Source organism: Paraburkholderia sp. MM5477-R1 (genome assembly GCF_050436385.1).
In the GTDB taxonomy this organism is placed as follows: domain Bacteria; phylum Pseudomonadota; class Gammaproteobacteria; order Burkholderiales; family Burkholderiaceae; genus Paraburkholderia; species Paraburkholderia tuberum.
Genome location: NZ_JBNDMC010000003.1, coordinates 1,194,552 through 1,250,619, shown reverse-complemented (window position 1 = coordinate 1,250,619; position 56,068 = coordinate 1,194,552). Strand labels below are relative to the sequence as shown.

General features: G+C 59.7%; 55 protein-coding genes, 1 tRNA gene and 3 pseudogenes (1 of these 59 running past the window's edge). 28 read left to right on the top strand and 31 right to left on the bottom strand.

The features are described 5' to 3' along the window. Positions 1-201: 201 nt before the first annotated feature. The 3 genes from OKW35_RS09055 to OKW35_RS09045 form a co-directional block, all read right to left on the bottom strand. Positions 202-354, bottom strand: a complete 153-nt coding sequence (locus tag OKW35_RS09055; RefSeq protein WP_184060956.1) for a hypothetical protein — start codon at positions 352-354, stop codon at positions 202-204. A 171-nt stretch (positions 355-525) separates the two neighbouring features. Then, the gene (locus OKW35_RS09050; RefSeq protein WP_429551732.1) at positions 526-2,049 is read right to left on the bottom strand and encodes a CoA-acylating methylmalonate-semialdehyde dehydrogenase; all 1,524 of its coding nucleotides are present in this window, start codon (positions 2,047-2,049) and stop codon (positions 526-528) included. A 49-nt stretch (positions 2,050-2,098) separates the two neighbouring features. Further along, positions 2,099-3,427, bottom strand: coding sequence for an aspartate aminotransferase family protein (locus OKW35_RS09045; RefSeq protein WP_184060954.1), 1,329 nt, complete (start codon positions 3,425-3,427; stop codon positions 2,099-2,101). A 114-nt stretch (positions 3,428-3,541) separates the two neighbouring features. Between OKW35_RS09045 and OKW35_RS09040 the strand changes: the two genes are divergently transcribed. Further along, positions 3,542-4,954: a PLP-dependent aminotransferase family protein gene (locus OKW35_RS09040; protein WP_429551731.1), complete on the top strand. Its 1,413-nt coding sequence runs from the start codon at positions 3,542-3,544 to the stop codon at positions 4,952-4,954. Positions 4,955-5,002: 48 nt separating this feature from the next. Here the strand turns inward: OKW35_RS09040 and OKW35_RS09035 are convergent, their stop codons facing one another. The 10 genes from OKW35_RS09035 to OKW35_RS08990 form a co-directional block, all read right to left on the bottom strand. Next, on the bottom strand, positions 5,003-5,710 hold the full coding sequence (locus OKW35_RS09035; protein WP_429551730.1) for a GntR family transcriptional regulator: 708 nt from the start codon (positions 5,708-5,710) through the stop codon (positions 5,003-5,005). Positions 5,711-5,782: 72 nt separating this feature from the next. Continuing rightward, entirely contained in the window at positions 5,783-6,814 is a 1,032-nt protein-coding gene (locus OKW35_RS09030) for a proline racemase family protein (protein ID WP_429356385.1), read from the bottom strand. A 12-nt stretch (positions 6,815-6,826) separates the two neighbouring features. Beyond that, on the bottom strand, positions 6,827-8,308 hold the full coding sequence (locus tag OKW35_RS09025; RefSeq protein WP_429551729.1) for an aldehyde dehydrogenase family protein: 1,482 nt from the start codon (positions 8,306-8,308) through the stop codon (positions 6,827-6,829). A gap of 13 nt (positions 8,309-8,321) precedes the next feature. Next, a complete protein-coding gene (locus OKW35_RS09020) occupies positions 8,322-9,614 on the bottom strand; it encodes an NAD(P)/FAD-dependent oxidoreductase (protein WP_429551728.1) in 1,293 nt (430 codons plus the stop codon). Then, positions 9,611-10,627: a 4-hydroxyproline epimerase gene (locus OKW35_RS09015; RefSeq protein WP_184060948.1), complete on the bottom strand. Its 1,017-nt coding sequence runs from the start codon at positions 10,625-10,627 to the stop codon at positions 9,611-9,613. Before OKW35_RS09015 ends, OKW35_RS09020 begins: the two co-directional genes overlap by 4 nt. Before the next feature lie 56 nt (positions 10,628-10,683). Then, positions 10,684-11,562, bottom strand: a complete 879-nt coding sequence (locus tag OKW35_RS09010; protein ID WP_184060947.1) for a dihydrodipicolinate synthase family protein — start codon at positions 11,560-11,562, stop codon at positions 10,684-10,686. Between the two features lie 35 nt (positions 11,563-11,597). Further along, positions 11,598-12,263, bottom strand: coding sequence for an amino acid ABC transporter permease (locus OKW35_RS09005; RefSeq protein ID WP_184060946.1), 666 nt, complete (start codon positions 12,261-12,263; stop codon positions 11,598-11,600). Between the two features lie 10 nt (positions 12,264-12,273). After that, entirely contained in the window at positions 12,274-12,945 is a 672-nt protein-coding gene (locus tag OKW35_RS09000) for an amino acid ABC transporter permease (protein WP_184060945.1), read from the bottom strand. Positions 12,946-12,955: 10 nt separating this feature from the next. Further along, entirely contained in the window at positions 12,956-13,789 is an 834-nt protein-coding gene (locus OKW35_RS08995; protein WP_184060944.1) for an amino acid ABC transporter ATP-binding protein, read from the bottom strand. 466 nt (positions 13,790-14,255) lie between these two features. Further along, the gene (locus OKW35_RS08990; protein WP_260321173.1) at positions 14,256-15,386 is read right to left on the bottom strand and encodes a porin; all 1,131 of its coding nucleotides are present in this window, start codon (positions 15,384-15,386) and stop codon (positions 14,256-14,258) included. Positions 15,387-15,875: 489 nt separating this feature from the next. Here OKW35_RS08990 and betC point away from each other — a divergent pair, with 489 nt between their 5' ends. The 3 genes from betC to OKW35_RS08975 all read left to right on the top strand — a co-directional run bounded on the left by betC (position 15,876) and on the right by OKW35_RS08975 (position 19,326). Further along, positions 15,876-17,426, top strand: coding sequence for a choline-sulfatase (gene betC, locus OKW35_RS08985; RefSeq protein WP_429356389.1), 1,551 nt, complete (start codon positions 15,876-15,878; stop codon positions 17,424-17,426). A 104-nt stretch (positions 17,427-17,530) separates the two neighbouring features. Then, positions 17,531-18,256, top strand: coding sequence for a GntR family transcriptional regulator (locus tag OKW35_RS08980; protein ID WP_184060942.1), 726 nt, complete (start codon positions 17,531-17,533; stop codon positions 18,254-18,256). A gap of 197 nt (positions 18,257-18,453) precedes the next feature. Next, positions 18,454-19,326 carry a substrate-binding periplasmic protein gene (locus tag OKW35_RS08975; RefSeq protein WP_260321172.1) on the top strand — a complete coding sequence of 291 codons (873 nt, stop codon included), beginning with the start codon at positions 18,454-18,456 and terminating at the stop codon, positions 19,324-19,326. Positions 19,327-19,598: 272 nt separating this feature from the next. On the opposite strand, the gene OKW35_RS08970 is transcribed toward OKW35_RS08975, so the two are convergent. Then, a complete protein-coding gene (locus OKW35_RS08970; protein ID WP_184060941.1) occupies positions 19,599-20,432 on the bottom strand; it encodes a transporter substrate-binding domain-containing protein in 834 nt (277 codons plus the stop codon). Positions 20,433-20,629: 197 nt separating this feature from the next. Here OKW35_RS08970 and OKW35_RS08965 point away from each other — a divergent pair, with 197 nt between their 5' ends. Next, complete coding sequence (locus OKW35_RS08965) at positions 20,630-20,890, top strand: hypothetical protein (RefSeq protein WP_260321171.1); 261 nt, start codon at positions 20,630-20,632, stop codon at positions 20,888-20,890. Between the two features lie 186 nt (positions 20,891-21,076). Continuing rightward, positions 21,077-22,405, top strand: a complete 1,329-nt coding sequence (locus tag OKW35_RS08960; protein WP_429407860.1) for a hybrid sensor histidine kinase/response regulator — start codon at positions 21,077-21,079, stop codon at positions 22,403-22,405. A 209-nt stretch (positions 22,406-22,614) separates the two neighbouring features. Here OKW35_RS08960 and OKW35_RS08955 read toward each other — a convergent pair whose 3' ends face one another. Both OKW35_RS08955 and OKW35_RS08950 read right to left on the bottom strand, forming a co-directional pair. Further along, a complete protein-coding gene (locus tag OKW35_RS08955) occupies positions 22,615-24,390 on the bottom strand; it encodes an SWIM zinc finger family protein (RefSeq protein WP_429551727.1) in 1,776 nt (591 codons plus the stop codon). Between the two features lie 372 nt (positions 24,391-24,762). Further along, entirely contained in the window at positions 24,763-25,314 is a 552-nt protein-coding gene (locus OKW35_RS08950; protein ID WP_429407858.1) for a hypothetical protein, read from the bottom strand. 421 nt (positions 25,315-25,735) lie between these two features. Between OKW35_RS08950 and OKW35_RS08945 the strand changes: the two genes are divergently transcribed. Beyond that, complete coding sequence (locus tag OKW35_RS08945; RefSeq protein ID WP_260321169.1) at positions 25,736-26,008, top strand: hypothetical protein; 273 nt, start codon at positions 25,736-25,738, stop codon at positions 26,006-26,008. Between the two features lie 410 nt (positions 26,009-26,418). On the opposite strand, the pseudogene OKW35_RS08940 reads toward OKW35_RS08945, so the two are convergent. Next, positions 26,419-26,526 (bottom strand): annotated as a pseudogene (locus OKW35_RS08940) (cold-shock protein); the annotation flags it as partial. A gap of 411 nt (positions 26,527-26,937) precedes the next feature. Further along, positions 26,938-27,510 carry a TIGR01841 family phasin gene (phaP, locus tag OKW35_RS08935; protein WP_184060938.1) on the bottom strand — a complete coding sequence of 191 codons (573 nt, stop codon included), beginning with the start codon at positions 27,508-27,510 and terminating at the stop codon, positions 26,938-26,940. Positions 27,511-28,169: 659 nt separating this feature from the next. On the opposite strand from phaP, the gene OKW35_RS08930 reads away from it, so the two are divergent. Next, the gene (locus OKW35_RS08930) at positions 28,170-28,433 is read left to right on the top strand and encodes an XRE family transcriptional regulator (protein WP_184060937.1); all 264 of its coding nucleotides are present in this window, start codon (positions 28,170-28,172) and stop codon (positions 28,431-28,433) included. Between the two features lie 23 nt (positions 28,434-28,456). On the opposite strand, the gene hfq is transcribed toward OKW35_RS08930, so the two are convergent. Continuing rightward, positions 28,457-28,750 (bottom strand): RNA chaperone Hfq, encoded by a 294-nt coding sequence (hfq, locus tag OKW35_RS08925; protein WP_260321168.1) that lies wholly within the window; start codon positions 28,748-28,750, stop codon positions 28,457-28,459. 68 nt (positions 28,751-28,818) lie between these two features. Between hfq and OKW35_RS08920 the strand changes: the two are divergent. The 3 genes and pseudogenes from OKW35_RS08920 to OKW35_RS08910 form a co-directional block, all read left to right on the top strand. Next, positions 28,819-29,019 (top strand): annotated as a pseudogene (locus OKW35_RS08920) (cold-shock protein); the annotation flags it as partial. Between the two features lie 307 nt (positions 29,020-29,326). Continuing rightward, complete coding sequence (locus OKW35_RS08915) at positions 29,327-29,506, top strand: DUF2934 domain-containing protein (protein WP_184004408.1); 180 nt, start codon at positions 29,327-29,329, stop codon at positions 29,504-29,506. A 547-nt stretch (positions 29,507-30,053) separates the two neighbouring features. Beyond that, the gene (locus OKW35_RS08910) at positions 30,054-30,443 is read left to right on the top strand and encodes a response regulator (protein ID WP_184060935.1); all 390 of its coding nucleotides are present in this window, start codon (positions 30,054-30,056) and stop codon (positions 30,441-30,443) included. Positions 30,444-30,533: 90 nt separating this feature from the next. Here the strand turns inward: OKW35_RS08910 and OKW35_RS08905 are convergent. The 3 genes and pseudogenes from OKW35_RS08905 to OKW35_RS08895 all read right to left on the bottom strand — a co-directional run. Then, positions 30,534-31,051, bottom strand: a pseudogene (locus OKW35_RS08905) (OB-fold nucleic acid binding domain-containing protein); the annotation flags it as partial. Positions 31,052-31,111: 60 nt separating this feature from the next. After that, positions 31,112-31,819, bottom strand: a complete 708-nt coding sequence (phoU, locus tag OKW35_RS08900) for a phosphate signaling complex protein PhoU (protein WP_184060934.1) — start codon at positions 31,817-31,819, stop codon at positions 31,112-31,114. Between the two features lie 186 nt (positions 31,820-32,005). After that, the gene (locus OKW35_RS08895; protein ID WP_429407854.1) at positions 32,006-32,458 is read right to left on the bottom strand and encodes a hypothetical protein; all 453 of its coding nucleotides are present in this window, start codon (positions 32,456-32,458) and stop codon (positions 32,006-32,008) included. A 384-nt stretch (positions 32,459-32,842) separates the two neighbouring features. Between OKW35_RS08895 and OKW35_RS08890 the strand changes: the two genes are divergently transcribed. Continuing rightward, positions 32,843-33,028, top strand: coding sequence for a DUF3562 domain-containing protein (locus OKW35_RS08890; protein WP_184060932.1), 186 nt, complete (start codon positions 32,843-32,845; stop codon positions 33,026-33,028). Positions 33,029-33,183: 155 nt separating this feature from the next. Beyond that, positions 33,184-33,408 (top strand): hypothetical protein, encoded by a 225-nt coding sequence (locus OKW35_RS08885; protein WP_184060931.1) that lies wholly within the window; start codon positions 33,184-33,186, stop codon positions 33,406-33,408. A 22-nt stretch (positions 33,409-33,430) separates the two neighbouring features. On the opposite strand, the gene OKW35_RS08880 is transcribed toward OKW35_RS08885, so the two are convergent. After that, positions 33,431-34,003, bottom strand: a complete 573-nt coding sequence (locus tag OKW35_RS08880; protein ID WP_429551726.1) for a CHAD domain-containing protein — start codon at positions 34,001-34,003, stop codon at positions 33,431-33,433. A 424-nt stretch (positions 34,004-34,427) separates the two neighbouring features. Here OKW35_RS08880 and OKW35_RS08875 point away from each other — a divergent pair, with 424 nt between their 5' ends. Further along, positions 34,428-35,333, top strand: a complete 906-nt coding sequence (locus tag OKW35_RS08875; RefSeq protein ID WP_260321167.1) for a dienelactone hydrolase family protein — start codon at positions 34,428-34,430, stop codon at positions 35,331-35,333. Positions 35,334-35,792: 459 nt separating this feature from the next. Here the strand turns inward: OKW35_RS08875 and OKW35_RS08870 are convergent, their stop codons facing one another. Then, positions 35,793-36,674, bottom strand: coding sequence for an AraC family transcriptional regulator (locus OKW35_RS08870; RefSeq protein WP_429551725.1), 882 nt, complete (start codon positions 36,672-36,674; stop codon positions 35,793-35,795). Positions 36,675-36,999: 325 nt separating this feature from the next. Here OKW35_RS08870 and OKW35_RS08865 point away from each other — a divergent pair, with 325 nt between their 5' ends. Next, positions 37,000-38,394: an ethanolamine ammonia-lyase subunit EutB gene (locus OKW35_RS08865; protein WP_090802277.1), complete on the top strand. Its 1,395-nt coding sequence runs from the start codon at positions 37,000-37,002 to the stop codon at positions 38,392-38,394. Further along, entirely contained in the window at positions 38,391-39,182 is a 792-nt protein-coding gene (eutC, locus tag OKW35_RS08860) for an ethanolamine ammonia-lyase subunit EutC (RefSeq protein WP_429551724.1), read from the top strand. The genes OKW35_RS08865 and eutC overlap by 4 nt, the downstream gene beginning before the upstream one ends. Positions 39,183-39,213: 31 nt before the next feature. On the opposite strand, the gene OKW35_RS08855 is transcribed toward eutC, so the two are convergent. Next, entirely contained in the window at positions 39,214-41,649 is a 2,436-nt protein-coding gene (locus tag OKW35_RS08855; protein ID WP_429551723.1) for a heavy metal translocating P-type ATPase, read from the bottom strand. Between the two features lie 81 nt (positions 41,650-41,730). Between OKW35_RS08855 and cadR the strand changes: the two genes are divergently transcribed. Then, complete coding sequence (cadR, locus tag OKW35_RS08850) at positions 41,731-42,162, top strand: Cd(II)/Pb(II)-responsive transcriptional regulator (RefSeq protein ID WP_429407840.1); 432 nt, start codon at positions 41,731-41,733, stop codon at positions 42,160-42,162. Here cadR and OKW35_RS08845 read toward each other — a convergent pair. Next, positions 42,155-42,292, bottom strand: coding sequence for a hypothetical protein (locus OKW35_RS08845; RefSeq protein WP_184060922.1), 138 nt, complete (start codon positions 42,290-42,292; stop codon positions 42,155-42,157). The two genes, cadR and OKW35_RS08845, sit on opposite strands and share 8 nt — an antisense overlap. Between OKW35_RS08845 and OKW35_RS08840 the strand changes: the two genes are divergently transcribed. The 5 genes from OKW35_RS08840 to OKW35_RS08820 all read left to right on the top strand — a co-directional run bounded on the left by OKW35_RS08840 (position 42,285) and on the right by OKW35_RS08820 (position 47,283). Then, the gene (locus tag OKW35_RS08840; RefSeq protein ID WP_090802271.1) at positions 42,285-42,485 is read left to right on the top strand and encodes a hypothetical protein; all 201 of its coding nucleotides are present in this window, start codon (positions 42,285-42,287) and stop codon (positions 42,483-42,485) included. The two genes, OKW35_RS08845 and OKW35_RS08840, sit on opposite strands and share 8 nt — an antisense overlap. Positions 42,486-42,508: 23 nt before the next feature. Further along, a complete protein-coding gene (gene dbpA / locus OKW35_RS08835) occupies positions 42,509-43,912 on the top strand; it encodes an ATP-dependent RNA helicase DbpA (protein ID WP_429407836.1) in 1,404 nt (467 codons plus the stop codon). A 343-nt stretch (positions 43,913-44,255) separates the two neighbouring features. Next, positions 44,256-45,410: a pyridoxal phosphate-dependent aminotransferase gene (locus OKW35_RS08830; RefSeq protein WP_429551722.1), complete on the top strand. Its 1,155-nt coding sequence runs from the start codon at positions 44,256-44,258 to the stop codon at positions 45,408-45,410. A gap of 64 nt (positions 45,411-45,474) precedes the next feature. After that, entirely contained in the window at positions 45,475-46,269 is a 795-nt protein-coding gene (locus tag OKW35_RS08825; RefSeq protein ID WP_184060920.1) for an ABC transporter substrate-binding protein, read from the top strand. Positions 46,270-46,410: 141 nt separating this feature from the next. After that, on the top strand, positions 46,411-47,283 hold the full coding sequence (locus OKW35_RS08820) for an AraC family transcriptional regulator (RefSeq protein WP_184060919.1): 873 nt from the start codon (positions 46,411-46,413) through the stop codon (positions 47,281-47,283). Positions 47,284-47,323: 40 nt separating this feature from the next. Here OKW35_RS08820 and OKW35_RS08815 read toward each other — a convergent pair whose 3' ends face one another. Further along, complete coding sequence (locus OKW35_RS08815; protein WP_184060918.1) at positions 47,324-47,911, bottom strand: LysE family translocator; 588 nt, start codon at positions 47,909-47,911, stop codon at positions 47,324-47,326. A 436-nt stretch (positions 47,912-48,347) separates the two neighbouring features. Here OKW35_RS08815 and OKW35_RS08810 point away from each other — a divergent pair, with 436 nt between their 5' ends. Further along, on the top strand, positions 48,348-49,865 hold the full coding sequence (locus tag OKW35_RS08810; RefSeq protein ID WP_429551721.1) for a sensor domain-containing diguanylate cyclase: 1,518 nt from the start codon (positions 48,348-48,350) through the stop codon (positions 49,863-49,865). A 114-nt stretch (positions 49,866-49,979) separates the two neighbouring features. Here the strand turns inward: OKW35_RS08810 and traT are convergent, their stop codons facing one another. Beyond that, positions 49,980-50,210 carry a complement resistance protein TraT gene (traT, locus tag OKW35_RS08805; protein WP_167368609.1) on the bottom strand — a complete coding sequence of 77 codons (231 nt, stop codon included), beginning with the start codon at positions 50,208-50,210 and terminating at the stop codon, positions 49,980-49,982. A 53-nt stretch (positions 50,211-50,263) separates the two neighbouring features. On the opposite strand from traT, the gene OKW35_RS08800 reads away from it, so the two are divergent. Together OKW35_RS08800 and OKW35_RS08795 are read left to right on the top strand one after the other, a co-directional pair. Next, the gene (locus OKW35_RS08800) at positions 50,264-50,521 is read left to right on the top strand and encodes a gp53-like domain-containing protein (protein ID WP_429551720.1); all 258 of its coding nucleotides are present in this window, start codon (positions 50,264-50,266) and stop codon (positions 50,519-50,521) included. Positions 50,522-50,802: 281 nt separating this feature from the next. After that, positions 50,803-51,099: a DUF4376 domain-containing protein gene (locus OKW35_RS08795; RefSeq protein ID WP_429551719.1), complete on the top strand. Its 297-nt coding sequence runs from the start codon at positions 50,803-50,805 to the stop codon at positions 51,097-51,099. 6 nt (positions 51,100-51,105) lie between these two features. Here the strand turns inward: OKW35_RS08795 and OKW35_RS08790 are convergent, their stop codons facing one another. Both OKW35_RS08790 and OKW35_RS08785 read right to left on the bottom strand, forming a co-directional pair. Beyond that, on the bottom strand, positions 51,106-52,038 hold the full coding sequence (locus OKW35_RS08790) for a phytanoyl-CoA dioxygenase family protein (RefSeq protein ID WP_429551718.1): 933 nt from the start codon (positions 52,036-52,038) through the stop codon (positions 51,106-51,108). Between the two features lie 376 nt (positions 52,039-52,414). Next, positions 52,415-52,490: transfer RNA gene (locus OKW35_RS08785), tRNA-Lys, on the bottom strand. A gap of 200 nt (positions 52,491-52,690) precedes the next feature. On the opposite strand from OKW35_RS08785, the gene OKW35_RS08780 reads away from it, so the two are divergent. Together OKW35_RS08780 and OKW35_RS08775 are read left to right on the top strand one after the other, a co-directional pair. After that, positions 52,691-53,095 carry a PaaI family thioesterase gene (locus tag OKW35_RS08780; RefSeq protein WP_187612114.1) on the top strand — a complete coding sequence of 135 codons (405 nt, stop codon included), beginning with the start codon at positions 52,691-52,693 and terminating at the stop codon, positions 53,093-53,095. 75 nt (positions 53,096-53,170) lie between these two features. Next, positions 53,171-54,049 (top strand): patatin-like phospholipase family protein, encoded by an 879-nt coding sequence (locus tag OKW35_RS08775; protein WP_429551717.1) that lies wholly within the window; start codon positions 53,171-53,173, stop codon positions 54,047-54,049. A gap of 58 nt (positions 54,050-54,107) precedes the next feature. Here the strand turns inward: OKW35_RS08775 and OKW35_RS08770 are convergent, their stop codons facing one another. Next, entirely contained in the window at positions 54,108-55,121 is a 1,014-nt protein-coding gene (locus tag OKW35_RS08770; protein WP_429551716.1) for a D-2-hydroxyacid dehydrogenase family protein, read from the bottom strand. Between the two features lie 387 nt (positions 55,122-55,508). Here OKW35_RS08770 and OKW35_RS08765 point away from each other — a divergent pair, with 387 nt between their 5' ends. Then, positions 55,509-56,068, top strand: the 5' end (the start) of a protein-coding gene (locus OKW35_RS08765; RefSeq protein WP_184060914.1) for a phosphoenolpyruvate carboxykinase (GTP). The gene runs 1,297 nt beyond the window's last position; the window shows 560 of its 1,857 coding nt (coding positions 1-560); it begins with the start codon at positions 55,509-55,511; its stop codon lies off the right edge, out of view.

Genomic DNA, 56,068 nt, shown 5'->3' with positions numbered 1-56,068 from the left:
ACGCATTTATTCGGTAGCGCATGTAACCATCGAGCGGCTCGTCTTTTTACCCCCCGTTTTCTTTGAAATTTTTGGGCGCAGGGCGGCTGAGGGACACTTTTAGGGAGGGGGCTCCGAAGCGTCACGCGAGGCGTGAAAGCCCTCCGTACGAATCGCGGATGGGTCTACAGGCACCATCAGAGCCCGCTCGAACTCACTGGGTCAAACCTGTCCCGCAATCAACCATTCCACCGTTCCGGCCGGATAATCTTCCGGCCACCCCCTTGCCAGCAAATCCACCGCATCTTGCATCTGCAGCGCCGTCTCGTCGCGGTTCGCCCCCAAGAGCCACTTGAGAGGACCGCGACGAAACATCCAAGCCTCCATGTTTTCAATCCTCCATGCGACTTCTGGCGCCCGCGTTGAAACGCGGGGGCGCGCTTGCCGCCACTACAACCTTGTTGTGGTATGACCCAAGCGACTGAGCCTGGCTCGGCTCGGCCAGTGGACGCCATCCGCAACCGCCGACCGCGCCAAGTCATGAGCTTACTTCGCAACGGGCATTGTGAACTCGGCTCCCTTGGCAATGCTATCCGGCCAACGCTGCATGACGCTCTTGTAGCGCGTATAGAAGCGTACGCCTTCTTCGCCGTAAGCATGATGGTCGCCAAAAAGGGAACGCTTCCAGCCGCCGAACGAATGCCATGCCATCGGAACCGGGATGGGCACGTTCACGCCGACCATGCCGACCTGAATCTGTCGCGCGAACGCCCGGGCCACGCCGCCGTCCGACGTGTAAAGCGAGACACCGTTCGCGAACTCATGCGCGTTAATTAGCTTCACTGCGCTCGCGACATCGGGCACTCGAATCACCGCAAGAACAGGCCCAAATATCTCTTCCTTGTAGATTTTCATGTCCGTCCGAACGTCGTCGAAGAGGGTACCGCCGATGAAATACCCTGGCCTCGAATAGACCGGGTGAGTTCGCCCGTCAACGATGAGCCTGGCACCTTCGGCTTCGCCGGAAGCGATGTAGCCGGCCACTTTCGCCTTGTGTTCGGCCGTCACGAGCGGCCCCATTTCAGCGTCGAGTTTCTCGCCATTCTTGATAACAAGCGATTTGACGCGCGGAATTAACTTCTCGATGAGGGCGTCCCCGGTGTCACCCACGGCGACCGCCACCGAGATAGCCATACAGCGCTCGCCGGCGGAGCCGTAGGCGGCACCAATCAGCGCATCCACCGCCTGGTCCAGGTCTGCGTCCGGCATCACCACGAGGTGATTCTTCGCGCCGCCCAACGCCTGCACGCGCTTGCCGCGACGCGACGCTTCCGTATGGATGTACTCCGCAATCGGCGTCGAGCCGACGAACGACAGGGCGGCGACGTCCGGATGGTCGATGAGCGCGTCGACTGCCACCTTGTCGCCATTGACCACGTTGAAGACGCCATCCGGCAAGCCAGCTTCCTTGAGCAGTTCGGCGAGGCGCACCGAAGCGGACGGGTCGCGCTCGGACGGCTTCAACAAGAACGTGTTGCCGCAGGCCAGCGCAACCGGGAACATCCACATCGGCACCATCACGGGGAAATTGAACGGCGTAATGCCCGCCACCACGCCCAACGGCTGACGCAGGTTCCAGTTATCGATGCCGCCGCCAATCTGGTCGGTGAAGTCCGTCTTCAGGAGATTGGGAATGCCGCAAGCGAATTCGACAACTTCGATGCCACGTACCACTTCGCCCTGCGCATCGGTGAAGACCTTGCCGTGCTCACGCGTGATGAGCATCGCCAGCTCGTCGTGGTGCTTGTTCAGCAGTTCCTTGAACTTGAACAGGATGCGCGCACGCTTGAGCGGAGCAGTCTCGCTCCAGCTCGGGAAAGCTGCCGCGGCTGCCTGCACCGCCTGGTCGACTTCTTCGACGGAGGCAAGGGCCACTCCGTCAGTCACCTCTCCGGTTGCGGGGTTGAAAATATCCTTGAAGCGGTCGCTCGACGGCACAACGATTTGACCGTTGATGAAGTGGCTAACCTGCTTGATAGAGAGGTTCGCTGTTTCATTTGCTACATTCATTTCGGAACTCCAGATGCTTGTCTGGCCGATGGCGGCCTGGTGGTTAAAATCAGGCAGCGTTGCGCAGTACGTCTTGCACCGTTGAGAAAATCTGGTCAATCTTCTGCTCGTCGATAATCAGTGGCGGCGAGAAGGCAAGAATGTCACCGGTGTAACGCACGAGTACGCCAGCCTCGAAGCATTTCAGGAATACGTCGTATCCGCGTGCACCCGGTGCACCCGGACGCGATTCGAGCTCGATACCGGCGACCAGACCGAGGTTCCGGATGTCCTTCACGTACGGTGAGCCATGCAGCTCGTGTACAGCATCTTCGAAAACGCCGGACAACTCTTTTGCACGCTCGAAGAGTCGGTCCCGCTTGTAGATATCGAGCGTTGCAATAGCAGCTGCTGCCGCGGCGGGATGCGCAGTGTAGGTGTAGCCATGAAAAAACTCGATAGCATTCTCCGCTCCTGCATTGACCACCGTGTCATGGACCGCGCGGCTGGCCGCAACGGCGCCCATTGGAATGGCCGCGTTATTGATTGCCTTCGCCATCGTGAGGACGTCCGGAACTACGCCGAAATATTCGCTCGCCGTCGGCGCGCCCAAGCGCCCGAATCCGGTAATCACCTCGTCGAAAATCAGCAGGATGCCGTGCCTGGTGCACAGCTCGCGGAGTCGCTCAAGGTAGCCCTTCGGAGGAACGATTACGCCAGTCGACCCTGCAAGCGGTTCGACGATAACGGCGGCGATGGTCGAGGCGTCGTGGAGCGCGACGAGCCGCTCAAGCTCATCTGCCAGATGTCCACCCCAGGTCGGTTGGCCACGCGTGAACGCTGCCTCCGCGATGTTCAGCGTATGCGGAAGGTGGTCCACATGTGGCATCAGGTTACCGGAGAACGTCTTGCGGTTTGCCAGGATGCCACCGACTGAAATGCCGCCGAACCCAACACCGTGATAACCACGCTCCCGGCCGATGAAGCGGGTACGTTGCCCTTCACCGCGCGCACGATGATAGGCGAGTGCTATCTTCAACGCTGTGTCGACCGACTCCGAACCCGAGTTTGTAAAGAAGATACGGTCGAGGCCCACCGGCATCAATTCGGCGACCGCGGTCGCTGCTTCGAATGCGAGCGGGTGGCCCATCTGAAACGTCGGCGCATAGTCCATCGTTGCGAGTTGCTCAGCGACAGCCTCCGTGATTTCCGAGCGGCCATGGCCCGCGTTCACGCACCAAAGACCTGCCGTCGCGTCGAGCACGGGACGGTCGTCCACGGTCGTGTAGTACATGCCCTTCGCAGATTTGAACAGTCGGGGTGCTGCCTTGAATTGCCGGTTCGCCGTGAAGGGCATCCAGAAGTTCGAGAGGTCCGGCCCGGTTTGCGTTGTGCTCATGAGATGACTCCGTGAATATGGAGTCAACTCTATCGACTTCGCACGCTACAATCACTGGACAGCCGAAAACAAACGGTCAGACTGTACTAACTACTTCTCCCGGACTGTATTGAAATGTTCGAACTGAACCTGTCCCGCGTCAGGAAGAACGAAGGTACGCTGGTCGACCAGATTGTCTCGTCAATCGAGCAGGAACTGAGACAGGGTACGTACCCCGCCGGCACCATGCTGCCTTCTGTACGAACGCTTGCGAAAGCTCATAACCTGAGCACGTACACAGTCTCTGAAGCATACCAACGGCTTGTTTCGCTAGGGCTTGTGAACGCCCGTGCCGGAGCAGGTTACCGTGTCGCAACTCCAGCAGCCAAAGCGCCTGCTGCGCCTGTCTGGAGCGCTCCAAGTTTAAACGCCGCGTGGCTACTGTCCGACGTTTTTGCGGACCAGTCTGTGCCCATCAAGGCGGGATGCGGGTGGATTCCAAACGACTGGATAAACGAGAGTGGCGTTCAACACGCGTTGCGCGTAGTAAGCCGCGTGCCAGGACCCCGCATCGGAGGCTACGGCCATCCGTACGGACTCGCGACACTGCGCGAGCATATCGCTAATTCGTTGCGTAGATATTCGCTGTCCGTAGGTACCACTGACGTTCTGTTGACGCAAGGCGTCACTCAGGCGCTGGACCTCGTCGTTCGGACTCTTCTTCGGCCCGGTGACACGGTGATTGTTGAAGACCCGTGCTATTGCAATCTGCTGCAGATTCTCAAGGTGGCATTCGTCAACGTGGTGAGTGTTCCGCGTACACCTGACGGCATCGATAGCGCGCAACTTGAAGAGGTGGTGAAGCGACATCGCCCGAAGGGCCTGTTCATCAATACCGTGTTGCAGAATCCTTCGGGAACATCGCTTAGCGCTTCGTCAGCGTTCCGCCTGCTTCAGATTGCCGACCGCGAAGGTCTGTGGATTGTTGAAGACGATATCTCCAGAGAGCTCGCTCCGCCTGGCGCGCCATGCCTCGCGGCGATGGAAGGTCTGCAACGGGTCATCTACGTATCAGGCTTTTCAAAAACCATCACACCCGCAATGCGAGTCGGATATATCGCCGCCAGCCGAGACCTCGTTTCGCGGTTCGCCCTGACAAAGATGGCGGTCGGCCTTACCTCATCCGAAGTTACCGAGCGTGCTGTCGCGACCGTCCTTATAGAAGGGCACTACGACCGTCATACCGCTCACATCCGGGAACGGCTGTTCAATGCGCACGCGCGCGTGACTGAGTCCATGGCCAGAGCCGGCCTCGAAATATTCCACGCGCCCAATGCAGGGCTGTTTTTGTGGGCGAAGTTGCCTATTCGGCCGGAAGACAGCATCGCAGTTGCAAATGATGCGTTGAGCAAGGGCATCTGGCTTGCTCCTGGCTCATATTTCCGACCAGGGGAGCCCGCATCTGAGTGGTTCAGATTCAACGCAGCGGCGTCCGACGTTCCGGAACTGTGGACGTTTATGAAGGGGCTGACCAGCGGCGCCGCCTAGCTTTGCGAAAAAGGCAGACTTGGAGAGACCAAAGCTGCCTGCAACGGGTCACAGAACGGCCATCGATTCCGTCATGTTCTGTCGCATGTAATCAAGAAACCGTTTCTGGAACAGCATGGTGTGCTCGTGCGCGGCCTTTTCCGCCGCCTCGGCGTCTTTCCTCGCTATCGCCTCTATCAGTTCGTCGTGGTCGCGTCCGAGCTTCGCCGCTGTCGGCGAAGTGACCGTGAAGTCAAAATGCAGATGCAACAGTCGCTGGCCTTCACCCAATAGCCGCTCGTAATATCCGACGAAGTAAGGGTTGTTCGCCGCATGCGCGATGGCCATGTGCAGAGCCTTGTTCGTTTCGGACATCGCCTGGAAATCGCCACTTGCCACCGCCTGCATGTACACGTCATCTGCCTTACGGATGCGGGCGAGGTCGGTATCGGTTCGGTGCAGTGCTGCCAACCGCGTGACCGCTCGCTGGATGAGGTCAAGTGCCGAAATGTATTTGGGGAATTCTTCAATTTCGAACGGCGTGACAAGAGTCGTGCGGTTCGGAAGAATGGTCACCAGGCCTTCGCTAGTCAGTCGCGCAAGCGCATCGCGCACCGGCGAACGCGAAAGGCCAAACTGCTCCGCAAGCGATACCTCGTCCAGCGGGGCGCCTGGCTTGAGTTGCAGCGTCAGAATCTGCTTTCGCAACTCCTCGTAGATGTACCGTCCGCCATGCCGGCGCACGTTGGTCTCAGTCTCTGTCGTGCCTTTGCTCATCGTTTCACCGCCATCATCGTGGGCCCGGAAAGACGGGCGCGCATTCAAGTTTATCATCGCGCGCACTCCGCCTCAGGCCTTCAGGAAACCCGAGCCCCAGGTGTCGCTCAGCATGAAGCCGGCGGCGAGCGGGTCGTCAGGGTCGACCCCAATCTGCTGGATTCCGTAGACCCACGCCCGCCCTTGAACACGCGGGAGCACCGCCGGCCTGCCTCCTACCTCGGTTTTGCCGAGGAGCTCGATGGTAAATTCGCCTCCGATTGTCGAGCGCGATTTCAGCCGACTGCCAACGTCCGCCAGGCCTCGGGCGGCCAGCGTCGCCAGATTGGCCGAGCTTCCCGTTCCGCACGGTGACCTGTCGACCCGACCAGGAGGCAGTGTCGTGCACGTCTGATACAGTTCGTCGGTCACGCGATTGCGGAACATCACGTAGGCGACCTCGTTAATCTGTGGGTAGAGCGGATGCTGTATCCGGATCTGCCCGTTGATGACATCCTTCAGCGACACGCCAAGCTCGGCAAGCTCGCGGGCCTTCTCTGGCGCAATCTCCAGCCCAACCTGTTCGACGTCGATGAGCGCGTAATAGACGCCGCCGAACGCGATGTCCGCCTTGATTGTTCCGAAGTGCGACGTCTGGAAGCTAAAGTCCAGCTGTTCGACAAACGACGGCATCATGTCGAGTGAGACCTCGGTGCAACGCCCGTCCTTACAGCTCGCGCGGGCGGTAACCAATCCCGCTGGCGTGTCGAGCACCACAGTCGTTTCCGGCTCCTGCATCTCGACCATACCGAGTTCAAGCAACGCTGTGACCACGCAAATGGCATTGCTGCCCGACATCGGATGCGCCTTGTCCGCCTGCAGCACGATGAATCCGGCGTGTGCTTCAGGACGAGTCGGCGGCAGCAGGAGATTGACCGACATCTGCAGGCAGCCTCGCGGCTCAAGCACGACCAGTCTGCGCAGACTGTCGTCCACCTCGTTGATGTAGTTCATCTTGTCGAGCATGGTCTCACCGGGGATGCCGACGACTCCTGCCGTGATAACCTTGCCAATCTCGCCTTCGCAGTGCACGTCTACGAGTTGGAGTGTCTTTTTCCAGCGCATGATTGACCCACCTTACTTGATGTACCAGCCCCATGGCTTGTCACTGTCGTACCGCGTAATCTGTTTTGTTTCCAGATAGTTGTTAAGGCCCCATTCGCCAAGTTCGCGGCCGATACCGCTTTGCTTATAGCCACCCCATGGAGCTTCCGTAAAAGTCGGTTGCGAGCAGTTAATCCAGACAATGCCGGCGCGCAGCGCTCGCGCGACACGTTCGCAGCGCTCGTTATCGCGCGACATCACCGCCGCAGCAAGGCCGAAGCGCGAATCGTTTGCGGACCGCACCGCGTCCGCCTCAGTGTCGAACGGTCGAATGCATACGACCGGCCCGAAGATTTCCTCACGCCAGACCCAGCTTTCTTCCGGTACATCGGCAAAAACGACGGGCTCCATAAAGTAACCCTTATCGAGGTGTGCGGGTCGTTCTCCGCCAGTTACCAGTCGCGCGCCTTCTTCCTTGCCACGCGCGACGGCTTCGAGCACTTTCTCATACTGCCCCTCGCTAACGAGTGGTCCAAGCAGCACGCCGTCCTCAAGACCGTTCCCGATAGTGATTTTGCGCGTTTCCTCTTCCAGCCGCTCGAGCAGGCGCCCGTAAATTTCGCGCTGCACGAGAACGCGCGACGTCGCAGAGCAAACCTCTCCCTGGTTCCAGAAGATGCCGAACATAATCCATTCGACGGCCGCATCGATATCGCTATCTTCGAAGACAATGAACGGCGACTTGCCGCCCAGTTCGAGGCTCACATTCTTGATGTCGCGCGCAGCGGCCTGCATGATTCGGCTACCGGTCGGAACGCTACCGGTGAACGCCAGCTTGTCGATACCCGGATGCTCGCTCAGCGGGGCGCCTGCGTCCTTGCCAAGACCGGTGACCACGTTGAGCACGCCGGGAGGAAGTTCAGCACCGGCCGCAATGTCGGCGAGCTCAAGCGCAGTCAGAGGCGTGAGCTCCGACGGTTTCAGGACCATGGTACAGCCAGCTGCGAGAGCAGGCGCGACCTTCCATGCGGCCATCAACATCGGAAAGTTCCAGGGGATGATGGCCCCCGCGACACCGACCGGTTCCTTGCGCGCAACCGAGCTGAAGCGGTCATCGGAAAGCGCAACAGGCTTTTCGGCATCGGCATCCAGCCTCTCGGCGAGACTCGCATAGAATTCGAAGCAACCGGCTGCATCGCCCAGGTCCCATAGGGCCTCCGGAAGCGGTTTGCCATTGTCACGAACTTCGATTTCCGCAAGCTCCTGCAAACGGTCACGAATGCCCTTCCCGATTCTGCGAAGGACAGCGGCGCGCTCGGCGCCGCTCATACGGGGCCATGGGCCTTCGTCGAATGCTTTGCGGGCAACGTTGACTGCAAGGTCGACGTCTTCCGAGGTTGCGGCAGCGACCTTTGCAATCACCTTCTCATTGCTCGGGTCAACCGTATCGAAAGTCCCACCCTGCAGGGGCGAAACCCATTGGCCGTTGATATAGAGATGCTCGTACGATTTCATCGAATTCGTCCCGTCAGGAGAAGCGGTAGGCGCTGAATGGTGTGAGGTTCTGTTTCGTCGGGTGCCCGGCAACCATGTCTGCAATCAGACGTCCAGTTGTTGCGCCTAATGTGAGACCGAGCTGGCCGTGGCCGAATGCCATAAACACGTTCTGCAGACGACGTGAACGGTCGATGATGGGTTTAGTGTCTGGCAGGAAGGGACGATAGCCAACGCCATACTCGACATCGTCCGTCTGGAGTTCCGGTAACACCCGCTTTGCTTTTTCAAGGATGATGTCGGCGCGCCTGAAGTTCGGTTTCGCGTCGCGTCCAGCGAATTCAATCGTGCCGCCAATCTGAAGGCCACGCGTCATCGGGCTGAAGCAGAAGCCTCCGTCCGCATAGATTGTGGAATGACGGATTTCGACGCCCGGATTCGTAAGTACGGCCTGGTAGCCTGCAATACCCTCGAGCGGGATGCTGACACCTAGTGCGTCGAAAAACCGTCGCGAACCGATGCCAGAGGCCACAACAACCGCACTGGCCTGCACGCGTTGGCCGTTTGCTAGCGTGACACCCGTTGCTCGCCCATTCGACTCGTCGATGCGGGTGACCTCCGCGCGAATGCGCCGACCACCGTGAGCAACGAAACTTTCCGTGAGCGCGGCAACGAAGCCCTCTGTGTCGCTGACCGCTCGCCAGTCAGGAAAGAGCAAACCGTGAGCGAAGCGTCCTGCCAATGCGGGCTCAAGGTCACCGATTTCTTTTGCGTTCAGCCGCTGCGATTTGAAGCCGAGGGATGTGCGCAGGTCGAGGTGTGGTTGCTCGTGGGTGATGCCCGCTGGATTGTCGAAGACTTCAAGAATCGGACGCTCGCCCATCAGGGTCTTGTCCTCACAGGCATCAAGCAACGGTGCATAGTCGGCATACACGTCGTGCGTGAGCGTCGCCATTGACTGCGCAATGTCGACAATCTTCGAATGGCGCGCGCACATGAGAAAACGGAAAAACCACGGCACGATGCCCGGCAGTGCACTTGGGCGCAATGCAAGAGGACCTTTCTGGTCCATCAACCAGCCAGGTACCTTCATCAAAATGCCGGGTTTCGACAACGGGATGATTTCGCTCACCGCCATCTGGCCACAACTCCATTTCGCCGTACTGTTGCCTGGCGCTTCGGGGTCAACCAGCGTAACGGCGTAGCCACTGCGCTGAAGATAGAGTGCGCAGCAGACTCCGATGATGCCGCCACCGACGACAGCGGCGGATTCCTGCACTACAGGAGCCTGGCTGGCCGTGAAAGAATCACGAGGAACGGCGTTCACTTGGAGAACTCCTGCAGGTCAAAGCCATGCGCGTAGGGTTGCGAGTCATCGACGTAGTGCTCCGAACGCCCAGTCATCCAGGCGCGTCCCTCAACACTCGGCAGCACGGCATCGATACCACTTTTTAACTTCAGCGTAGATTCAACACGGCCGATAAAATGGCTACCGATGAGGCTTTGATGGGTGAAAGTCTCTCCTTGCTGCAGCAGCCCCATTGCATGGCGCTGAGCCACGCGCGCCGACGTGCCCGTTCCACAAGGCGAACGGTCAATCAGGCTGTCACCTGCGATGACGACGGCGCGAGCATCGGCGTCCTTCGAAATCGGAGCACCCGTCCACATACAGTGCTTGACGCCGCGAATGTTCGGGTTGTCGGGGTGAACAACATCGACCGTGTGGTTGACCAAGACCTGCATCTGGCGGCCGCAATCAAGCAGTTCCTCGGGGGAGAAATGCTCGCAGCCAGGGAAGTTCGGCTGCACCTCGACTATCGGATAGAAGTTGCCACCGTAGGCAATATCGATGGTCAGTTTGCCGAACCGCGGATGGACCACTTCCACATCGCGATACAGCAGGAAGCTCGGTACATTTGTAAAGCGGACGGAGGTCAAACGCCTGCCTTCCGTCTCATAGTGAGCAGTAAGCTGCCCGGCAGGCACATCGACAACGACCTTGCCGGGCGACTTCGGATGAACAAGACCTGCTTCAAGTGCGAACGAAATGGATCCGATTGACGCATGCCCACACATGGGGAGGCAACCAGACGTCTCTATGAAGAGCAGGCTCATATCCGACCCAGCAGACAATGCCGGATAGAGGATGGTGCCCGACATGTGAGAGTGCCCGCGGGGCTCGAGCATAAGAGAACGACGAATCCAGTCGTACGTCGCGACGAACTCTTCACGGCGCTCGTTCATCGACTTCCCCGTAAGCTGAGGCGCGCCGTCAATCACCATGCGGACTGGCATGCCCTCTGCGTGCCCTTCGATGCACCTGAAACTATGTCTCGTCATTCCGATGTCTCGTGAAAGAAATGCGCCTACGGAATGTGTCCGTCGGCGCGCGTACGTCAGACCTGGGCGGCCTCAAAAACAGCGCGGAACGCTGTCTTTTCTTCGTCCGTGAGCGGCTTGAGCGGCATACGTGCAGGACCGACCTTGAAGCCGGCGAGTTCGCAACCGTACTTCACCTTCTGCACAAACTTGCCTGCTTCCATGGTCGCCATAACCGGAAACAGAGAACGCATCACGTCCTGCGCGCCGCGGATATCGCCAGCGGTGAACTTGTTGTAGAAATCAACCACCGGCTTCACGAAGCAGTTTGCCGGACCGCAAATCCAGCTGCTCGCGCCCCAGAGGAAGAAGTCGAGCGCCTGGTCGTCCGAGCCGCACGACAGTTGGTAATTGTCCTTGTACTTCTCGCCGATTTCGATGGCGCGCAACAGGTTGCCGCTACTTTCCTTGATGCCGATGACGCGCGGGTTGTCCTTGAACGCGTCCAGCACGCCGAAGCCCACTTCGACATTCGTGCGAACAGGGTAGTTGTACAGGACGATGTCGACGTCCGGAACTGCTTTCAGGATGGCTTCGTAGTGGCCGATAAGCTCTTCCTGCGACGGCAGCGCGTAGTACGGCGGAGCAATGAGAACGTTCTTGTAGCCCGCGTCGCGGACCAGTTGGACCTGTTCGATGACTTCGCGCGTGCACGAGCCGTTTGCGCCGCCGATGAGCATGCCGCGATCACCCACGACTTCAAGGACCGTCTTCAGGATGGCGCGTCGCTCGTCGTGCGTAAGCGCGTAGTATTCGCCCGTCGAGCCCAGCGGAACGAATCCACTGACGCCAGCCTTGAGCTGGAACTCGAGGATGGACGCAAGCGTGTCGTGGTCGACCGCACCGGACACATTGAACGGGGTGACGAGTGCGGGCAGGATACCTTTCATCTGCATTTGAGTTACTCCGACAATCAAAAATACTGTTTGGGTTAATAGGCAAAACGTCTGAGGAAGCGCGATTCAACCAGCCCGACCAGACGTGTCAGCGGGAACGCGACAAGGAAGTAAATAATTGCAACTGCGGTCAGGAACTCCACCGGCCGAGCCGTGCTGTTGGAAATGCTCTCTCCAACAAACATCAGGTCTGCGACACCCACCGACGAGATGAGCGCGCTCTCCTTGAACAGGCTGACAATGTTCGAAAGGAGCGGCGGAACCGCCCTGAGCAGTGCCTGTGGAAAAATCACATAGAGAACCTTCGCTTGCGGCGTGAGGCTGAGGGCGGTGCATGCGTCATGCTGTTCGGCCGAAATTGATTTCAGGGCTCCACGGAAGGTCTCGCTCGTAACCGCCGCCATGTACATGGTCAGTGAGATGACGACTGACAGGTACGGAGGAATCGGTATCCGGAAAATAACCGGGAAGCAAAAGAAGACCCAGAAAAGCTGAATCAGCAGTGGCGTGCCGCGGAAGAACTGGACATAAAAAGTGGTTAGCCCTTTAACCCATGGTGTCGGCGACATCCGCAGCAGGCTCAACATGAATCCTGCGAGGCTCCCTATCACTGCACAGCTGCTTGTAAAAGCCAGCGTAACGCCCAGCCCCTTAAGCAGGACGTGCCAATAGGGAAAGACGGCAAAAAAGTTGAGGCTCATGTTCAGTTCCTTATCGCTGCATAGCCGCGTCCTGCCGGCGCTCGACAAGATGCACTAGCTTCGAGATGGGCAAGGTTAGTGCAAAGTAAATCAGCGCCACGACGGAGTAAGTCTCGAGAGGACGATAAGCTTCAGTCGCGAGACTCTTGGCGACGTACATCAGGTCAGCAACAGCAACGATGGCAACCAGAGCACTTTGCTGAAGACTGCCGATGCCGTTGGTCATCAGAACAGGCATCGCATTTCGCAGGGCTTGTGGCAGCACGACGTAGAACGTACGCTGCCAGGGACGCAGTCCCAACGCAACGCACGCGTCGAGATGCTCCTTGGGAACTGCCTGGACACCGGCTCGATACGCTTCCGCGTTGAAGGCAGTGAGATTCAGGCCGAGCGCAAGCACGCCCATAACGATGGGGTCGATGAACACATCTGCGAGCATCGGAATGCAGTAGAAGAACCACACAATCTGCAGCAGTGCGGGTGTGCAGCGGAAAAACTCGATGAAGAGCTGAGCCGGCCATCGAACGACTGCCCAGCGGCTCATCGCCAAGAGACAAAGAAGGAAGCCCAGAACAAGGCCCATGGCGTTGGAGGCAATAGCCAGCTCCAACGTCACCCTGAGGCCAGAAAGCAATGCCCCAACACTGCCTTCAAGAAAACTAAAGTCAAAGTGGTAGTTCATGGCTTTAACCTCAGTCGAGATGCAGAACTTTCTCGAGGAACTCGCGAGTGCGAGCCTCTTTCGGACACTTGAACATTTCGGCAGGTGCGCCCTGTTCCACGATTTTTCCGCTTGCGCAGAACACCACACGAGTGCCGATATCACGCGCAAAATGCATATCGTGCGTGACGATAATCATGGCCATCGTCTGTTCAGCCAACTGCAGCATTACGTTCTGCACTTCAACGACCATTTCCGGGTCGAGTGCCGACGTGACTTCGTCGAACAGCATCAGCTTTGGCTCGAGCATCAATGCGCGGGCGATTGCAACGCGCTGCTTCTGACCGCCGGAGAGCTGGCTCGGATATGCATGCAGCTTGCTTTCCAGCCCCAGCCGGGCGAGATATATCCGCGCACGCTCGGTGGCCTCTGCTTTCGACAGGCCGCCAGCCTTGACGGGGGCGAGAATGAGGTTGCCGAGCACCGACAGATGAGGAAAGAGCGTGTAGTGCTGAAACACCATGCCGATTTGCTTCTGGAGCTTGGCGTCAATGCGTTTTGCACGTCCTGCATCAGCGCCTCGAATGTAGGGCTGGCCCCGGAAGCCAATCTCGCCACTTTGAATTCCCTCGAGGCCCATCATGACGCGCAGCAGGGAGCTTTTTCCGCTTCCGCTAGGGCCGATGATGACAAGGCGGTCGTCAGCACGCATGTCGAGGTCCATCTTGTCCATGACGACAAGGTTCTCGCCGTAAGACTTGTACACCTGGCGAAACTGGACGAAGTCTCCGGTTGTGGAGACGGGAACGTCATGGACGGCGGATTGTCCGTTGGGTTGAATGGCCATGGTTTGGGGTGACAACATTGAAGTCTCTCCAGCGAAGCGCGTGCGATGCGCCTGAATAAGTAAGCGAGCCAAAACTGACGGTCTTCAAGCAACTCCGGCCGAGGCGCTCATGTCCGGCGGCTGGTACCCGGCAGGGAGGGTTTCGGGCGGACCGCCCTTCACCATACATCTCGCCGCGTGCTACATTGCATTCTTCGGTGTATGCAGCGTTGCACACAGTTTAGGCGGCTGAAATTTGCACTGTCAACCTCTATTCGAGGTTTTCAGGGAAACCGCTCAGGGGGTTAACCCGCAGCACAGAATTGCCAGTGATTTCTTGCTGCTGAGAGGCCCATATCGACAGCAATTCAGGCGAAAGTGAAAGGTTGAAAAACACGTCAGCTGCGGCCGCTCCATGCTCACTGCATCGCTGCGATGCCTGAGAGACGGTGCGTGCTAAGGTGCGCAAAGAGGCCTCCGCTGATGCGAAAGCTTTTAATTTGATTTAGAACTTATGACGGATACCCAGCCGCACTACGGTCTGGCGGGCGCTTCCCGGTGCCTCCGTCGCGGTGGGCCCGATTGCGTAGATGCTCGCAAAGGTCGCATCCCCGGCTGCCTTCTGGTAAATGGCCATTGCGAATACGTCCGTGCGCTTTGAAAGGATGTAATCCAGCATCACGTTAAATTCGTGCCATTTCGGATGCAGGTCCCCGGTTGCGGAAGCTTGATTGCCGCTCGTGAAATAGTAGCCCCCGGACAAAAGGACGCTCGGTGTGAACGTGTAGGTTGCGTTTACTTCGTAATTGTCGAGTCGCAGGTAGCTGGAAACGATGGGGCCTGACTTGATGCCATCAAGCACCGTCCGGGCCCATGACGCTGCCAGCTTCACGGGGCCAATCGTGTACGTTCCACCCGCACCGTAGATGCGCTGACGGGCTGCGACGAACGGAGCGTCTGCATTGGATGAAACAGCGCCATCGGCGTTTGTGCCTGGATTATCCAGTTGCTCGAATGCCGCGCCGAGATAGATAGGCCCGTTCGCATAGGAACCCCCAACGCTATACGCACGGTTTTGCTTGAACCCTCCGGCCTGATTACTCATCCCGTACATCGTTCCGAACGTGAAACCACCTAGGTTCGGACTCGTGTACTTGACGGAATTGTTGACGCGGAAGTCGTTGCCGATGTTGTCACTGTCGAACGGATGGCACATGTATCCGCCGCCGTAGGTGCCGCACGAAGTCAGCGGATAAAGGTAGTCAACAACCGGGTCGTACTGACGACCGAGGGTAACCTTACCCCAAGACTGCCCCGACATCCCCACCCAGGCGAGGCGCCCGAATATCCGGCCACCTTGGCCGAGATTGCCGTTCGCCACGCTAAAACCATTCTCGAGCTGAAAGATAACCTTGTTCCCAGCCCCGATATCCTCTGCCCCCTTCAGGCCGAATCGACTTGCCTGCGGAGGGCCATCGGACAACATAAACGCGTGCGCACCGTTGCCGGTTTTGAGATTGCTCACGTAGTTGAATCCCGCGTCGATAATTCCGTACAAGGTGGCGCCGCTCTGAGCGTTGGCGACATTTGCGAGCATCATTGCAATAGCAGCGCCAAACAGCCGTGAAGCTTTCATATCGGACTCCTCAATATATTGTTTAAATCAGCTTGCGTTACGAAGACCCAACCTGCAGGAGACCTGCCGCACCATGCACGGAGTCGACATCTGTTGCCGCCTCCGACAGCAGCACCACCCTGAGGAACCGCCGGCCTCGCTTCCACGAACCGCCCGGCTAACAGCGCTGTCAGATATTCAAACGCTGCAGTGTATACATCAAAGTGTGCAACTTGCGCCGATTATGTCGCCCAATTTTCGACAAGGTCAAGCGAACAAAAACCGGATAGGTACCGCTCGAACCGAAGTGTCGCGATATATCGGGTTAACGCGGAGGTGAAAAACCGGTGGCGACCCAAAAAACAGTTTACTTGTCGAATTTTAGTCGACAAAATGATTGCAGGAAATCCGGAAGGCCCAAACGGGATGCAACGGATAGCACAGGGATGGCTCAACCCTCGAAAAACCGATGCTGGGTGTGCCGTGAGACGAGGTGACAAGGAACGTTCGATGAAGAAGCCCAACATTGTGTTCATCATGGCCGACCAGTTGACGGCTTACGCGCTCCCTGCGTATGGCAACAAAGTCTGCAAAACGCCGCATCTGGACAAGCTAGCGTCTGAGGGCACCGTTTTCGAGCACGCATACTGTCCGTACCCGCTCTGCGCGCCATCGCGCTTTGCTTTAATGAGTGGGCGCCTGCCTTCCCGGATTGGCGCTTACGACAACGCGGCCGAGTTTCCCGCGTCCGTTCCCACATTCGCTCACTACCTTAGGGACGCTGGCTATTACACGTGTCTGTCCGGCAAGATGCATTTCGTCGGCCCCGACCAGCACCATGGGTTCGAGGACCGTCTGACCACCGAAATTTACCCCGCGGATTTCAGCTGGACGCCGCTGACTTATGACGAGGTCGGCGACCCGGAGCACCCGGAAACGCATGTCAAGACCCAGGGCGTGTCAAGCGTTGAAACGGTCGCCGACGCGAATGCCGTCGCGCGGTCACTCCAAATCGACTACGACGATGAAGTCGCCAGGCGTGCGGTTCAGCAAATCTACGACTGGCGTCGATATGGTGACGGTCGCCCTCTATTCATGACAGTTTCGTTCACGCAGCCTCACGACCCGTACGTCTCGACTCCCGAGTTCTGGAATCTCTACAAGGACGAGGAAATCGACGAGCCTCGCGTCGCCGAAATTGAACTCGACAAGATGGACCCCCATAGCCGCGGCCTGTACTTTCACTACGGTCTCGACAAGTACAACGTGACTGACGAAGTCTATCGGCGCGCGCGGCATGGCTACTACGCTATGATTTCCTATATCGACCAGCGCGTGGGAGAACTACGGGCGGCCCTCGAAGCCACCGGGATGGCAAAAGACACGATTCTGATGTTCACGTCGGACCACGGCGACATGGTTGGCGAGCGCGGTCTATGGTTCAAGAAAAACCTGTTCGAACCCGCGCTATCCATACCGCTCTTCTTCTACGACCCGCGCGCAAAGGGTCCCGGACGCGTAAAGGCCCCCGTATCACTCGTCGATGTGCTCCCCACTCTGGTTGACATTGCTAATGGAGACGAGAAAGCCATCGTGACGGCCTACGAAGGCAGCAGCCTTCTGTCTTTGATGAAGAAAGATGAGCCCGACCGGGTGGTTCTTGCTGAGCACCTTGACGGCGGGACGAAAGCTCCACGCGTCATGGTGCGAAAGGGAAAGTACAAGCTGGTCTATTCCAGGGCGTATCCTTCCCAGCTTTATAATCTTGATGCAGACCCGGGTGAGGTCAATAACCTCGCCGACGACCCGGAGGCTCGCCCCATCCTCGAAGAACTCAAGACGATTCTGGCGGAAACGTGGAACCTTGAAGACCTTCGGGAAGAAGTCGCGGCCAATCAGCGAACTAGGCAGTTCCTGATGCGCTCGCTGCAGACTGGTCGGGTTATCGACTGGGAAACTTATCCGAACGCGGTTCGCGACCACACGAAGTTTGTTCGTCGCGGAGAGTATTTCCCCGAGGTAGAACAGCGGTCGTACCTGAGATTGCCCGACAGCGATTGAACACGGCCCGGCGACCCAGATAGTCGGGAAGTCCTGGAAGGCTCTCCGCAATCTTCCCGAACAAACCAGATTGACTGCGGTATCCAATCAAAACGAAGCATGCTATGAACACTCTCCTAACTGACGACGAGCGCCGAGGAAAGGTAACCAGCACCAAAACGGTGTATCAGACGCTTCGCACCGAGATTCTGAACCTTGCGCAACGACCAGGAAGGCTTCTTGACGAGGCAACGCTGGCCGACCGGTTTCAGATGTCCCGTTCCCCGATACGCGAAGCGTTGATTCGGCTGGTCGGCGACGGTCTCGCAGTCGTGCTTCCCAACCGAAGCACGATTGTGTCGCCAATCGAACTGGAGGCGTTCCCGAAGTACGTCGAGGCGCTCGGTATCGCTCATCGCCTGAACTGCAGACTCGCCGCGACAAATCGTACGGACGAGGATCTGGTCATGATTGCGGCTGCTAACAAGGAATTGCTCGAGACAATCGCAACAGGTGACTATCTCAGCGTTTCTGCGGCCCACAAGAACTGCAATATGGCGACAGCGCGTGCAGGCCGGAATCCCTACCTGGCTGCGTTCTATGAGCGCCTGCTCGACGAACGCCGTCGGATGTTCAATCTGCACATCGAGCACCTGGGACAGACACACGATGCGAATCAGTTGTATCAACAGCACGAGATGATGTTGAAAGCCATCCGCGCCTGCGAACCCGACCTGGCAGACAACCTGGCGCTGGAACAGACAAGGCACTTTCGGGAGAGCTTTTTCGAATTCATGCGAAGCGACCAGGTCTCTGAGGTTGACCTGAGCAAAACCGTCGAGGGGTCATGAGGTGCCTGTTCTGGGTCGGCTGGTTGACGTATTGAACGCGACATCCGGCGGTTGTCGCCTTTAACAAGCGGGTTACGTCAACTGGAGGTACGGGCTTCAGACAGTTTTGTTAGGACGACATTTTAATTTGTCGGATTTCCAGTCAAATATTGCCAGGTGAAGAAGCTCAATGCACTGATGTGCACCATTCGAACGGATTGATTGACCACACCATCACTTTCTTTTTTGGGGTCGACATGTTAGGTAACTCTCGCTTGACTCTTGGTGCCGCAGCATGTGCGGCATTTCTCTCCGCTGCCCTCGCAAGCATGCCGGCCAAGGCCGATGATGCAAACACGTGGCAAGCCGTCAAAAAGGCGGGCGTACTTCGCTGTGGCGCCGCTGTCGCACCTCCCTATGTTATGCGCGACCCCAGTACCGGGACGCACAGCGGATTCTTCAGCAGCCTGTGCCGTGACTTCGGTGAGAAGATTCTGAAGGTCAAAGTGGAGTTCGTTGACACTACGTGGGACAACATCGTCGCCGGCTTGCAGTCGGAAAAGTGGGACCTCTCCATGGCGCTCAACGACACGCCTGCCCGACGGGAAGCCATCGATTTTTCCGCTCCGGCCATCGACTACAGCCTGTCGTTCGCGTACAACAAGAAGAATCCCAAGTTCGCGGGAGGTATCCACTCCCTTGCCGACATCGACAAGAAGGACATCAGAATTGCCGTCATGTCTGGCACCGCCGCGGACAAAGCCATTACTGCTGCCCTGAAGCAGGCAGAGATTGTTCGCTTGCCGGGGGACGATGAGGTACGGCTTTCCCTTCTTTCCCGCCGAGCAGATTTGGTTGCAGACCCGAGCATCACGAACATGCTTCTTACGCAGGCGCACCCGGACTGGGCAGCAGCGTTCAGCCCAACGCCCCCACTCGCGCACCAGAACGTTGCGTTTGGTCTTCGCAAGGGTACTCCGCCTGCGGACGTTGCAGTTCTCAACGACTTCATTGCGTCTCAGGTGAAGTCTGGGTCGGTCGACAAGCTTGTGAAGGCTTCGGTTCAACAAATGCTCGACGCCGCAAAGTAACAACTTCCGTATTCAAGCCGCCAACGACCTCTAAAAAACCCCGTTGGCGGTCTGATTGGAGACTGATTGAACAGCGCCCCGACGAGAGCGCATAACTCGAGGCCACTCTGAAGCCGCAGGTAGCCGAACAGTCATTGAAATGGGCTGGGCTGCAGCGCCATGCAAATGGAACAGGGAGAGAGGACTTGCGCAACTTGTACGCATCGCAAATGGAACGGCGCCGCGATGCCGGCAGGGCCATCGCAGCGCTCGGTGTATTACTTCTCTATGTGTTACTTGTTCGAGGTGAGCATGGCCTGGACCGATGTCTTGATGAGGCGATTGACGGCGCCCGATTTGACCTGCTCATTGACGTACTTGTTCAGGACGGCGATGTCAGCCGCAGGCGTCTCTTTCCGAACGCCGAATGCGACTTCCTGCTGAGCAAGAGGCGGGGTCGGCTGGACGGTGGCCGCCCATTCGGGATGCGCCTCGGTCAACAGCATGTTAGTGATGTTGGCGTCAGCAAGAAGGTCAGCGCGTTTCGACATGAGAGCAAGACGCGTCTCATCGTTGCCTGGCAAGCGCATGATTTGAGCCTGTTTGATAACTGCCGAAATAGCCTTGTCTTGCGCAGTTCCTGACATGACCGCGATAGTCACGCCCTGCTTGTCAATTTCCGCAACAGTGTGAGCACCCTTCGGAATTTTCGGGTTGTTCTTGTTATAGACGAACGAAACGTTGTAATCCGTTGCCGGCACCGAGAAGGAAATCGCCTTTTCGCGGTCCGGTGTGTCGTTCAGCGCCATCGAAAGGTCCCACTTTTCCGACTGCAGACCTGCAACGATGTTGTCCCACGTGGTGTCGACGAACTCGACCTTCACCTTCAGGACGTTCTGTCCGAAGTTTCGGCAAAGCTCGGAGAAGAAGCCGCTGTATTCCCCGGTCTTCGGGTCGCGCATCACATACGGAGGCGCGACCGCCGCGCCGCATCGCAGGACACCTGCCTTTTTCACGCTCTGCCATGCGGAGGAGTCGTCAGCGCGAGCCGGCACACTGGCAATGACGCAACCAGCGGCAACCAGACACAACAAAGCTTGACGGGTAAAACGAGACAGCCGAACCATGATGACCTCTCAAACAAGGGGAATCCCGGCGACGAACATGCGTACGTCACACAATTATGTGTGCTTAGATGTGTGCACCTGTGTATGCATAATAGGAAGTCAAAATTCGACTTGTCAACTAGGCGATTGCCCTGGCCTTCCGGGCGAAGGCCGACGCAAAAGCCGGGCGGTAGAAGCGGAGGCGGCAAAGCAGTGCGATGCACCGTCTGGCACAGGCACTGACGTTGTGGGACGGCACCATGCTGCAGACGCTCTCGGATATGGCACTGAGGGTGTGTGATGCGGGCAGCGCGGGCATCGGCCTAGTGGAAACGGACACCGACGGCACGCCCATCTTCCGCTGGGTCGCGGTTTCGGGTGCATGCCTTGCCGCCGTGGGCAGCACCATCCCGATAGCGGAGAGTCCAGGCGGCGTGACGCTTGAACTGGCAACGGGGCAACTCTTTTCCTTTCCCTAGCGCCACTTCGCCTTTCTGAAACACATTGCCCCCGAGATTATCGAAGAACTGGTCGTACCGATTCCGGGCGAACCTGACCCGTGGGGCACCCTGTGGGTGATGTCTCACGACAGGGGACGCGTTTTCGATACCGAGGACCGTAGAATCCTCACCAGTCTCGCGAACTTCACCTGTGCAGCGCTCACGATGACCCGGGCAAAGGCCGACGCCGAAGCGCGCGCGTCAGAGGCGGAGGCATCAAGGAATGCTCTGACTCTCGCCGAAGCACGCAAGGACGACTTCATTGCGTTGCTGAGCCATGAACTGCGCAATCCTCTCGCACCCATTGACAGTGCCCTGACGGCCGCACGAAAGCTCGCTACAGATAATCCCGCCGTGTTGTCTGCGCTCGGCATCGCCGACAGGCAGATGCGCATACTCAAACGACTCGTCGGCGACCTGCTCGACGCGTCCCGGATAAGGCATGGAAAGCTCTCCACTCGCCCTTCATACGGGCTGCTCCAGGATATCGTGGCCGATGCAGTGACGGCGATGAAAGCCGACGTCAAAAACGGTGAGCACCGCATCCATGTGACCATTCCGCCGTTTCCGGTGACCGTTCACGCCGACGCTGCCCGACTCACCCAGGTCATATCGAATCTGCTGACGAATGCAGTGAAATACACCCCTCCCGGCGGCGACATCACTTTGTCAGTCGAGGCACCGGACCTGAGCATCGAGCCGATACACGATTCATCGCCCCGCACTGCGGTCATCACGGTGAGGGACAACGGCGCGGGCATTTCGCCGTCACTGCTGCCACACGTCTTCGAGATGTTTGCCCAGTCGGCGTCAGCACGCGGAAAGGCAGAAGGCGGACTCGGAATCGGACTGGCGGTCGTGAAGCATCTGGTTGCCGCACACAACGGCACGGTTATCGTTGCGAGCGACGGTGAAGGCCAAGGGACGGAAGTCACCGTGCAGCTCCCCATTGTCTGCAAAAGCACGAGTGCCCCCGTCGCGTCCGCGACACGCACCATGGCACCGGCTCGCATCCTTCTCGTGGACGACAACGCAGACGCCACGGCGGCGCTCGGCACATTGCTGGAGCTGGAGGGGCACGAGGTGAAGCGGGCACAGAGCGGACCCGACGCGCTCTCGATAGTGGAATCATTCACGCCCGACGTTGCGCTGATTGATATCACGATGCCAGGGATGGATGGCATCGAGCTCGCACAACTACTTCGCCTTCGCGCCCAATGCTCCCTGACGAAACTGGTCGCATTGACCGGCAGTACCGATACCCCAGGCAGACCTCAGATTGATGAGCGGATATTTGACTGCCATCTCATCAAACCGCTGTCGCTCGATGACCTCGCGGATGTCATGCGCTCATGGCGTCGCGGTCGGCGGAAAGTGTCGATGGGGACGGCATCATTCCCGGGCAGCGCTAATTCCGCCGACTCACTGGTTACGAAAATCTGGCACAGACGTTGGGACGCGACCCGACATCGTAAAGACTGGCACCGCTCGTGACACATCGAGGACGGCATCCGGAACATATAAAGGAGGCTACCCCTCACGGGACATGCCATCGCCCCGAACGGCCAATATGCCGTCGGCGGGAGTATTGTGCAGGGAACAAAACTCATCAAGGATTCCCGCATCGTCGCCAGCTTCGAAACCGGGGGCGAAGCGCATGCCCCAGGACCTGATTGGCCGCGCGCTTGAGTAGACAGCCACGACTAACCCAGTGTCGCCAGCAGCTTCATGAAGTTGCGCTTGGCACGATAGGTCTCGCGGATGGTCTGCAGTTCATCGGCGAACTGCGCATGCTCCTTCAGTTCTGCTCGCAATTTCCCGATAGTCCGCACGATGCCGAACGCCTCCTCATAACGGGCGTTACGCGTTCCACTCTCGGCGGCGATGGGTAGCAGGCGGTGATACAGGACAATGGCGTCGTGCGGATGGGTCTTTGAGCGAATGGATGCCATCGTTGCCCACATAGTTGTCGCCACGGGACCGCCGCAGAACGTCTTCCACGCCGTGTCGTACTCGCGCCCGGTGAGAAAGATTTTGACCAGTTCGGTTCGCGTCGGCATCTGCCAGGAATTGCGCTTCGCTTTGGTCGGCGCCTCTTCAGCACGAACAAGACTCCACAGATGATTGAGCGCGCGCTCGCGTGTCATATCATGCTGGCCAGTCGCGCTGGCGACATCCATCAGGGCGGCGAATGCTTCTGCACCCGGGTGCATCCCGAAACGCTGCCACGCGAGCACATCAGCCTTCTCGAATTCGCCGCGCCGCAGTTGCTCCTGGATGCAGAAGTCGAGCAGACGCTGGTCCACGTTCTTGCCTGACTCCATGAGGCCGCGTTCGGCCCACGCGAGTCCTTCGTCGTAGCGCCCGTGCTTCGCGCAAAGCTCTGCGACCAGCAGGAAGCGGTAGGGACTCGACAGGTCCTTTGACCGGATGCGAACCAGTGCGTCCACATCGCCGTCGAGGTCGGCCAGCGCCTCCATCGCGCGTTCCAGTCGCATGCGTAGCGGGTCGAACGACCGGCGAAACTCATTGCTCGGCGCCAGTGCCGGCAGGCCGTCCCATCCGTTTTCTACAAGCATGCGGTACCGATGAATCCCAAGGTCGCCGAGCGGTTCGGCGTAAGCCGGCAACACATCGTAGAAGGTATCCCACATGCCGTCGGTCTGGAACCGGAACAGTCGCTCCGCGAGCTTCGTTGGGTCCGGTCGCGTCTGTCGACATGCTTCGAGATGTACGGCGGCAAGCTCCATGATGGCCGGCATCACATCACCCCGGGAGTCATCAATCTGCTCGAGACTTGCTTCGGCGCCGGCAATCGCCAGTTCCGCAAGCTCGACCACCTGGGCGGCCTGAGGACTGGCAAGCCGCTGCCGCAGCATGTCCGCGAGCGCCATCAGGCCGTCGCCGTACGCGCCGGCTTCGCGCCAGTCGAGCGGCCGCGAAATGCGCGTCGCCTGTCGTACCGCGGTCTTCATGCCCGGGAGGTCACCGGCGTTTGCCGCACGCGCCGCGAGCAACAGCCTGTCGCGCAGCGCCATGTCGCGCTCGACCGCTTCCAGCAACAGTTCGCGCACGGCTTCCGCATTCAGCGTCGCAACATATTCACGAATCTGCTCCTCGTACGTCTTGCGCTTTTTACGAGGCTTTGCCGGCTTTGACTCATCGGCATGAAACACTTCCGCGCCGGTATTCTCGAGCCACGACAGGGCGACCGCGACCCCGTGCTTGCAGAAGATACCGTCCTCGCCGACCGGACAGTCGCATTCGTAGGTCAGCTCGCCGTCGTCGCCCGCGCCAAGTTCGACGCGGTACCTGTGCGTGCCACGTACGTTCGCGCGAAGGACACCATCGCGCTCTTCGAGGCGTGATACGGCGCCCTCATGAAAATACGCCTTGCCGCGCCCGAACGTTTTCGTGTCCGCGAGCGACTGGATTTCGGCGAGGGTAATGATGTCGTGAAGTGGTGACTGGCTGGACATGGCGTACGTTGGAGATATGCGAGAAAGAAGGATGCACGAGCCAATCGGCTGTGGCACGAATCCGCAAAACCAACGGCCACCCAAAGGCGCCCGTCGCATGCGAAATTCCCTGACTCTGCAGGAGGAATTCCAATTTCGGGAGGGACCAGGCGCGTCCGTTGGTACTACGTCTTTCCTTGAGCGATACGACAGATATAAGCAGTCGAGGGGTACTACCAGCACGGTTTGTCAGCGCCCCAAGCGTAACGCTCCCGTAGAGCGGCGGCGCGCACAATTCGGACCCTGTCGACGTCGACGAACGCAGCGGAATCAGCGGCGACGTGGAGTCAGGTCAAGCGAACCATTCATCTACCCTCACGTCGTCTCCACAACTTACGCGTCGGACTTCCACGGCCATGAGGGGTAGACTCGCCCACTGCTTTCAACGCTCTCCCGTTGGTCCTCGGCTTGTCCGTCATTACGCTCGACATCGCCAGCGCTCGGAGCCTCGTCCGCCTGCAAGCTTTCGGAACTGCCATCGGTCGAGTCAGCGCACACGTCCTCGCCAGCTTTCACCGACGGCAAGCCCACACCGAACCACCGAACGTCGCTACGCAACGCAGCGACGTACGCACGCCATCCGTTTGCGTTGTCGGCAAACAGACTCCGTCGAACAGTGGAAGCAAGACGCTTGCGATTCAGCTCAGGCTCAAGCAGTTCCCGTGGCCATGCGAAGAAGGCGTCTGACACTCGCTGAACAAACTGCTCTGCTGTCATCCGCGGCGATACCTGTTCGAGGAGCGGGAAGCCTTCAAGCGGGTCGTGCGCTGCGGCCAGTTCGCGTACGGTCTTGTGGCCGTCACCACATTTCAGGAGACGGTTCACGACCTCCAGTACATCTCCAAGGTGAAGCAACAAGGCACGGCGCTCGAATGCATCATTCATCTGCTCATTTCTCTCTACGTGAGTCGAAGCACAATTCTAGCTTGCCCGTCGCGCAGCGCTGTGAGAGGCACGGTGTTCGCGTTTTCCTTGAGCGGCAAAAACTCGGACTTCTTCGCGGACCTGTCTGACAAGGCGTCCATCCTGTCGATTTATCAGCAACCCGGAACTGCCGATGCATGGCGAGGCGACAGGAGTCGCCCTCAGGCAACGCGGGCGCCGCGGATGTCGATGGTCAGGGTTCGGGCCGGCCTGTGCCGTCGGCCGTCCAGCTCCTGGCAATTCTCTGAGGCCCACTCACCTCGAAATATCCGGTTTCAGAAATCACAAATCCCTGGTCAACATTGCGGGCGTCTGCGGCGTTAAGGAGATGAACGGTGAAAACCGTCCCGTTACCTGAACGGAAAACCTGCTGGAGCGGAACATGAAAAACACGAACGGGCAGTCCCTGCGTTGTCAGGTCGAAAAGTGGCTCGCACCGGCTCCCACGATGCACGTTCATGTAACCAGATTCAGTCGCACCGCAGGGAATGGGAGACGCTACGTGTGCGTCGAAACGTCGTCACCAGCCGGAGCGCGCGCGTTGTTTTTCTTCAGGCACGATGACGGCAGGTGGAGCGTGTTCCCGCCCACTGCCAATAGGCGGAAGTCAACTGCAGAGCACCCTCTCGTACAGGGGGCCGCCGCCACCTTTTGATGACGGTCACGAGTTCGCCGCGCTCAATCGCGGCGCTCGGGATTCAATCTGGTTTCGGGCCGGTGCACGGCTATCGAGCCGCATTTTCGTAAGATGAGCGAAGTCCACGGACACGTGGGGCGCCACTGCACGGCGCCTCGGCCGTCCCGGCACAAATCGAGCAAGCGTGAGCTATGCAGGTGCAGACCGCCCGAGCGACGGGAACTGAACGAGTTCTGAGTTTTGCTGCTAAGCATCTCGACGCGGCCGCGCCGGGAACGAGCGAAATGTCGAGCGCTCAGAATCGGCGTTTTACCCGGATTGACCCATGTACCACAGCAGACTACAACTTCACTGTCGGAGTCTCGGATAACGTAACTGCGATTGAGCTAAGGCCATTCTTTTGCGTGTCAGCGAGTTGCGCTGAGGTGTTAGCTTGGATAGATTTTCGCTGCCTGCTTACCCTTCGGGCCTTGCTTCCGGCCAAAGCTTACCTTCTGGTTTTCCTGCAGCGATTTGAAGCCCTTTGCCTGAACCTCGGGAAGTGCGCAACAGATCCTCCCACGGTTTTGGATTGGATGGCTTTGACGAAACAATACCCGTTGCGCAATGTTCTCTGAGTGGAAGTCCAATAGGCGCACAGCTCACTCGAACGTCTGAGGCCCCTTTAGCGTTAAGGGGAGATTTCATCGCCCAGTATTCCCAAGTAGTGACTTGCCGCCTCTGTACGAGGCTGTTTTTTTACGTGGGACGTCCGTTCCCGACAAAATTTGAAAAGCACCCGTCTCGGCGCGAGCCTGGTAACAGACGTGGGCGGACATGACGTGCGCCCGAACGGCCGACCAGCGCCCACGAGAGCTGGGCTTGTCCGGTAGCGGCCAGGTCGCAGTGTGCGGCCAGGCGCGTTAGGTCGCCGCGCCGTGCGACCACGGGTTCAACGTTCCTTCAAATTATTGCTTCGCCGCTTTTGCTGCTTTCTCGACTGCCTGGTCAGCCGCTTCGGTCACCTCCGATGCGGCTTTTGTTGCGGCGTCCAGGTTACTTTGCGCGACTTCGACTGCCTGCTTCGTGGCCTTTTGCACGCTTTCCTGAGTGGTGTTGGCCAGCGTGATAGCTTGTTTCAGAAATGCGATTGCGGCTTCGGAGCCGACCGGGGCGTTTTGCGCGAGATTCTCGACGAACGATTGAACCTGGCGGCTGACCTCCTGGTACCGCGCATTGACGACCTCTGCCAGTTGCGTTTGCGTGGTCGACGCAATCTCCGCAACCTGACGTTCGTACGTCAGGACCTTCTCCGCCGAGTGCAGCGCCAGCGCATCTTGCAGACCGGTAACTTCCTGTCGGTCCTTCTTCGCCAGCCCGTCTTGCTCGCGTTGGTGCCAATCGGCAAGCGTCGTTTTCGCCGTATCCAGATTCAGTCTGACGAGCTTTTCCTCGCCCTCCAGCATTCTGCTGGCCAGGCCGAAAAAGAAGTCAAGATTAGCTTGCTGCGCTGTAGCAGCCTGTCCCTGAAAATCAGCCATGTTCGCCTCCGGAAGATGTATGCCCAACGCCCAGCATGTTCGGCAACGGTGACCAACTGATGAAGCGCGTCGTATGGAAGCTCCCGAGCAGCTGTATTTTCGACACCGGCTCCGCAGGCGTATTGGTCTTGGCCACGAGCCCGTACAACGTCCTCAGCACTGGGCTGCGTAAGGGTGCTCTGCGGACGTCGACAGATGCAGGAACTGCAGACGACGAAAATACAATTACAGGACGGCAGCGGTCGGGGCGCCAATTGAATCTGCCTATCTGGGGCACACTTGAAAAAGGGTGTTTTTTCTCTCGCCGCCACCTGCTGGATGCGTCTGCGTCCTTATTGCGATGGCGCTTTCGCCGGAGACCATCATCGCGATGTGTGACGAGGTCGTGGAACAACGCCGCTCTTTTCCACGCAAGCAGATATTCGCCACTGGAACTTCCCGGACCCGCTGGTGACCAAAGCCGGTGACGCACGAACAGGTGCCGACCTCCGGGTAGGCGCGCCGCAACGGGCGTTCAGGTGCAGTGAAGTTCACGCGAACGACATGCCAGCCCGAGTGATGGCGTTCGACCGCAAGCATCAACATCGAAGTCGTGTCACACCTTCGTAGCCTGAAGCACGTAGGTTTGGTCACGATGAGTTACAGGAGCATTGCACGTCATGAATCGTCGTCCGAATCTTGATGTACATCTGCAAGGCACTCTCAAACACAACGGCTCCAGGCGGGCCTTCGCTGCACGACTGGACATGACCATCAAGCGCGCCAAGGTGACCTCCGGTCGGGTGGCCAGGTCACTCGGCGTACCGGAACACGAGGTGACCCTTTGGCGCGCCGGAGTTACCGTTCCGAAGAGCACGGATTGTGCGCGCCTTTCTGAACTTCTCGACGTGGACGTCGTCTGGCTATGCGCAGGTCAAGCGTAAGCGACAGCATGTCATGGCAGTTCTCATCGGACACGGCCTCGCACGCGGTTCGGCTTGTCGCCACTCACCGGCACCTCGGTCGGGTCACGTGCCTGGCTCCTGCCATTGACCGGCAACACGGTCGAAGTGGCATGTTTGAAGACAAGTTGCGCACCCGGGCCAGACTCCAGCAGAACTGCAAACTGGTCAAAGGCGGCCAGTTGACCGCTCAGTCTGATGCCGTTCACGAGGAACACGTTTACGGTGGTCTTGTCGTTCACGGGCATCTGCAAAAAATCGTCTTGTACGCCTGGGCGTCCGGTCATGTTCAAGGTCAAGGCGATAGGTCCTTGGATTGTACCGGCGATACCTGAAGCGGCCAGCCTTTTCGATTCTGGACACAATGATGGCAAGCGGTACCGTAAAGTGGTTCAATGATGCGATGGGTTTTGGTTTCATCACGTCGGATGGCAGCGGTGAAGACCTGTTTGCCCTCTTCTCGGGAATCAGCGCAGACGGGTTCAAGTCGCCGCAAGAGAATCAGGAGGTCAGCTTCGACGTGAAGATAGGGCCGAAGGGCAAGCAAGCCGCGAATATCAAGCCAGTCCAGGAGATAGTCTGTCTCTTTGCCGCTTACGGCGCCGGTTCGTCAGGCGTCGTACTTTCAAAGCGGAGTCAGCCAGGAGCGCCTGTCGAAAAAGCAGAATCCGCCACCAAGCGCCGAGATTGGAAGTCAACGCGAAGCGCGGCGCGGCGGCGTCATCACGCATGACTCGGACGCCAATTGCTTCGACCCGTTCGTCGGCGTGGGCCTTTCTGCTCCCGCATCGACGCTTTCGCCTTCCGCTGTGAAACTGGCACGCGGAGCAACTTCACGAGTAGCTGCTCGCGAAAAATCTCTGGAGGATTGAGCAATGGACAACGTTTCGCGGGAAGAGAAGATTCGTGTACGGGCCTACGAGCTCCGGGAAAAAGACGGCAGCCCCGACGGTCGCGCCGACGAGTATTGGGAGCAACCCCGCGCACAGATAGAAGAGGAAGAATCCGATGCCGACGGGAGCGGAGCCGACCTAAAGGGGCGGCTGCCGCTGTGACGAAAACTGGAATGGCGCTGACGAAGAGCCGCCATTGACCGCTTGGTCGAGTTGCAATTATTGAAAGCGGAGCGACAGCGGCGCAATGCTCGCAACGAGCCTCTTCGTTGTCGCTTTGCGCCGACCACTCGACGTTCCGGACGCTATCCAGCGTCGCTGGTGTCCTGCCGCACCGCGCTCCTGACCGCGAGGCTGACCTGGCAGGTTAAACGGCGTGCCTCCGCAGCGACACCCTTGTAAGTCTTCTTCATTCCACTGCTGTCAGAGGCGGGCGCATTCATTCCCTCTTCTTCTGCATTTTCGGCTTCGTCTGTTTCTGCGACATATCGCCCGACTTACCCATGGTGTTTGCGCCGGACGCGCCAGATGGTGACTTTGTAGCGCCGCTTGCTTTCGGCGTTCCCATTCCGGTGCCACCTGGCCTGCACCGGCGCCCCCTCCACCACCTGTTCCCGCACCCTGCGCGTATGCGGCGTCGATGCATGGCCCGTGAACTTTGACCTGCATCAAGCTGCCAAACGACATGTGGCGACTCTTGCAATTGGTCATGACAAGCGTACTGCTGGTAGACGATGATGCGGAGGCTTTGGCCGCGTGGGGCGCGATCTGTGCCACTGACGGATTTGATGTAAGAAGCGCGAGCGACGGCCAGTCAGCATTGGCAATGTTCATCGAATCCCCAGTCGACATAGTGGTCGCCGACTGGCGCATGCCGGTGATGTCGGGCAGCGAACTCTGTCATCGTTTGCGCACGCTGCCTGGACTAGCTGACGTTGCTTTCATACTGGTTTCCGGCGAACCCAGTCCACCGGCCTTCATCAATTACGACGGCTTCCTTCCCAAACCCGTGGACGGACCGGTGTTGCTGGCCACAATGCGACGGCTGCTGGCGGACCACATAACCCATCGCGAGCAACAGCGCCGCAAGACAACGTAGTCGAAAAGCCGCCTCTTGTGCTGACGAGGGAAATCGAAAGATGGCTGTTGAAAGGAAATGCCGATTCCAAAGGCACGTTGGTAAGTCAGCAAAATTTCTGCTCGCAGTAATCAGGCCGCCAAGCAGGTGAGACATATCGACAAGGCGCTGCGCGACCAGATGTCGAACCTCACCTTCGCATTGCCATGTTCCGTACACGGCAAGTAGCGATGCGCCGAGCGCTTCCTTTCTCTGCTTCTCGAGCAGGCTCGGCTACACGATTACATTCACGTTGCCGGTCTCGTCTTCAAGCGTCACAAACATGACCCCCTTCGCAGTGCCCGGCCGTTGCCGTGCGGTAACATGACCGCAGCCTCGTGCGAGCCGCTCGTCGCGATAGGTGCGCAGAGTCGACGCTGGCATCAGCCGGTTTGCGAGCAACTCCGGCCGCAGCAGTTCGAGCGGATGTCGACCAAGCGTAAGACCGACAGACCGAGATAGTCAGCGACGATGCCAGCACTGTGCTCAAGCGACGAGTCCCAAACGCTGATGGCCACATCGACTGGCAGCACCTTGACGCCATGGCGTTGTGCATCCCGTACTAACTGCGAAGGCGAGGAGAAGCGCATCGCTGTCAGTCCGTCTTCGCGACCGATGCGCTCCCTGCTTCGTCCTGCTTTCACGCTCTATCATTGACCGAATGCTTCGCGTTCGAGTTGTTCACGGGAAACGTGGCGCACGTCCTTGCCTTTGACTACGTAGATAATGAATTCCGCTATGTTCGTCGCATGGTCGCCAATGCGTTCGATGGCCTTTGCGATGAAGAGGTAGTCCAGCGCGATGGGGATGATTCGGGGAGCCTCCATCATGTACTTCACCAGCTCATGGACGAACAAACGAAACTGGTCATCGATAGCGTCGTCGTCGCGGACGATTTGTGCTGCGGCAACTGTGTCGAGGCGCGCGAATGCATCAAGCGCACCGCGGAGGATAGTCATGGCCATCTCACCGGATAACGCGATTTCCGCGACATTGATGGTCGGTGCATTGTGGTCTTCTGCAATTCGTCGAGTCCGCTTAGCGACCTTCCGCGCTTCATCCCCAGCACGCTCGAGGTTCGTGACGATCTTCGAAATGGCCATCAGCAGACGCAGGTCGCGTGCAGCCGGCTGGTACCGCGCGATGATGTTGATGCACTCTTCATCGGCCTCTGCTTCGATGGCATTGACTCGACGCTCGTCGGCGATGATTCTGTCGACCAGGTCCAAATCGAGGTGGTTAAGCGCCTGCATCGCATTCATGACTTGCGATTCAACGAAACCGCCCATCTCGAAAACTTTGGACAATACGTGGTTGATGTCAGCGTCGAATCGACTGGAAAGGTGGTTATCGGGCATAGGAATCCGTGCCAGCCAACCCAGCTGTTTTTGTAATCGCCGCGCGGTTTCGTGACCGCTCCATCACGTCATGGCGCGCGTCGTATGGAACAGTGGCCGATGTTCCAGGAACCGTGCAGAAGCATTCAGCGAAGCACAGCGGCGAACCCCGGCCCGCACGGGCAATCCGCTCGGACCGTGGTACAGCTACGATTTTGCTGGTCGACCAGTCTTGACGGTTTCGACCGCAGAAACAGCTGCCAGCAGACCCTCGGCGGTGGGGGCCGAGTCCAGCAAGAGCAGACCAGCGCGAAGAAGCTCGCTTTTTTTCACCGAGACGCCTGCGTCGAGACACTTCTTTTTCAGCGCCGCGATTTTCTCGTAGTCGGACCTCGGCATCGTGAAGCTGTCGCGAACCACCTTCTCTTTCTTCGCGCGTTTCGCTTTCACCTCGGCTGCCGGACTGACTTGCGCTGCCTCAACGGGTTTCGCGCGCTTCTGTTTGCCGGCCTTCGTCGGAGCCGGCTGGGCATCCGGTGCTGCGGCTGCGGCCACGCTCTTCTCATCCGCTGGCTTCTCATCGGCTTTCGCATGGCCGTTGACATTCTTCGGGAAGTGAAAGGCCTTCTTCGTCGGCTTCCTCACGCTGGGTTCACTCATGACCATCTCCAGACTGATAAACGGTATAAACAGTATATACCGTTAATTTGCGATTGCCAGACCGCATTCGAGATGCCGCCCTCATGCCAGGACCATCAAGTTGTCCACACAATCTGTTTGCAAGGCTATGGACAATTCCCGGGCAAGCGGGACAAGTAGCTGAAAAGATTGATTTTGTGCAGTGCGCGCCGAACATGTGCCTTTCGCAGCTCATCTGTGTCGGGCACCAGGCAGTGGAGTAAGCGCACCAGTGGTCAACAGAACACAAAAGCGTCCCTAAAGACAAAACGAAGCGATAGGTCTATTCAATTTGCATGCGGTTGGGCAGCGTCGTCTAATCGACCTCCCGAAGTTGCCGTTCCTACTCAACGCTAGGAGAGCGCCATGGCCCAGCCCAACGCTGAGGATGTCATCAAGGCTATTGCCTCCGACACCAATACCCCCACCGAGACCGTGTCGAAGCTGTATGAGGACACGCGGGCCGAATACAGCGACGGCGCGCGGGTGATGGATTACATGACAGTTCTCGTGGCCAAGCGTGTTCGCGAGAATTTGCGACATCGGCACTAGGGCCGAATTGACATCAATAACCATCACGACGCCGTGCAACGCCGCATTCTGCCGCATTGAAGAAGTGCACCGAAAGGCTCCTGCTCCTGTGTCGTTGACGTACCTCATGTGATTGGGTAAGTTCGACTGGTCATAGTTACTACAGGGCGGTGTTGATGGTCGAAGATTACGAAACAACCAGGGAAATCGAAGTCGAGTTGGATGGCACCCGCTATCGGGGCCGCTACCGCGTCATGAGCGGCACGGTTATCGTCTACTTCGAGGACGAAATCAAGTTCGCCAGCCATGACATGAACGGGCCTGACGTAGTTGCTAGATGGCTGCTGACCGACCTGTCGCGACGGGTCGAGTCGAGGAAGCGGAAAGCGTCTGGTAGCTAGAATGATTCAGGAATGGCTGTACTCACGGCCCCACCTGACAGCCTGTACGCAGCATTTCGAGCGCGACCCGTCCGTGGAGTTGCTGCTGCTCCCCCAGATATTTGACTGCCTTCTTCAACGCATGCGGTTCGCCGAGCTGAAAAGCATATTCGCGGAGTAAGGTTTCGCTGGTCACCAGGTCGTTCAAATGGCCAAGGTGCTCCTGGACCTGTGCGAGTTGTTCAATCGCCGCCAGGTAGTGGTCGTCAAGTACCGGCGCGAAGAATTCGAGTGAATATCGCAGCCTCTTCCCCGCGATACGTACATCGTGAAGCGCTGCGTAGTCAGCGTCCCGATTCGAGACCACGCGCCTAACGCGCTTTTTCAACATCCTGCTGGCTTGCTCCGCGCGCCGCGCCGCAAATTCATCCAGTGGCGTCAGGACAGTTTGTGCACAAATCTGATTTTCGGCGGCGGCCATCGCGTGTTGAACTATCCGTTCAACACCAGCATTTGCGATTGTCCTGTTGCTGAACGATAGTGCATCACTTCGATACCGGTCGACCCGTTCAATAAGAGTTTTAAACTTTTCATTAATAGTCAGGCTGATGAACAATACGTCGACGTGCTGATACTGCTTGAGCTTTTCTTCCTGCTCGCGGAGTCGACATTCAGGCCAAACATCTCCCGGTCAGGAATCAACCTGGGGGCGGCGAAGTGAAATCGGCGCTACGCTCGCGCGCCGACCGCGCTCGGCGACTCCGGACGGCTAAAAGCGACTCGAATCCTCGACTTTCTGGACATGCGCGACCCGGCGAATCGATAAAGTGCCTGCCGTCTGCCGTCACCGTCTGTCGTATCACGACAATTCTGTCATTTGCATTGCATTCCTGCCCGGACCGCCTATAACGCTGCATAAATAACTCTGTCCGTACTCATGGGAGACGGCCATGTTCGCAAGTGTGAGAGGCTTGCCGTTCCTTTTGCTAGTCCTTGTGCTCCTTTGCATTCCGCGCGTCCCCTACGCGCAGGTGGCGCGAATGGAAGTCATTCCATTCGAGTCGATGACGCTCACAGACGAGCAATTTCTGGCCGGAAGCGAAGACGGCAAGCGCGTGACGATAGCCGGTGAATTGCGGCTGCCTCGATCCGGGACCGACAGGCTGCCCGCCGTCATACTGCTGCACCCGTCTGGGGGTATCGGCGGCCAGATAGCGGACTGGGAGCAGTGGTTCCTGTCGTTGGGCGTTGCCACTTTCGTTGTCGACAGTTTCACGAGCCGAGGCATAGAAAACACAATCAATGACCAGAGTCAGCTTGGCAGACTCGCCCAGACAGAAGACGCGTATCGCGCGCTCAGCCTTATTTCCAAAAACCCTCATGTCGACGCGAGCCGCGTGATGCTAATGGGCTTTTCCCGTGGAGGGCAAGACACGCTCTACGCGAGCATGGTGCGCTTCCAGAAAGCGCATGCCGATGCGTCGACTCCAGGATTTGCAGCCTATGTTCCGCTTTACCCAGACTGCAGTGCCCACTACCTCGATGACGACAACGTATCACAGGCTCCCATTCGCATATTCCATGGAAGCGCAGACAACTATGACCCGGTCGCGCCTTGCAAGGCCTATGTGGAACGGCTGAAAGCCAAGGGGGCGGACGTAGAGCTGACCGAGTTTGCCGGAGTTAATCATATTTTCGATGCGCGCGCCTTCGCACATCCAACCTCCCTGCCGAAAGCGCAAACAGTGCGCAATTGTGCATGGGAAGAACGCAGTGCGGGACATTTGCTTAACGTCAAAAGCAACCTGCCGTTCTCATATGCGGACCCCTGTGTCGAACGGGGCGTGACAATCGGGTACGACGAGAGCGCGACGGAGCAAACGAAGAAGGCAATAGCCAACCTGGTTACCACTACGCTTAAGCCGACACCGACACGTGCCCCGTGATTCCGTTGAGACTGGCGGGAACAGCATTGCTTTGGGCTGTTACGTAAAACGCGCGGAGATTTGCTTTCTGCGAGATCTTCTTCAAAAAATGGCCTTCCACTCGAGGCCACTTATCCACATCCCCCTTTGGAAAACTTTTGTAAAAACAGCCGAACACATTGTGGGCGAAACCTTGATAAATGCGCCGCGGTAACCGGTCGGCTAAAAATTCTCCCTGGCTCCGTTAACCTGTCCGCCCGCGCTCCCAAGGGTTATCGATTCTGCAGCGCATTGATCCGTAAACGAACTTCCACGTTATCCACAGCCGAACGCCCCACTTGTTAACTATTACTACGTATACATATATAAAGACTATAAAAACCGGAGAAGCACGCCGAAACACGCGCAACGTATACGCACATAACGACAGCAACATCGCAGGACGCAGAACCAGCGAGCACCAACCCAGCCACCCACACCTCACCCCAACGGCAAACAAATCTCCGTAACCAACTCCGCAGGCGCAGTCTCCTTGGGACTGTTCAAATACTCCTCAAACACCGGCGCATCCGCTGCCTCCCTCCCAGACTGCACGAGCCAGGTCCCGTACAACCACTCATAAGCCGCTCGCATATCGCTATACGGCCCCACATGCCGCAACACCGCATATTCCCCACCGCGTATACGCGTAGCAGAAACCGCCCCACCCATCCCAACAGCCGAAGCCACTTCAGCCATCACAGGCCCCGGCAACAACACACCCGCCTTCGAGCGCAACGCCTTCTCCTCGACCACTCCCGGATCATCGAAGTAAACCCCGATCATCCGCACCTGCGCCTCGAGCAGAGTATGTTTCGCAAGCCACCCCAACAAAGCATCAAAAGCCTTTCCGATCTGCATATAAGGTCCGACATGATCGACCGACAAAATCTCCATCGGCTCCACATAACGAATCACGACCTCACGAATCATCGTCATCTGATCGTCTCCTGAAAGCGCCGGCCGAAACCGGCTATGCGTGCCTTGCCTGCGATACTGCGCCGGCGGCACACCAAACACCGCGCGAAACGTCCGCGAAAAAGACTGCAAACTTCTATACCCCGAACGCTCGGCAATCTGAGCAATCGGCATCGAACTACTCGCAAGAAAACCCGCTGCGCGATGCAACCGTAAACGCCGCACGGTCGTCGCGACCGTCTCGCCATACATCGCCTGATAAATCCGGTGCCAGTGATACGGCGACAGACACGCAATCTCCGCAAGCCGTCCTATATCGAGCGGTTCGTCGAGGTGATCGTAGATATGGTCGAGCACGCGTGCGAGTCGCGTCTCGTATCGAGCCCGATGGTCTGATTCGTTCATGACTGGACCGCAGAAAATTGGCGCGAGAGGATGCGAACAAAGTATCACGTCAGCGAGTGTCGGCCGTTTACCAAATCCTGCGGATTTCAAGCGGTGCGCACAAAAGGGGATTGAGCGCCTGTTGACCGCGCCCCGTGGACGCGAGCAGGAGCGCCAAACACAGCATCGGCAAACAGCCCCAATCTCCGCAACGTGACGCTGCCGCCGTTTGGCGCTATCGTGTAGTGAGCAGCACCAGCACCAGCACCAGCAGCAAGCAACCTGCAGCATGTAACCGCCGTTCCCATTCCTACCCGCGTTCGCGCGAGGCGATGGAGCCGCAAACATGAGCTACACCGAGTCGATCGGCAGTCGCACGTACCGCTTCGCCGACCTGAAGACCCTGCTCGCGAAAGCGAGCCCGCAACGCTCGGGCGACCAGCTCGCAAGCATCGCGGCAGCGAGCGAAGAAGAGCGGGTCGCCGCCAAAATGGCGCTCGCCGAGGTGCCGCTACGCACGTTCCTGAACGAACCGCTGATCCCCTACGAAACCGACGAAGTCACCCGCCTGATCATCGACGATCACTCGCCAGCAGCCTTCGCCGAAATCTCCCATCTGACAGTAGGCGACTTCCGCAATTGGCTACTCAGCACCACAACCGACACCGACGCACTCACCCGCATCACCGAGGGCCTAACACCAGAAATGGTCGCCGCCGTCTCAAAGCTGATGCGCAACCAGGACCTGATCACCGCCGCCCGTAAACGCCCGGTCATCACACGCTTTCGCAACACGGTCGGTTTACCGGGCCGCATGTCCGTACGCCTGCAACCGAACCACCCAACCGACGACGTCAAAGGCATCGCCGCCTCGATGCTCGACGGCCTGATGTACGGCTGCGGCGACGCGCTGATCGGCATCAACCCCGCGAGCGACAACCTCGCCGCGATCACGAAGCTGCTGCAGATGATCGACGACTTCCGCCAGCGCTATCAGGTACCGACGCAGTCGTGCGTACTCACGCACGTGACGAGCACGATCGCCGCGATGGAAAAAGGCGCGCCGGTCGATCTCGTATTCCAGTCGATCGCCGGTACCGAAAAAGCGAACGCGAGCTTTGGCATTTCGCTCGCGCTGCTGCAGGAAGCGTACGAGGCGGGGCTGTCGCTCCAACGCGGCACCGTCGGCAGCAATTTGATGTACTTCGAAACGGGGCAGGGCAGCGCGTTGTCGGCGGATGCGCATTTCGGCGTTGACCAGCAGACCTGCGAGGCGCGCGCCTATGCGGTCGCGCGCAAGTTCAAGCCGTTTCTGGTGAACACGGTAGTCGGTTTCATCGGCCCCGAGTATTTATACGATGGCAAGCAGATCACGCGAGCGGGTCTCGAGGATCACTTCTGCGGCAAGCTGCTCGGCGTGCCGATGGGTTGCGACATCTGCTACACGAACCACGCCGAAGCGGACCAGGACGACATGGACAATCTGCTGACGCTGCTCGGCGTAGCGGGCATCAATTTCATCATGGGCGTACCTGGCGCGGACGACGTCATGCTCAACTATCAGAGCACGTCCTTTCACGACGCGCTGTACGTGCGCGACGTGCTCGGTTTGCGCCGGGCGCCGGAATTCGAGGAATGGCTGGAGTCGATGCAGATCATCGACGCACGCGGCGCGTTGATCGGCGCATCGGCGCGGCAACCGCTGCTCGAAGGTGCGCGCGACTGGATGGGGATTGCATGAGCGAGAACGACGCACTCGACAAGGACCCGTGGAGCGCACTGCGTCGGTTTACGCAAGCGCGCATCGCGTTAGGCCGCGCGGGCAACAGCCTGCCGACGGCACCATTGCTCGCGTTCAATCTCGCGCATGCGCAGGCGCGCGACGCCGTGCACCATCCGCTCGACGTGGACCCGCTGCACGCACAGCTGCGCGCGCAAGGTTTGAACACGCTCGACGTGCATAGCGCCGCGCCGGATCGCGAGCATTATTTGAGGCGCCCCGATCTTGGGCGGCGTCTGTCGGAGGAGAGTCGCGCGACGCTTGCCCGACTGCCATCGCAATCAAGCGATGTACTGTTTGTGATCGGCGATGGTCTATCGGCGTTCGCCGCATCGAAGCAGGCTGTACCGTTGCTGCAAGCTATACATCCAAAGCTCGCGGGTTGGACCATCGGTCCCGTAGTGGTCGCGCGTCAGGCGCGCGTCGCACTCGGCGACGAGATCGGCGAATTGCTCGACGCGAAAATCGTCGTGATGCTGATCGGCGAGCGGCCGGGTTTGAGTTCGCCGGATAGCCTCGGCATCTACGTCACGTACGCGCCGAAAACGGGGTGCAGCGACGCCCAGCGCAACTGCATTTCCAACGTGCGCCCGCAAGGCCTCGACTATCCGCAGGCCGCGCACAAGCTGCATTACCTGCTCACGCAGGCGAGGAAGCTGAGACTGACAGGGGTGGGCTTGAAAGACGACAGCGATGAGCTGCTAGCCAGCGCTCCGATGCATCCTGCCGTGAACGACGGTTCAGCGTAGGAAGCAACGAGCGTAAATCTCGCACGCCCACTCACTTGCGCAACAACCTCAACCCATTGCCCACTACCAGCAAACTCGCACCGACGTCTGCGCACACCGCCATCCACATCGTGCCGAAGCCCATCAACGTCAGTACGAGGAACACGCTCTTGATGCCAAGCGCGAGCGCGATGTTCTGCACCAGCACCCCGTAGGTCGCCTTTGACAACCGGATAAACGTCGGAATCTTCCGCAGATCGTCGTCCATCAACGCGACGTCGGCGGTTTCGATCGCGGTGTCGGTACCCATCGCACCCATCGCGAAGCCGATGTCAGCGCGCGCGAGCGCGGGCGCATCGTTGATGCCGTCGCCGACCATGCCGACCGTCGCGCCATCGCTCGACCATTGCGTGACCACGTCGAGCTTGTCCTCGGGCAACTGATCGCCGCGCGCTTCATCGACGCCGACCTGCTGCGCGATCGCCTCGGCGGTATGACGGTTGTCGCCGGTCAGCATCGTGGTGCCGACGCCGAGCCGCCGTAATTCGGCGACGGCGGCGCGGCTCGTTTCCTTCACCGTGTCAGCGACCGCGAACAGCGCGAGCACGCGCTGCGCATCGGCGAGCATCACGACGGTTTTGCCGTGCTGTTCGAGCGCATCGAGACGCGCTTCGAGTTGCGGCGAGCAGCGGCCCAACTCTTCGACCAGGCGATGATTGCCGAGCCAGTACGCGATACCGTCGATATCGCCGCGCACGCCGCGTCCAGCGATCGCTTCGAACGCATCGACGTGCAGGTGTTCGACGCCGTCGTCATTGGCGGCAGCAGCGATCGCCATCGAAACAGGGTGGTCGGAGCGGCCCCCGAGGCTTGCCGCAAGCGTGCGGTATCGGAACGTTTCACGCGCGTCACCAACCACCTCAAACTCCGTCTGCACTGGCTTCCCGTGCGTAATCGTCCCGGTCTTATCGAGCGCCAACCGGGTCAGCTTGCGACCCTGTTCGAGATAAACGCCACCCTTGATCAGAATCCCCTTGCGCGCCGCGGCCGCGAGCCCGCTGACGATCGTCACCGGTGTCGAAATGACGAGCGCGCACGGACACGCGATCACGAGCAGCACCAGCGCCTTGTACACCCACGCGTGCCACGCTCCACCGAACACGAGTGGTGGGACCAGAGCGACGGCGAGCGCAATCGCGAACACGATCGGCGTATAAACGCGCGCGAATTCATCGACGAAGCGCTGCGTCGGCGCCTTCGTGCCCTGCGCCTCCTCGACCGCGTGGATGATCCGCGCGAGCGTCGTGTTGCCGGCGGCCGCCGTCACTTGATAATCGAACGAGCCCGCCTGGTTGATCGTGCCGGCGAATACGGCGTCGCCGATCGCCTTGTCGACGGGCAGGCTCTCGCCGGTGATCGGCGCCTGATCGACGCTCGAGCGGCCCGCGACGATTTCGCCATCGAGCGCGATCCGCTCGCCCGGCTTCACGCGCACGAGCGTCCCGGGCACGATCGCGTCGACGCGGACGGGCTGCCACGCTCCATCGGGCTGCTGCACGCTGGCCTGTTCGGGCGTGAGCAGCATGAGCCCTTCGATCGCGTTGCGCGCGCGGTCGAGCGAGCGTACCTCGATCAGCTCGGCGATCGTGAAGAGCACCATCACCATTGCGGCTTCGGGCCACTGGCCGAGCAGCGCCGCGCCGGTCACGGCGATGCTCATCAGCGCGTTGATGTTCAAGTTGCCGTTGCGCAGCGCGACCCAGCCCTTGCGATATGTCGTGAGGCCACAGCAGGCAATCGCGACGACCGCCATACCCGCCACCACCCAGGCCGGCGCGCCGAGCCAGCTAGCGGCTTCTGAGGCTCCCGCGACGATGCCGGCGAGGATCAGTGGCCACCACGGCTTGCGCATTGCGTCAGTGGCTGCTTGGGGCACCGCGTCGGCGTTCCCACCCTTTCCGGCGTCGCTTGCCAGTTCGGGCGTGAAGTCGAGCGAGCGCAGGGCGGCGAGGACCGACTCGAGCGCCTCCGGCGCGTGGACGACAGTCAGCACGCGCTGCATCAGGTTGAAGTCCATGCTACGCACGACCGGCATACGGCCGAGTTTCTTGCGGATCAGCGCTTCCTCGGTCGGGCAGTCCATCTGCAGGATGCGGATTGCGGTGCGAAGGTCGTCGCCGAGGGCTTCGGACGGAGGCAGGCGCAGCGACGCAGGCGCAAAAGCGCTAGCGGCGCAGCAAGCGACAGCAGCATGATCATGGGCGTGGCCGTGATCATGACCGTCCTGATGATCGTGCCCTTCATGCCGATCACCGCCGCCCACGTCGGCGCCACAAGCATGTTCACCGCCATGCGAATGCCCACATCCCTCACCCGTGCCCCTGCCGTGATCATGGTCGCGCCGCGCATCAACGTCGCCGCAACCCCCGTGCATACAGGCTTCGTCCAGTTCCGGACGATCGGTGGCAATACGGCAGGTGTCAGGCATTGGTGGCTTCCTCGTGCGATTTGTGGTCTAGTAAACACCCTGAAGCCACTACAAGGTCAAGGCCGCGTGGAGGAAGGGTCCATGAAAATCGGCGAACTGGCGAAAATCGCCCATTGCACGACGGAAACCATCCGTTTCTACGAGAAAGAGCGCCTGCTGCCCGAGGCGGAGCGCACCGAAGCCAATTACCGCAGTTACACGGCAAAGCATGTCGAGCGCCTGCGCTTCATCCGCAATTGCCGCGCGCTCGACATGACTCACGACGAAATCCGCGCATTGCTGCGTCTGACCGACGCGCCGGCGAACGGCTGCGGCGGCATGCATACGCTGGTCGACGAGCACATCGCGCACATCGACACGCGTATCGAAGAACTGCAGCAACTGAAGGCGCAACTGACGACGCTGCGCGACCAATGCCACGGCGAGCATCCGGTCGAAGACTGCGGCATCGTGCACGGCCTGACCGACATGGATGTGGCCGTGCCGCGTCCGCGGCATACGCATCTCAGCTGACGCCATGCTTGCCGTCGAGCGCAATCGCGTCACGACGCAGCGCCGGCGCGGCAACCCCATACACGGCAAGGCCGCATGTGCGACCTTGCCAATCGATCATCGAATCCAGTTGGAGAATCAACGTGTTCACCTGTAGAAATCAGTCCTGCGGCGCGCAGTGGGAGCAATCCGACGTCGTCATCAAGAACGAAGGCCAGGGGCTGCTGTTCCGCTGCCCGCTGTGCGGCGCGCGCAATTACGTCGAGCGTTTCGACGGCGACAACGGCGCGGTGCTGTACGAGCAGTTGCCGGGCCGCCCCGATCAGGGCCCGATGGCCGAGTAATCGCGATTCCTACAGACGATCCTATGAACAGTCCCACCCCCGCCGGCGCCGCATTCAGCGAGTTGCCGCTACCGCCCGCCACGCTCGCGAACCTGACGCAGCTCGGCTACGTCGAGATGACGCCGATCCAGGCCGCGAGCCTGCCGATCGCGCTCGCCGGTCAAGATCTGATCGCGCAGGCGAAAACCGGCAGCGGCAAGACCGCGGCGTTTTCGCTGGCGCTGCTCGCGCGCCTCGATGTACGCAAATTCGGCACGCAGGCAATGGTGCTGTGCCCGACGCGCGAACTCGCCGATCAGGTCACGCAGGAAATCCGCCGTCTCGCGCGCGCGGAAGAAAACATCAAGGTGCTGAGCTTGTGCGGCGGCACGCCGATGCGCCCGCAGACGGCGAGCCTCGAGCACGGCGCGCACGTCGTGGTCGGCACGCCGGGCCGCATCATGGATCACCTCGAACGCGGCAGCCTCGATCTGCAATCGCTGAACACGCTCGTGCTCGACGAAGCCGACCGCATGCTCGACATGGGTTTCTTCGACGACATCGCGAAGGTCGCCAGGCAATGCCCGAAAGAGCGCCAAACGCTGCTGTTTTCGGCGACGTACCCTGAGGGCATCGCGAAGCTGAGCCAGCAATTCCTGCGAAACCCGAAGGAAGTCAAACTCGCCGAGCGGCACGACGACAGCAAGATCCGTCAGCGCTTCTACGAAGTGACCGAAGACGAACGTCTGCACGCGGTCGGTCTGCTGTTGAATCACTATCGTCCGGTCAGCACGATCGCGTTCTGCAACACGAAGCAGCAGTGCCGCGATCTGCTCGACGTGCTGCGCGCGCAGGGCTTCCATGCGCTTGCGCTGCACGGCGAACTCGATCAGCGCGAGCGCGATCAGGTGCTGATCCAGTTCGCGAACCGCAGCTGCTCGGTGCTCGTCGCGACCGACGTCGCCGCGCGCGGCCTCGACATCGCGCAACTCGAAGCGGTGATCAACGTCGACGTGACGCCGGACCCGGAAGTGCACACGCATCGCATCGGCCGCACGGGCCGCGCCGATCAGGAAGGCTGGGCGCTGAGTCTCGCGAGCATGGACGAGATGGGGCGCGTCGGTGGGATCGAGCAGGCGCACAAGCGCGACGTCGAATGGCACAAGCTGGCCGAGCTGAAGGCGGGCAACAACGAACCGCTGCTGCCGCCGATGGAAACGCTGCAGATCCTCGGCGGCCGCAAGGACAAGATCCGTCCCGGCGACGTGCTCGGCGCGCTGACCGGCGACGCCGGCTTCGCGGGCTCGCAGATCGGCAAGATCAACGTGACCGACATGTCGACCTATGTCGCGGTGGAGCGCAGCATCGCGCGCGAGGCGGTGCGCCGGCTCAGCGCGGGCAAGCTGAAGGGGCGCAAGGTCAAGGTTCGTTTGATGGACGAAGCCTGATTCACCCGAAGCTCCTCCGGCTTTCATTGAAAGTCCAATAACTCGAAAACGGCCGCGTCAGCGGCCGTTTTCGCGACCGGGCCGCTCAGCATCACATTCCTTCATACCTACGCAGTTACCCGCATTCCCCGAAATCCACACCGCGTCCCCGCAAACCATGAACCCACCGGCTTAGGCCTGCGTCGAGCGGCTTCGCGCGAGCCATGAAGAAAACGCATGCCGCGCATGACAAAGTTTCGATTGTGAGCGTTCTTTGGCTGATGCCTAATCACCCCACCGGAAGTAACGCCCCGCCGCCGCCATTCGCGCGGCCGCCGGCGGGTGTAGATAGGGAGAAAGTCTTATGCAGAGCGCCATGCAAGCCCGCTCGAAACTGCCGGACGTCGGCACCACCATTTTTACCGTGATCGGCCAACTGGCCGCGCAACACGATGCGTTGAACCTGTCGCAGGGCGCGCCGAATTTCGCGCCGGACCCGAAGCTCGTCGACGGCGTCGCGCAGGCGATGCGCGCCGGCCACAACCAGTACGCGCCGATGGCCGGCATCGGCGCGCTGCGCGAAGCGCTCGCCGACAAGGTCGAAACGCTGTACGGCGTGCGCTACGACCCCGCCAGCGAGGTGACCGTGCTCGCGAGCGCGAGCGAAGGTCTTTATTCGACGATCAGCGCGCTCGTGCATCCGGGCGACGAAGTGATCTACTTCGAGCCGTCGTTCGACAGCTACGGTCCGATCGTGCGCCTGCAGGGCGCGAAGCCGGTCGCGATCAAGCTGTCGCTCGATCACTTCCGCGTGAACTGGGATGAAGTCGCCGCCGCGATCACGCCGAAGACGCGCATGATCATCGTCAACACACCGCACAATCCGACCGCGACGATTTTTAGCGACGCCGATATCGAGCGGCTGAAGGTGCTCACGCGCAACACCGACATCGTGATTCTGTCCGACGAGGTCTACGAACACGTCGTGTTCGACGGCGCGAAGCATCAGAGCATGGCGCGCCATCAGGAACTCGCCGAGCGCAGCGTGATCGTGTCGTCGTTCGGCAAGTCGTACCACGTGACCGGCTGGCGCGTCGGCTACTGCCTCGCGCCCGCCGCGCTGATGGACGAGATCCGCAAGGTCCATCAGTTCATGGTGTTCTCCGCCGATACGCCGATGCAACACGCGTTCGTCGACGCGCTCGCCAATCGCGACAGCTACCTCGGCCTGTCCGACTTCTATCAGAAGAAACGCGATCTGCTCGCGCATGCGCTGCGCGAATCGCGCTTCGAGCTGTTGCCGAGCGAAGGCAGTTTCTTTATGCTCGCCCGGTTCCGCGGCTTCTCCGATGAAAGCGACAGCGATTTCGTGCTGCGCCTGATCCGCGATGCGCGCGTCGCGACGATTCCGTTGTCGGCGTTCTACACCGACGGCACGGATTCAGGGCTGATTCGCCTGAGTTTCTCGAAGGACGACGCGACGCTGCTCGAAGGCGCGCGGCGTTTGTGTGAAATCTGAGCGCGCGAGAGCACACTCGAAGTGTCGAAGTCGTCAAAGTATTCGAAGTATGAAGGGAGATGTCATGAAGTTGCTCAAGTGCTTGTTGGCGCTGGCCTGTGCCGGCGCGTCGCTCGCAGCATCGTCGGCCGCAAGCGCCGCCGATACCGCGACGCTGCGTTTCGGCCTCGAAGCGCAGTACCCGCCGTTCGAGTCGAAAGGACCGAACGGCGAACTGCAAGGGCTCGATATCGACGTGGGCAATGCGGTCTGCGCGGCCGCGCACATGACGTGCAAGTGGGTCGAAACCTCGTTCGACGGCCTGATTCCGGCCCTGCAAGGCCGCAAGTTCGACGCGATCAATTCAGCGATGAACGCGACCGAGCAGCGCCGCCAGGCGATCGATTTCACGACCGTCGTCTATCGCGTGCCGTCGCAGCTGATCGCGCGCAGCGACAGCGGTTTGCAGCCGACGCCTGAGTCGCTGAAGGGCAAGCGCATCGGCGTACTGCAAGGCTCGATTCAGGAGACCTTCGCTAAGGTGCATTGGGAACCGGCCGGCGTGATCGTGCTGCCGTATCAGGATCAGAACCAGGTCTATGCCGATCTGACGGCTGGCCGTCTCGACGGCACGCTCGTGCTCGCGCCGGCCGGACAAACGGGCTTTCTGTCGAAGCCCGAAGGTAAGGGCTACGCGTTCGTCGGTCAGCCTGTGCGTGACGACAAGATTCTCGGCAGCGGCATCGCATACGGCATTCGCAAGGGTGATACCGCGCTGCGCGATCAGTTGAACGCCGCGATCGCGAAGGTGCAAGCCGACGGCACGGTGAAGACGCTCGCCGCGAAATATCTCGGCAATATCGACGTCAGCGCGAAGTAATCGCGTCGCGTTCGGCCGGCGGCGCCGTTTGCGAGCGGCGCCGCGCGTTCGCTTGTTGGCCATGCGTTTGACGGCTACGATACGTAGGCTTCGCGAAGTCGGAGACAACGGCGAAGTCGGCGGATCAACCGGAGAGCGCGCATGAGCGAGACGATCGAAGCGGCAAGCGCTGCGAACACCGCACGCGCAAAAGGCGCAGACGCGCCGCGCTTCTGGCGCAGCGCGGCGCTGCCGTTCATCGAGGCGCGTTCCATCGACGATGGCCGCAAGGTCTGCTACGCCAAACATTCGCACGAAACGTTTTCGATCGGCGCGGTGACGGGAGGCCGCAGCGTGTACCTGAACCGCCACGCGCGGGAATGGGTCGGTGCGGGCGCCGTCGTGATGATGAACCCCGACGATGTGCACGCGTGCAACCCGGTTGCCGGCGAGCGGTGGTCGTATCGGATGCTGCACGTCGACGTTGCGTGGTTCACGAAACTGCAGCACGAGCTGGGCTTCAACGAGAACCATGCGTTCCGCGCGTTTTCGCAGATCATGACGCTCGATGCCGCGCTGTTCGACGGCCTGAACCGGCTGTGCGCGATTCTCGCCGGTAACGACGACGACAACGACACCCTGCGCAAGGAAAGCGCGACCATCACCTTCTTCTCCAGCGTGCAGCAAACGCTCAATCCGGCGAGCCTGCCCGAGCGTGCCGTGAGCGGCCAACTCGCGCGTGCGGCGGAGTACATCGCCGAAAACTGCACGCGCGCGCTGAAACTCGACGATGTGTGCGAAGCCACCGGGCTGTCCGCGTCGCACCTGATACGCGCGTTCAAGCTGCGCTACGGCATGACGCCCCACGCGTATCTGATCAACCGACGCATCCAGTACAGTCGCGGGCAACTGCGGCGCGGGGCACTGATCGCCGATGTCGCGCTCGATGCCGGCTTCGCCGATCAGGCGCATTTGCAGCGCACCTTCAAGCGGCTGGTGGCGGCGACGCCGGGCCAATATCGCAGTGGAGCGTGACGCGGCATCAAGCCGCCTCGGGAAGCAGGCGCGGCTCGCGTCACTCGACGAGCAGATACATCGCACTGAGCGCGAGCAGCGCCGCCATCACGCGATTGAACACCCGGACCCGCTTCGCTTCACGCAGATGCCTGCGCAAAAACGTGCCGGCATACGCCCAGCTCGCGATCGATAGATAGCAGATCACGAAGTACAGCGCCGTGAATTGCCAGACGAGCCCGCCGTCGCCGCCTGCCGCATACGCGCTCATGCCGGCCAGCGACGCGAGCCACGCCTTTGGATTGAGCCATTGCATGGCCGCGCCGTGCGCGAACGACGGCCCGCGCGCCGGCTTGTCCGCGCCGAGCTGGCCGTCATCGATGGTGAGCTTGTAGGCCATGTAGAGCAGAAAGCCCACGCCCGCCCATTTGACGATCTCAATCAGATTGGGAAAGCGCGCGAGCAATTCGTGCAGGCCGAGGCCGATCAACAGAAGCAGCAACGTGAAACCGACCGTCGCGCCAGTGACGTGCCGCAGACTCGCGGCGAGCCCGTGCTGCGCGCCGGCGCTCAGCGCGACGACGTTGACCGGGCCGGGAGAAATGGAACTGGCGAGCGCGAACGCGGCCATCGAGAGTAATGCGGTCATCGGATGCCTCGAAACGTGAGTGTGCGAATGGATTGCGACGCTCAACGGTAACGAGGCGGCGAGGGCATGTATTGAAGGAAATTGCCCAATCGATAAGAAGCTAAAACCGCTGCGGCTTCAACGGTTCACAAAAACATTAGGCGATGACGCGATGATTCGATAACAAACACGCGTTTGAATTTAAAAAAGAAATACGCGCAAACGTTACCGAGGAAAAACAATTTTTGAATTATCAGGTAAATTCTATTTATCGAAACTTATGATATGCCCCTATGCAGCGGGCGATTATTCGGCCCGATAAACAGTCCGAAGCCTCGAAAATGCGTGATTCCACTTGCGTATGGATTCGCTATCTGCTGGGTGCTCTGTCCCAACAAACCGGAAGCGTAGTGAGTACTTCGACAAACGGACTCCCGCCGTTGGAAACGCAGAGCACATGATCCACAAAAGAAAGGCCCGGTTTCACGTCCTGATCGCATGGGCGCGCAGATGGCGGATGCCACGCGATGGTGTCATCTACGCGGGATGCGGCGTGGTGCTCGCAATGCTCGCGCTGTGTGGCTACGCGCTGTATCAGAGCCGCGAGGATGCGATTGCGCGCGCTCTCGATTCGACGCGCGATGTCGCGACGATCACCGAGCGCGATATCGCGCGCAATTTCGAGCTGTACGCGCTGTCGCTGCAGGCCGTCGCCGATGGCCTCGGGCGTCCGGGCGTGCTCGATTCGCCGCGTTTGCGGCGCGAGATCCTGTTCGATCGCGCGGCGACCGGGCAATACGTCGGCGCGATGGTGGTGATCGACGCACTGGGCAACGTCGTGATCGATTCGGATAGCGACGTGCCGCGCGGGGGAAACCTCTCGGACCGTCCGTACTTCAGGATTCATCGTGAAGATCCGGATCTCGGGCTCGATGTCAGCGCGCCGTACAACTCGAGACTCAGACCCGGTTCGCGCAGCATCGCGCTGAGCCGGCGACTGTCCCGGCCTGACGGATCGTTTGCGGGAATCGTCGCGCTCGGTATCGATCAGGAGTATTTCACGAGCCTGTTCGCGGATCTGCGGATCGGGCAGCATGGCTCGGTGTCGATCGTCAGAACGGACGGCACGATCATCGTGCGACGGCCCGACGATCGACACGTGACGGGCAGCGACATCAGCAAGACGGCGTTCTTCCAGCACCTGCTCGCGAAAGACGAGGGCAGCTTGATCGCGTCTTCGCCGCTCGATGGCGCCGAGCGGCTTTACTCGTTCAGACGGATTCCGCAATTGCCGCTGATCGTGCTGGTCGCCGAGGCGACCGACGATATCTACGCGGGCTGGTGGGGGCGCGCGCTGACGATCGGTTCGCTGATGCTGATCTTCGGGATCGGCGTGATCGTGTTGGCGGCGTGGCTCGGCGCCGAGTTGCGGCGTCGACAGCGGGTGGAGCACGAGCTCGAACGGCTTGCCGGCACGGACGGACTCACCGGCCTGCCCAATCGCCGCGCGCTGTGTGAAACGCTCGAGCGCGAATGGCTGCGCGCGCGCCGCACGGGCAGCGTGTTGTCGCTGCTATTCGTCGATATCGATCACTTCAAAGCCTATAACGATACGTATGGTCATCAGGCCGGCGACGTCGCGCTGACTGCGGTCGCGCGCTGCATCCGCAGGGTGATCCAGCGGCCGGGCGATTGCGTCGGTCGATACGGCGGCGAGGAGTTTGTCGTGGTGCTGCCGGATACCGACGCCGCGGGTGCCGGGGTGGTCGGCGAGAACATCCGCGTGGCGATCGGCGAGTTGGGCATCGCGCACCGGGGCTGCGAGTTCGGTCGCGTGACGGTCAGCATCGGCGCGACCACGTCGCGCTCGGATCGGGTGACGGATGTCAGCGTCGTCGTTCGGGCTGCCGATGAGGCGTTGTATACGGCCAAGGCCGGTGGCAGGAATAGGGTCGCGCAGATGGGAGTTGGGTGACCGGTCGCTCCTGATTTTTCTGCGCCGGAAATGAAGAAGGGTTGCGACGCTTTCGCGTGCAACCCTTTCTGATTTCCGCGACGTGCTACCTCGCGCCGGTTGTCGATGCCTGGATTAGAACGAGCCAGCGATAACGCGCACCAGCCCACTGCGCAGCGGCGGCGCTGCTTCAGCGAACTCGAGATTCACCTTGTTGGCGACGCTCAAGATGCGGGTCTGATACGTACGATAGTTCGTATCTTCGCTGTAGGTCACGGTTGTGCCGCCACTGTTGCCTTGGTGCAGGTTGTGTGTGGAGTTTTCGTGGCTCGCTACGCCACTGTGCTGGCGCTCCTTGATTTGCACGTCGGTAATGGCGGTGGCCGAGCATTACGTTCGGGAACGAAAAGGTGACAAAGTTGAGCCGACTCGATAGCTCTGGGGACGATCTGCAGGGCATTAGAAACGTAGCTTCAGTCATTTTGCCGCTCGCATTTCCAAATGCGCTTTTCGGGGCTGTGGTGAACTACGTCATCTCAGGCACCAGCATCCCATCATCGCCGGTGACGGCAAGCATATCCAGCTCCAGTTCCAATACGACCCTCGTTGGTGTCGTTGCTCAAGGTGGGACCGCGCTTTCAAATGCACAGGTCAAGTTCTTTGCAGTCGGATTTTGAAGGGAGGAATTGAGATGAGTCAGAAGCAAGCAGCGTACGATTTGACTGGTGAAATCATCGCCTTTTACGACGTTAGTGAGGAGTCCCGCGCCCGAAGGCGCGAGGGTGATTGACATAACGGAAGAGCAATGGCTCGCGTGCATCAATACCCCGGGTTACGCTGTGGTAGACGGTGAACTGGTGGCTCCCAGCGAGCCGTCGCCAGCAGTGCTTCTTGTGACAGCACAAGCCGCACAGATTGCTGCTGTGACTGCGGGTATCGGGACGCGGTACAACAGCCGGTGACCTTCAGAACGGCAGCAGGAGTTTCCGCAATTTTCCAAGCAGACAGTGCCAGCCAGGATCGACTCTTGCGCGTGACGATTGGCTGCAATTTTGCGGGCGCAACGCCCGATGGCTTCTATTGGGTCGCAAGCGACAATAATGCACAAGTTCCGTTCACGGTCGCCGATCTGATCGGTCTCTACCAGTTAATATGGGACCGTGAAAACGTCGCATTCGACAAACTTCAGGCGTTGAAGTCCCAGATACGCGCCGCCAAGACCGTTAATGACGTGGAAGCCGTCCTCTGGGACTAAGGGCAATCAGACCGTGCGGCCTTCGGCCTTACCGCAAAGGTCGTAGTGCTGGAGGCCGGACGCAAACGCTCCATCGCGAACTGCCTGTGCGACATCTTCGTATTTTAGTAGGTAGGCGCGCTCGAATTCGGCACGCTGAAAAGCTGCCTCTGGAACGTCAAGAATCGGTCGATCAATCCAGAATCCGCAGGACAGCGGCTCCAACTGCATGTCGAGATTGACGGCGTCGCTTGCTGAGAAGTAATGGAATACAAGCGATTTGCGCGTACGCGAGGGATCGGAAATCGGGCCGCCGCCGTGCAGGAGGTTGGAGTGCCAAATGAAAACGTCGCCTTTCTTCGCCGAAAAAGTTTTCTTCTGCAAGCCGGCCTTCGCTACCTCTTCGTCCATGTACGCATGCCACTTCGGCATTTCGGCCGGTTCGAAATGTCGCGTCCCGTTGCTGAAGATCATCTGTTCGATTTTGTGGCTCCCAGGGTAGTACTCCAACTGCCCTGCATCCGCGCGTGCATCTTCGAGCGCTACCCAAATGGCTATTAGGTGATTCGGTGTGGCAGGCGTCATGTAGATGGAATCGACATGAGCGGGCTGCTGACTGCCCTTCTCGAAGTAAAGGCTGTTACAAAGCGCTGGCGCGTGACCCAGTAGTTCCCGGAGGATTGGTGCTATCCGATCGGACAAAGCTAGTTGCCGCACTCCCGGCATATCGAGATAGAGGTCGTTGATCTTCATCCGACGTGTCGCGATCTCTTGGGGGGTCAACAAGCCAAGAAGACAGCGCTCACCCGTATCGAGCAGATCTACCGTTACATTCATCGGACGGGCGACTTTTCTGTCCGCGATCGAACTGACCACCAAGTCTATTTCATTATGTGAATAAAAGCCGGGCAGGATGGCAAAACCGTTGCGTTCAAATTCTTGTTTCAAAAGAGGATTCACCGATGCACCCCGTGATTTATTGACTTAACACGTTCAAATACTCAGGCGTAGAGTCTATACCATGGTCGGGCGGTGATCTATCTGCTGATTTTCCGGGCTGGCGGGGGCTCTGCCGGTTGCGGCCTTGGTCACGTGGCCAAGCTAATTCTGTGGCTAATTCGGCCGACGCAAGCCGAGCGGCGTCTGCATCGAGCGCGTCAGCGCGGGCGATGTCAAAAAGCATGCGAAAGGGTGGTGTTCGGGTGTGCCAAAAGACGCGCAAAGTCGTGCCAAATCGCGCGCGGCGCTACAGTATTGCTAGTTGGATTTGCGGAGCATCGCCGTTATTGCGGAGCAAAGAAAAAGGGCCTAGCCGAAGCTAAGCCCTTGAATTCTTTGGTGGGGCGTGAGTGACTCGAACACTCGACCTACGGATTAAGAGTCCGCTGCTCTACCAACTGAGCTAACGCCCCAACAGAAGCGAAATTATGCAGGATCTTTTTGAGATTGCCAAGCCCTTTTCGCAGTGTTATTAAAAAGATCGCATCGCCTGAACTTGAGCGTTCCCTCGACAAAGCCGCCATCCCGAAAACATCGACGCGTCCAACGCTGCCGGTATCATGTCGCGGACACCTCCCGCCCGCAGCATCGCGGCTTTCGCCCGGGGATTCCCATGAATGACAAAGAGATTACCGAGCTGCTCGACCGAGTTCTCGCCCCATGGGTCCGGGCGCTCACGTTGACGCCGATCAAGGTCGACGAGGAAAGTGCCACGCTGCGTCTGCCGTTCTCTGGCGAGTGGCGACACTCGGGCGGCATGATCAGCGGCCAGGTATTCATGGCGGCCGCGGATACGGCGATGGTCGTCGCCATCACCGCCGCGCTCGGCGGCTTCAAGCCGATGAGCACGGTGTCGCTGAACATCAACTTCATGCGCGCGGTCCGCAAGGGCGATGTGCTGATCAAGGCGCGCGTGCTGCGCATGGGCCGCAATCTCGTGTTTGGCGAAGTCGAACTGTTCGACGAAGGCGGCAACATGGCGGTTCAAGCCACTACGACTTACGCGCTGCTCGAGTGAATGCGCGTCGGACCCGAGGGGGCCGCCAACACAATCTGCGCGCAGCAAGAGCAAAGGAAAGCAAGGAAAAGCAGCATGTTCGATCAGGTCGTATTCGCCGGCGGCGGCAACCGCTGCTGGTGGCAGGCGGGTTTCTGGGACGTCGTGCAGCCGCAGCTCGACATCCGTCCGCGCGTGATCACCGGCATTTCGGCCGGCGCCGCAACCGCGTGCATGATTTACACGCGCGGCGACGCCGACTGGGTTATGCGCTATTACGAAGACGCGCTGCGCCACAACACGCGCAACGCATACTGGGGCAATCTGCTGCGCGGCGAGTCGGTGTTCCCGCATTACCGGATCTACCGTCAGGCGCTGCTCGATATCTATGGCGACAAGTTTTCCAGGCTCGCGCAGGCGCCGGAAATCCGCGTCGGCGTGTCGCATCTGCCGCGCTGGCTCGGCGCGAGAAGTGCGGTCGCGGCAGGGCTGGTCGCGTACAACATCGAAAAATACGTGCGCAAGACGCTGCATCCGACGCTCGGTCGGACGCTGGGCTTTCATCCGGAATTCGTGCGCGCGCAGGATTGCGCAAGCGTCGACGAGTTGGCCGACCTGATCCTGCAATCGTCGAGTACACCGCCGTTCACGCCGGTTCTGCGGCGCAACGGCCGGCCGGTGCTGGACGGCGGCATGGTCGACAACGTGCCGGTCGGCGCGCTAGATGCCGACGCGCCGGGCAACGTGCTCGTGATGGTCACGCGTCTTTATCCGCGGCCGCAGATGTTCGTCGTGCCACACGGCGTGCAGCAGCGGCTTTACGTGCAACCGTCGCGCAAGGTGCCGATTTCGAGTTGGGATTACACGAGTCCGTCGCAGATGGTGCACGCCTATAACCTTGGCCGTGCCGACGGTGAGGTCTTCCTTGAACGCATCCCTGCATTGATGGAGGCGGGAGCGCACGAAGCGCGATGAGCGACGCGACAGGGCGGGGCGGGCACACAGCTGATCCGCCGGCCGCCTCGCCCACCAATCACCGCCGACGCCCGCCCTGCAACGCCTCCGGATTCGCGACACTGGCGGTATCGCCGGCATCGAACGCGAGGACGTTGTTGAACGCCGCCGAAAAATACAGCTCGTAGCTCTCGCGCTCCACGTAGCCGATGTGCGGCGTGCAGATCACGTTCTCCATGCGCAGCAGGCTATAGCCTTGCAGGATCGGCTCGCTTTCGTAGACGTCGATCGCGACCATCCCCGGACGGTTGTGCGACAGCGCGTTCACCAGCGCACTCTCTTCGAGCAGCTCGGCGCGGCTCGTGTTCACGAGCAGCGCGGTCGGTTTCATGCGCATCAAATCGTCCTGCTTGACGATGCCACGCGTGTCGTCGTGCAGACGCAGATGCAGGGACAGCACATCGCTGGTCTCGAACAGTTCCTCACGACTCGCCGCGACGCTGTAGCCATCGGCGCGAGCGGCTTCGCGCGAGTGCTCGCGGCCCCAGATCAGCACGTTCATGCCGAACGCCTTGCCGTAGCCAGCGAGCAGTCGGCCGATCTTGCCGTAGCCCCAGATCCCTAGCGTCTGTCCGCGCAGCACTTGCCCCAAACCGAAGTTCGGCGGCAGCGCCGACGTCTTCAGCCCCGACTGCTGCCAGGCGCCCTGTTTAAGGTTTGCCACGTATTGCGGAATACGCCGTTGGGCGGCCATGATGAGTGCCCACGTCAGTTCGGCCGGCGCGACCGGCGAACCGCTGCCCTCGAGCACGGCAATGCCGCGCTCGGTACAGGCCGCTAGATCGATGTGGCTCGACACTTTGCCAGTCTGACTGATCATGCGCAAACGCGGCAGCTTGTCGAGTAGTTGCGACGTGATGCGGGTACGCTCGCGAATCAGAACGAGGGCGTCGACTTCCGCAAGACGGCTCGCAAGTTGTCCGAGACCGCGCACGGTATTGTTGAATACTTTGACTTCCTGGTCGGCCAGCAATTGAAAGCAGTCGAGCTTGCGAACGGCGTCCTGGTAATCGTCGAGGATGGCAATCTTCATGGTATGTAATTTGCGGCGCACCTCGTTGGTGCGAACCGAATGTTATGCTGACTGTCCCATCATGTGACTTAGCTCACACGTTGGTCTGGCTAGATGTCCTACCGTAGAAGCTGTCGCACACAAACGGAACGGCAACGCTACGTGAGGGCGAATTGAGAACGTTTTTAGCAGTTTGTTGCGTGTTGAGGCAAGCCGCTTTACACAAGGTTGCAGAAGCCTTGTAGGAAGCGTGCCTCCGCCTGGCAAGCTGTGTGGCCCAGGACGATCTGCGCGATCATGCGCCGCCAGTGGAAAATTGACACGTCGGCGCGATGAATTCAATGCCTCTCGCATGCAGCGTCCCCGGGCTTGTACCGTTTTTCTATTGCTTCAAACGGAGACAAGTCGATGAATCATCCCTCGTTCGAAGGCCAGCCCACTATCGAGGCGCCCACATGGATCAAACACCGCAAGCTGATCGACTGGGTCCAGCGCATCGCCGCGCTGACCAAGCCTGAAAAAGTGGTCTGGTGCGACGGCTCGCAGGAAGAATATGACCGCCTGTGCGCGCAGATGGTCGAAGCCGGAACGCTGAAGAAACTCAACCCCGCCAAGCGTCCCAATTCCTATCTCGCCTGGTCCGATCCGTCCGACGTCGCGCGCGTCGAGGATCGCACCTTCATCTGCTCGCAGCGCGCCGAGGACGCCGGCCCCACCAACAACTGGATCGCCCCGGCCGAAATGCGCTCGACGCTCGACGGCCTGTTCGATGGCGCGATGCGCGGCCGCACGATGTACGTGGTGCCGTTCTCGATGGGCCCGCTCGGCTCGCCGATCGCGCATATCGGCGTCGAGTTGAGCGACAGCCCGTACGTCGCGACCAATATGCGCATCATGACGCGCATGGGCCGCAAGGTGTATGACGTGCTCGGCGAGGACGGCGAGTTCGTGCCATGCGTGCATTCGGT

What these genes read in the sequence shown, in the direction of transcription:
- OKW35_RS09055 (WP_184060956.1), bottom strand. Translation starts at nt 354, where the DNA reads ATGTTTCGTCGCGGTCCTCTCAAGTGGCTCTTGGGGGCGAACCGCGAC.
- OKW35_RS09050 (WP_429551732.1), bottom strand. Translation starts at nt 2,049, where the DNA reads ATGAATGTAGCAAATGAAACAGCGAACCTCTCTATCAAGCAGGTTAGC.
- OKW35_RS09045 (WP_184060954.1), bottom strand. Translation starts at nt 3,427, where the DNA reads ATGAGCACAACGCAAACCGGGCCGGACCTCTCGAACTTCTGGATGCCC.
- OKW35_RS09040 (WP_429551731.1), top strand. Translation starts at nt 3,542, where the DNA reads ATGTTCGAACTGAACCTGTCCCGCGTCAGGAAGAACGAAGGTACGCTG.
- OKW35_RS09035 (WP_429551730.1), bottom strand. Translation starts at nt 5,710, where the DNA reads ATGAGCAAAGGCACGACAGAGACTGAGACCAACGTGCGCCGGCATGGC.
- OKW35_RS09030 (WP_429356385.1), bottom strand. Translation starts at nt 6,814, where the DNA reads ATGCGCTGGAAAAAGACACTCCAACTCGTAGACGTGCACTGCGAAGGC.
- OKW35_RS09025 (WP_429551729.1), bottom strand. Translation starts at nt 8,308, where the DNA reads ATGAAATCGTACGAGCATCTCTATATCAACGGCCAATGGGTTTCGCCC.
- OKW35_RS09015 (WP_184060948.1), bottom strand. Translation starts at nt 10,627, where the DNA reads ATGACGAGACATAGTTTCAGGTGCATCGAAGGGCACGCAGAGGGCATG.
- OKW35_RS09010 (WP_184060947.1), bottom strand. Translation starts at nt 11,562, where the DNA reads ATGCAGATGAAAGGTATCCTGCCCGCACTCGTCACCCCGTTCAATGTG.
- OKW35_RS09005 (WP_184060946.1), bottom strand. Translation starts at nt 12,263, where the DNA reads ATGAGCCTCAACTTTTTTGCCGTCTTTCCCTATTGGCACGTCCTGCTT.
- OKW35_RS09000 (WP_184060945.1), bottom strand. Translation starts at nt 12,945, where the DNA reads ATGAACTACCACTTTGACTTTAGTTTTCTTGAAGGCAGTGTTGGGGCA.
- OKW35_RS08995 (WP_184060944.1), bottom strand. Translation starts at nt 13,789, where the DNA reads ATGTTGTCACCCCAAACCATGGCCATTCAACCCAACGGACAATCCGCC.
- OKW35_RS08990 (WP_260321173.1), bottom strand. Translation starts at nt 15,386, where the DNA reads ATGAAAGCTTCACGGCTGTTTGGCGCTGCTATTGCAATGATGCTCGCA.
- betC (WP_429356389.1), top strand. Translation starts at nt 15,876, where the DNA reads ATGAAGAAGCCCAACATTGTGTTCATCATGGCCGACCAGTTGACGGCT.
- OKW35_RS08980 (WP_184060942.1), top strand. Translation starts at nt 17,531, where the DNA reads ATGAACACTCTCCTAACTGACGACGAGCGCCGAGGAAAGGTAACCAGC.
- OKW35_RS08970 (WP_184060941.1), bottom strand. Translation starts at nt 20,432, where the DNA reads ATGGTTCGGCTGTCTCGTTTTACCCGTCAAGCTTTGTTGTGTCTGGTT.
- OKW35_RS08965 (WP_260321171.1), top strand. Translation starts at nt 20,630, where the DNA reads ATGCACCGTCTGGCACAGGCACTGACGTTGTGGGACGGCACCATGCTG.
- OKW35_RS08960 (WP_429407860.1), top strand. Translation starts at nt 21,077, where the DNA reads ATGACCCGGGCAAAGGCCGACGCCGAAGCGCGCGCGTCAGAGGCGGAG.
- OKW35_RS08955 (WP_429551727.1), bottom strand. Translation starts at nt 24,390, where the DNA reads ATGTCCAGCCAGTCACCACTTCACGACATCATTACCCTCGCCGAAATC.
- OKW35_RS08950 (WP_429407858.1), bottom strand. Translation starts at nt 25,314, where the DNA reads ATGAATGATGCATTCGAGCGCCGTGCCTTGTTGCTTCACCTTGGAGAT.
- OKW35_RS08945 (WP_260321169.1), top strand. Translation starts at nt 25,736, where the DNA reads ATGAAAAACACGAACGGGCAGTCCCTGCGTTGTCAGGTCGAAAAGTGG.
- phaP (WP_184060938.1), bottom strand. Translation starts at nt 27,510, where the DNA reads ATGGCTGATTTTCAGGGACAGGCTGCTACAGCGCAGCAAGCTAATCTT.
- OKW35_RS08930 (WP_184060937.1), top strand. Translation starts at nt 28,170, where the DNA reads ATGAATCGTCGTCCGAATCTTGATGTACATCTGCAAGGCACTCTCAAA.
- OKW35_RS08915 (WP_184004408.1), top strand. Translation starts at nt 29,327, where the DNA reads ATGGACAACGTTTCGCGGGAAGAGAAGATTCGTGTACGGGCCTACGAG.
- OKW35_RS08910 (WP_184060935.1), top strand. Translation starts at nt 30,054, where the DNA reads ATGACAAGCGTACTGCTGGTAGACGATGATGCGGAGGCTTTGGCCGCG.
- phoU (WP_184060934.1), bottom strand. Translation starts at nt 31,819, where the DNA reads ATGCCCGATAACCACCTTTCCAGTCGATTCGACGCTGACATCAACCAC.
- OKW35_RS08895 (WP_429407854.1), bottom strand. Translation starts at nt 32,458, where the DNA reads ATGAGTGAACCCAGCGTGAGGAAGCCGACGAAGAAGGCCTTTCACTTC.
- OKW35_RS08890 (WP_184060932.1), top strand. Translation starts at nt 32,843, where the DNA reads ATGGCCCAGCCCAACGCTGAGGATGTCATCAAGGCTATTGCCTCCGAC.
- OKW35_RS08885 (WP_184060931.1), top strand. Translation starts at nt 33,184, where the DNA reads ATGGTCGAAGATTACGAAACAACCAGGGAAATCGAAGTCGAGTTGGAT.
- OKW35_RS08875 (WP_260321167.1), top strand. Translation starts at nt 34,428, where the DNA reads ATGGAAGTCATTCCATTCGAGTCGATGACGCTCACAGACGAGCAATTT.
- OKW35_RS08870 (WP_429551725.1), bottom strand. Translation starts at nt 36,674, where the DNA reads ATGAACGAATCAGACCATCGGGCTCGATACGAGACGCGACTCGCACGC.
- OKW35_RS08865 (WP_090802277.1), top strand. Translation starts at nt 37,000, where the DNA reads ATGAGCTACACCGAGTCGATCGGCAGTCGCACGTACCGCTTCGCCGAC.
- eutC (WP_429551724.1), top strand. Translation starts at nt 38,391, where the DNA reads ATGAGCGAGAACGACGCACTCGACAAGGACCCGTGGAGCGCACTGCGT.
- OKW35_RS08855 (WP_429551723.1), bottom strand. Translation starts at nt 41,649, where the DNA reads ATGCCTGACACCTGCCGTATTGCCACCGATCGTCCGGAACTGGACGAA.
- cadR (WP_429407840.1), top strand. Translation starts at nt 41,731, where the DNA reads ATGAAAATCGGCGAACTGGCGAAAATCGCCCATTGCACGACGGAAACC.
- dbpA (WP_429407836.1), top strand. Translation starts at nt 42,509, where the DNA reads ATGAACAGTCCCACCCCCGCCGGCGCCGCATTCAGCGAGTTGCCGCTA.
- OKW35_RS08830 (WP_429551722.1), top strand. Translation starts at nt 44,256, where the DNA reads ATGCAGAGCGCCATGCAAGCCCGCTCGAAACTGCCGGACGTCGGCACC.
- OKW35_RS08825 (WP_184060920.1), top strand. Translation starts at nt 45,475, where the DNA reads ATGAAGTTGCTCAAGTGCTTGTTGGCGCTGGCCTGTGCCGGCGCGTCG.
- OKW35_RS08820 (WP_184060919.1), top strand. Translation starts at nt 46,411, where the DNA reads ATGAGCGAGACGATCGAAGCGGCAAGCGCTGCGAACACCGCACGCGCA.
- OKW35_RS08815 (WP_184060918.1), bottom strand. Translation starts at nt 47,911, where the DNA reads ATGACCGCATTACTCTCGATGGCCGCGTTCGCGCTCGCCAGTTCCATT.
- OKW35_RS08810 (WP_429551721.1), top strand. Translation starts at nt 48,348, where the DNA reads ATGATCCACAAAAGAAAGGCCCGGTTTCACGTCCTGATCGCATGGGCG.
- OKW35_RS08780 (WP_187612114.1), top strand. Translation starts at nt 52,691, where the DNA reads ATGAATGACAAAGAGATTACCGAGCTGCTCGACCGAGTTCTCGCCCCA.
- OKW35_RS08775 (WP_429551717.1), top strand. Translation starts at nt 53,171, where the DNA reads ATGTTCGATCAGGTCGTATTCGCCGGCGGCGGCAACCGCTGCTGGTGG.
- OKW35_RS08770 (WP_429551716.1), bottom strand. Translation starts at nt 55,121, where the DNA reads ATGAAGATTGCCATCCTCGACGATTACCAGGACGCCGTTCGCAAGCTC.